Below are 57,671 nucleotides of genomic sequence, written 5' to 3'. Positions count from 1 at the left end.
CAAACTGAGCCTAATATTACTTCTTTATTAACTATACATTTCATAAATAGTTTAATTAGTTTGTTCATAATGAGCTTGGAAATATTTCTTAATATTTGTCTAGATAGTTACCTTTTAGCCATTTAAATTTGACCGCGAAAACTTACCCAAAGTATTTTCGGGAAACATATAAACCTATTACACATAGTCTTTATTTGATTTATTAATAATTTTAATATTTAAGCTCAAGTAATATTCTGCCATGAAAGTTACATTTTTTTATAAGTTAGCTCAGTTTTATTAGTGAAATCAGTTCAGAGACAGTAAAGACAGTATTTACTTTACCATCATCTCTCAAATATTTAAATACAAGATAAATTGATAATTATTGACTTACAAAATACATATTGCATAGATGTGGATGTAACTAATAAACATATGGTTTTGTATACATAAATACTGTTTAGTATTCAGCTTTTTGTATCAAGGTCGAAATATTTGAAAAATAATCTCATTAGTTGGGGAGTGAGGGGGATGAGGGAGATGAGGGGGAGAAATAACAAACACCAATTTCCACTCCCGGAGGGAGCGGGGATTAGGGGTTCCCCAGTCCCATTCTTAGAATTGCTAATTACTTTCATCTACATAGTTGAAAACTAAAACATCTGCCAAATTGTGTAGTGAATTATCAAAATTTGATGAGAGAAAAAGCAAGTTTTTAACATCAAAAATAGAAAATATTAAGTTACTATGATGATCAAAGTACAAACAGATTGCTAGGCAAACTTGCCGAGGGTTTATTCATGGCACAACTAACAGGATTGACATTTGGTGGTAAAACTTGGACACCTAAATTTGCTCAGGTAATTGACAAAGATAAATGTATTGGCTGTGGCAGATGCGTAAAAGTATGTGGGTATAATGTGCTGGATTTAAAAGCACTCAACGAAGAAGGGGAATTTGTGGAAGATGAGGATGATGAAGAAATCGAACGCAAAGTAATGACAGTTGCTTATCCAGACAACTGTATTGGTTGCGAAGCTTGTTCACGGATTTGTCCCAAGAATTGCTATACCCATGTTGCATTAAACAATTAAGATTGTTTAGAGAGGGTAAAAATTATTGTTCGTTCAAGGAGGCACTGTTGATAAAAGGCACAAATGTGCTAAGCAAGGTAGCTAGAGGGGGAGAATGAATACGTAATAGAACTTAGCGAAAAGTTCACCGTAAACAAATCTGTAAATCGCAAATTGTTAATTATTAACAAATTCATACTTGCTATTGATATAGCCTAAACAATATTAGGATTAACAGTGTCCTTTGCGAACAATTAGCTTTTCTGCAAGCAGAAGGCTTGTTTGTCATCGAAACTAAAATATATTTGATATTTTTTGGGGGATAGATGTGAAAAGATCTGGAATTTTCCCCCATTTTTTATTCAGTGCAAGATAGAAAGAAAAAGGGACTGGGGATTAAAAACTAGGGACTAGGAAGATCAGGGAAGAGTTTTCCCAATCCCCAGTACCCAGTACCCAACTTACAAAGCAGGTAGCATATATGCAACAAATTCCTGTTTCACTATGGACTCTGGTCGCTGGGATAGCAGTCACAGCAATCAGTATATGGATTGGTTACAATCACACTCTCCTGCCAGTAGAAGCATCGCTGCAAGCGCCTTTGGTAGACGGCTTTTTCAACGTGATGTTTACCATTGCGATCGCTCTATTTCTCGTGGTAGAAGGAACCATTGTGATCTTTTTGATTAAGTATCGTCATCGTCCGGGTGACGATACCGATGGTGTACCAGTAGAAGGTAACGTTCCTTTAGAAATCTTTTGGACAGCCATCCCCACACTGATTGTTCTTGGTTTGGGCATCTACAGCGTAGATGTGTTTAATCAAATGGGAGGCTTTGAACCGGCAGGGCATCCCCATTCTGCCGCTCATGTGGCTCATATGTCGGGCAGTGCGATCGCTGCTACCCTAGATGATGGCTCTACACCTACCACAGCCCCAGTAATTGGTATTGGTGCATCTCCGCAAACGCTCAATAAACCAGCTGACTTAGTTGTCAATGTTAAAGGCATACAGTTTGCTTGGTTATTTGACTATCCAGACAGTGGCGTTTCCTCTGGAGAACTGCACATACCCGTTGGTGCTGATGTGCAACTCAACCTTTCTGCACAAGATGTGATTCATTCATTCTGGGTACCACAATTTCGCCTGAAGCAAGATGCCTTACCAGGTATCCCTACGGAACTACGCTTTGTTGCCACCAAACCAGGTACATATCCCGTAGTTTGTGCCGAACTATGCGGTGGTTATCACGGTTCTATGAGGACACAAGTAGTAGTCCACACACCAGAAGAGTTTGACAGTTGGCTAAGCGAAAACCAGATTGCTCAAAAAGACCTACATCAAACTGTTGCAGTGAAACCAGCTAACTTATCCACATCAGAGTTTTTAGCCCCCCATGTCCATAACATGGGCGTGAGTGCAGAAACTATTGAGTCATTAGTCATTGGTCATTAGTCATTGGTCATTGGCAACTAACAAAGAACAAACATATGACACAGGTAGAATTTCCACGAAATACACCACCAGAGGAACATAAACCTCAAGCGGCGGTTGCCCACACCTCGCACCCGAAGGCGTGGAAATGGTACGACTACTTTACATTTAATATTGATCACAAGGTTATTGGTATTCAATACCTCGTGACGGCGTTTGTGTTCTATCTCATCGGTGGACTGATGGCTATGGCCATCCGTGCCGAACTAGCAACACCAGATGCAGATTTCCTTGATCCGAATCTGTATAACGCCTTCATGACCAATCACGGGACAATCATGATTTTCTTATGGATTGTTCCTAGTGCGATTGGGGGGTTTGGTAACTTTTTAGTACCGTTGATGGTGGGGGCTAGGGATATGGCCTTCCCGAAGCTGAATGCGATCGCTTTTTGGCTCAACCCACCAGCAGGTGCGTTACTATTAGCTAGTTTTATCTTCGGTGGTTCCCAATCAGGTTGGACAGCTTACCCACCTTTGAGCCTGGTGACAGCACCCATCGCTCAAACAATGTGGATATTAGCGATCGTTTTGGTGGGAACTTCCTCAATTTTGGGTTCGCTGAACTTCGTAATCACGATCCTGATGATGAAGGTTCCGAGTATGAAGTGGGATCAACTGCCCTTATTTTGCTGGGCAATTTTGGCAACTTCAGTTCTCGCACTGCTTTCCACCCCGGTATTAGCGGCTGGTTTAATACTGCTGTTGTTTGACCTCAACTTTGGTACATCCTTCTTTAAACCAGATGCAGGCGGTAACGTCGTTATTTACCAACACTTATTCTGGTTCTACTCCCACCCGGCAGTATATTTGATGATTCTGCCCATCTTCGGCATTATGTCCGAGGTGATTCCCGTCCATGCCCGTAAGCCAATCTTTGGGTATAAAGCGATCGCTTATTCGAGTTTGGCAATCTGCGTGGTCGGTTTATTCGTCTGGGTACACCACATGTTTACCAGTGGTACACCCGGCTGGATGCGGATGTTCTTTACCATCTCGACCCTGATCGTTGCCGTTCCCACTGGCGTGAAGATTTTTGGCTGGGTTGCTACCCTCTGGGGTGGAAAAATTCGCTTCACCAGTGCCATGCTTTTCGCTATTGGTTTGCTGTCGATGTTTGTGATGGGCGGCTTAAGTGGCGTCACAATGGGGACAGCACCCTTTGATGTGCATGTTCACGACACATATTATGTAGTGGCACACTTCCACTACGTTCTGTTTGGTGGTTCCGTGTTTGGCATTTACGCCGGTATTTATCACTGGTTCCCCAAAATGACAGGTCGGATGTTGAATGAAACTTGGGGTCGTATTCACTTTGTCCTCACCTTCATCGGCACGAATTTGACCTTCCTACCCATGCACGAATTGGGTTTACAAGGAATGCCGCGACGTGTGGCAATGTACGATCCTCAATTTATTGACCTCAATCAGCTTTGTACCGTTGGTTCATTCATCTTGGGACTATCGGTAATTCCCTTTATGATTAACCTGATTTGGTCTTGGAGTAAAGGCAAGCCAGCAGGTGATAATCCTTGGAGAGCTTTGACCTTAGAATGGACAACCAGTTCACCACCCCTCATTGAAAACTGGGAAGTCTTACCCGTCGTCACTCACGGCCCTTACGACTACGGTCATAGTAACGGTGCAGAAATTCCATCAGCTGCCGCACCGGAAGTTAGTGCTTAGTTAGAAAGACTTTGATTTTGTGGGGTGGGCATCTTGACCACCTCAAACTAGGACAGGTGAGACACTCATCCCACAAGAAAATAAATAGGACTGCCCTACGCTTGACCCTTGAGGGTAAATAATATGACCATAGCTACGACTAGTACAGAACATCACGAAGAACATCACCCAGATTTACGCGTCTGGGGGCTGTTGACATTCCTTATCTCTGAATCGTTGATGTTTGGGGGATTTTTTGCCACCTATTTGTTTTTTCGAGGCACTACAGAAGTTTGGCCACCAGAAGGTACGGAAGTAGAACTGTTGTTGCCAACAATCAACACCATCATTCTTGTATCAAGTAGTTTCGTGATTCATTTCGGTGATGCAGCGATTAAAAAGAATGATGTCAAAGGAATGCGGCTGTGGTATATCGTTACTGCCATCATGGGCGCAGTCTTTTTGTTGGGGCAAGCCTACGAGTATATGACGTTGGGATATGGCTTAACTACCAACATCTTTGCTAACTGCTTCTATATCATGACTGGGTTCCACGGTTTGCACGTCTTCGTGGGACTGTTATTAATTTTAGGTGTGTTGTGGCGATCGCGTCGTCCCGGTCACTACTCTGCGACCAAGCACACAGGCATCGAAATGGCAGAAATTTACTGGCACTTCGTAGACATCATCTGGATAGTTCTATTTACCTTGGTGTACATTTTGACCTTGTTTTAGAAACTGGGGAGTGGGGAGTAGGGAGTGGGGAGTGGGGAATTGGAGTACTGAGTGAGTGTTTGTTATTTCTTCCCCTGCCCCCTCATCTCCCCCATCCCCCGGTTGGTGAGTTTCGGCTACGCTCAACTACCGCGTACCCTTCTCCTTTGGAGACGCTAACGCGAACGGGATCTTGCTACGCGTAGCGTCTCCGACAGGAGAAGTCGAACCACATCCCCCTCATCTCCCCTACTCCCTACTCCCTACTCCCCACTCCCATCCATCATGCAAGTTGACACAAACCGATTCTCATGGTTTCAGGTTCCTGAAGAAATTAAAAAATTACTAATTTTGGCAGCACAAAGTTGGGAAAATACTACTGAATCTGAAAAATACATTCAACAAGCTTTAGCTAAAGCTGGGGAAAATCTAGAGATTTTGGTATCAGCTTATAGATTTTTTTATTATAAAAATAATTATCCACTAGCGCTACAAACAGCAGCTAAAATAATAGATAAAATTAAAGAAGCAGAACATTTTCCTGATGATTGGGAACAACTCAAGCCAATATTAATTAAACGGCGAGAAGAATCTCAAATTAGGTTGTACTTAAATGCTTATGCTGCTTCTGGATTGGTATTAGCCAAGTTAGGAAAAATCGAACAAGCTAAAGAAATAAGCTCCAGAATCAAAGATATTGATCAAAAGAATAATTTTGGAGCCGGAGTTCTGTTAGATGTTTTGACACGTCCACCAGAAGATGATTAGTTAACAATTAACAGTCAACAATCAACACTCATGAATAGTTTCTCTTTCTATCATCCTCTCTCAGCTGCATCTAGCCTTCCTAGTAATCCCCTTCCTGCTACTGTTCCTCTAAATCCTGTAATAATTCCCAATAATGATAATATTGGTTCTCTCTATCCTGCACCAGTATTTCTATTACCACAATCGTCGCAATTGTCAATTTAAAGGCTATGAAAGGTAGAGATTGGCTGGTAGCTGAGGACGGCAAATATCAAGTTTGTAAATCTGTTAGAGAATGGGATTTATTGCGTGATAATTATCGTCTTTATCGGTTTCTCACTGAAGTAGAAGATGTTCTCAACAGTGTGGAAGAAGAATCTAGTTGTCTACCAGAAATTAGGATGTTGGTAAGACGCTTGATTGTCAATTCCTACTGGGTGCGGAGTCAATATTTACAGCCTTCTCCCACAACGGGAACCTCTGTTGTACTTCTATATGATGAGTTAGGTTTTCCATTAACAGTACAAACAGTAACTTTTGCTCCAGGTACTATTTCTACGATTCATAATCATGGAACTTGGGGAGTAGTTGCAGTGTTAAAAGGTCAGGAAAAAAACACCTTTTGGCAGCGGACTAATAGCACAGAATTTCAAGATAAAATTGAACCGACGGGAGATATAATTTTATCTGCTGGAGATATTGTCAGTTTTGCTCCTGGTGCAATTCACAGCGTCCAAGCTGTGGGTGATGAACCAACTGTTACCTTTAATGTTTATGGCGAAACCGATCCCAAAGAAAGGTTTGAATTTGACACAATTAAGCATAGTGCTAAAAAGTTTTAACCCTATGCTTACAAAATTTTTCAACTGCGTAAACTCCAAAACCCAAATCTCTGTAAAGATGCGCTTTTGAAGCATCTCTACATTAGTCGTAATTACGAATTACCAGGATGTTTGTAAAGCCATTAGAAATCGCGCGCCAGTTGCTACCCTGTGGGAAGCCACCCTCCGGGCGTCTACAAGTCGGCAAAGCCGACAACACTTGCTTCAACGCTCTTAACCCGCGCAACGCAGTGTTTCCCCAACGCACTGGCTTGGCTACACAAACAAAACCCACCTCTGTGGGTTTGAAAGATATAATTTTTGGTTAGTCCACGGAGGTGGACTTCGCTTGTGTAGTAGCGAATTCTATTCGCCCAAAACTTTTAAATCATCCTCTTAATTACGAATTACGAATTACGAATTACGAATTACTAAGGAGGTAGTTGAATGGCTAGAGTAATTTTTTATGAAAAACCCGGCTGTAAAAATGGTACTAGACAAAAAGTTTTGCTTACAGCTGCTGGTCATGAAGTGGTAGCCTACAGCCTATTAACAGAACCTTGGACAGCGGAACGTTTACGCTCATTTTTTGGCGATCGCTCCGTGTCCGAATGGTTTAATCGTTCAGCCCCAAGGGTAAAATCTGGTGAGATAGTACCTGAAAATATCGATGCCGAAACTGCGTTAATTCTGATGCTCAAAGAACCATTGTTAATCCGCCGTCCTTTGCTGCAAGTAGGCGATCGCCGCGAGGTAGGTTTCGATGTCGAAAAAATCGACGCTTGGATAGGCTTAAAACCTGTAGACGAATCCTTCCAAGCAATGAGCGAAAACCTGATAAATCAAGATTTACAAAGCTGCGCTCATGGTCATAATCATCACCACGATGGGCAAGGGAAGTGTAAGCATTAGTAGAGAAATGATGGGGATGAGGGAGAATAATTAATACAATTCCCCATTCCCAATTCCCCATTCCCTAACGCACACTTACAGTTTCCAGTGTCAAATCTTGAAACATGGGAGTGCTGAGGTAACGTTCGCCAAAGGAAGGTTGAATCATCACGATGAGGCGATCGGCGTTTTCTGGTCGTTTGCCTACTTGAATGGCGGCACACAAGGCAGCACCAGAGGAGATACCAGATAATAGTCCTTCTTCTTTAGCTAGACGCCGTCCGTAGACCATTGCTTGTTCATCGCTGACTCTAATCACTTCATCAACTAATTCCAGTTTCAGTACGTCTGGGATGAATCCAGCCCCAATACCTTGAATTTTATGTGGCCCGGCTTCACCTCCAGACAATACTGGACTGTTGCTGGGTTCAACTGCGATCGCTTGAAGACTCTGCTTACGGCTTTTGAGGACTTCTGCAATCCCTGTAATCGTCCCACCAGTACCTACCCCAGCAATCACGATATCTACTTGCCCATCTGTATCTGTCCAAATTTCTTCGGCGGTAGTTTCGCGGTGAATTTTGGGATTAGCTGGGTTGCGGAATTGTTGCAGCATCAGAGCATTTGGAGTGTTAGCAACAATTTCCTCGGCTTTGCGAATTGCGCCGCGCATCCCCTCAGGGCCAGGTGTCAATTCTAAAGTTGCACCATATGCTTTGAGCATTGCTCGCCTTTCTTGGCTCATGGTTTCTGGCATGGTCAAAATTAAACGGTAGCCACGCGCCGCTGCTACCATCGCTAGAGCAATGCCTGTGTTACCTGAGGTAGGCTCTACTAAAATCGTTTTGCCAGGTGAGATTACACCTTCTGCTTCTGCTGAGAGTACCATGCTTAGCCCTATTCGGTCTTTTACCGAAGCTGCCGGATTCATACCCTCTAGTTTGACAACTATCCTCGCCACTACTCCCTCAGCTTGGGGAATTTTATTTAGTTGAACTAAAGGAGTTCGTCCAATAAGTTCTGTTACATCTTTAGCAATCTGCATTAATTAACTCCTAAAATTTCAACTCTGTAGTGCAAGGTATTTACTTATAAGAATAAGTTTATATCTATAAGGAATCTAACTTAATTCATGAAGTTATTTGTGTAGGCAGTTCCGTAGGCTGCAACTTTGCTCAGCCCAAGTAACTTCGTTCAGCTTACCTCATAACTTGCACATTTTATAGGCCTTATATAGCAAAGCTTTAAGGCTACTGAGAGAAATGTGCTAATTTTATTCATTGTTAGCGGCGAAAAAACGCAGCTAGTCATGTGCTTGCATTTCACAGTAAAAATCACGAAAACGTACAAAAATTGTAATAAAAATTACGCAATTATTTGTTGTTCTTTTTCAGTCCATTAAAAATGGAATTTTGCTATTTCTAGCCCCTAGCCTCTAACCTCAACGAAATATACCTGACTAAGATGAGAAACGCTATATTTGGCGAGTGTTTTACTTTTGCCTGCATATAATAATTCTAAAAACAAACTCAGGTATGTGCAAAAATTTTAACCTTAGTTTTAAGATTCTTTTGCATGTCTGGAAAATTAGATATTTTTGATAATATTTAATTGTGTTTTGACATTCTTTGGTCTATCTTTACGAGAAGAGAGCAACAGATTTTTTTGAGTACAAAATTTGCTGAAAAATTAGCGCCAATAAACTGCCTCAAATTAATAGTCCAAAGTGCTTTGAGGCTGAGTACATCAATTCCAGAACCCTAAATCTTAAATACTAGTCCCTCGTCTCAAAAATACTAGTACCTATACCCCAAATAATTTCTAGAAAACTTATCTAGTGAACATTATAGGCTTTGAGTACTGCCGTAATATATTTAATAATCTTAATCGGATTGAGATAAACTGTTTTGTAGAGAGGCAACTGATATAAACATTATAGGATTTACGCAGAGATTCCCCTCTACCCCCCAAAATTCTAAGGCGAAAGCTGAATGAACTAGGGGGGACTTCTTAATCCTTACTTTTTCAATTGTTGTCAGTGGTCATACTAATTCGTAATGACGCTCCTACCTCGCTCTAAGCGAAGCTATGCCGTAGGCTTTACGCTAACGTAATGCGTAATTCGTAATGATGCTCGATGCTTGTGAACTCGTGCTTTGCTACGGTAACGTAATACGTAATGAAGAAAGCTACAGATAGCTTTCTTTTGAATAATTAGTATCAGTGGTAATCATCAAAAATAACTGCTGATCAATAAGATACAAAACTTGTTTCAAAAATTGTCGTAAGCATCTACTTAGATAAAAAGCAAAACATATTTTCTTACTGGGTGCATACTACCTAGCAAGGGAGAGTCAAGATGAAAGCCAGAATTTTCAATGTTTTTGCTGTTTGTTTAGTTACTTTAGTAGTGCTTTCTCCGGGGCTAGTAGTAATTGGTGTAGTTTGGGAGCGACATACAGAATTAATAAAATCCCAAAACTTAGCCAATGAAATTAGGAGAACTAAGGAAAGCGATCGCATTTTGACTTTCCCAGAAACGGGTGTATCTGACTCTCAATATCATCAGGCTAGCATACCCCCCTCTGAGCGTAATGTGATTGACCAATTATTGACTGTTACTGAGCAATATAAACTCGTCACCATCCTCCAATGGTTTTTCTTGTTAATCCCTATTGGTGTTGGAGTAGGGGTTATTTTTTACGATAGATATCTTGTTTATCGAACTGCTGTTTTAAAAGAACAAGTAGAAATGTTGGAAAGGCTGTGGCGACAAAGTATTGAGCAGTAACAAATTTCAAATATATTCATCTAAAAAAACAGAAACACCATGACAGAAGAACGCCAACACCTGTATTTTAATCTGATTGATGAGTTACTGAGATGTCCCAATGGTCAAGAACCAGAAATTTTAGAAGCTAAACCAGAATTGATTGATTCTGGCTTAGTTGAAACAATGTTACAAGTAGCAACTATGTTTGCTCATGAAGGCAATCAAGATGGTGCCCAATTTTTATTTTTTATAGCGCGTGAGCTAGCTAAACAACTGGGATTGTACCCTGAAACCCCCAATCCTGAAGTTTCCCATAAGGAGTAAAAATGCTATTGACTTCAACTGATGCTGGACAAATAGCTTTAGAGCTGCTCATGGCAGATTGGAATATTTCAGAAGACAATAGAGAATGGTTCACAATCTTTAGCTCTCGTCTGATTGGGGAGTTTTGGTACATTGTAGAATTGGGTGTAGAAGGATTTCCCGATCGCTGGTTTATTCAAGTCTACGACACTGGAGAATGCGACCCAAATTATACATTTATTTCTCCAATTCGCGGTTCTGAAGGATATGTAGACTTAAAAAATATACCAGACATCGTAGCAGAGGTTTTAGTTTGCGAACGGAATGCTCGATAATAACAAAATTCAAAATTAAGATATAGTAATCTTAAGTAATTTGCGCTCAATTCGATACCCGTAGATACCCGATTTCTTTAAGAAGTCGGGTATCTGAATATTTATATATAAATCTGACATAGATAACAAGTTTTTTGATATTTAAATGACAAAGATGTGTTATATTAAATAGCGTGATGGACGCTACAGAAATATCAGTTCACATGATTGCTGAAGATATCCTTGCTAAAGAATTCACAAGAGTCGTCAGTCACTATTACCCAAGAGTTGGGGAATTACTAGATGGGTGTTATGTGAAAGTTATCACCTGTTTCTGGGGACGGCCTGCCAGACGCTTGCAATACATAGGAATTTATTGCTCTAATGACACGATTTTCCATGTGCAAGCCCAAAAAGAAATACTCAGAGAAGTAGCAGACAATATGGGACTCGTGCAAGTAGTCTGCATCAATGCCAAGCGATTATTGAAAGATCCTATGTCGAAGCTCAAGCAATCTAACCCGCGTTTATGGTTAGAGTTGCAGTGGGTAGCAACATAGTTGTTGCTCGCATTAATGTATGAAGGTTCTATAAGTTTCTGAGATTAAGCACGCTTTGTGCTTACTACGTACCTGGCACAATTAATGAAACAGACTGGAAAGTACCAACGCAAGTAATGAAAACAGGACTTTTCTGCAATTACGAAAATTATCATCAAGATGCGCGTCGTGCCATCTTTGAGCAAGTCGCGTTGGTAAAGCAGGCGGAAAATTTGGGTTTTGAGGAAGCCTGGGTAAGTGAGCATCATTTCAACGAATTGAATCTCAGCTCGTCAATGTTGGTGTTGATGGCACATTTAGCAGGCGTTACCTCAACTATTCAATTAGGCACTGCGGCAGTATTACTAGCATTTCATAATCCGGTAAGAGTAGCAGAAGATATTGCTACTTTGGATAATCTGTGTAATGGACGATTGTTATTTGGGGTTGCTAAAGGTGGGCCTTTTCCTCAGCACAACAAGCATTTTGCCACACCAATAGGCGAATCTCGCATCAAGATGCTAGAGGCTATGGCATTGATTCAAAAGCTTTTATATGAGACAGATGTATCATTTAACGGGCAATATTATCAATGCGATCGCCTAACAATTTACCCAAAACCTTTGCAAAAATCAATACCAGTTTATGTTGCTAGTGGTGGTGATGATGCGATTGAATTTGCTGCTGAGCATTCTTTCAGCTTGATGGGAGGGCCACCATTTTCGCTCGAAAGATTGAAAAATACTGTAGCAAAATATCGCAGCTTCAACTCTAGTGGTGCAGAAAATTTAATGTTGGCACGCTTCTTTTTTGTGAGTCAAACCAACGATGAAGCAGTCAATGAGGCGTTACCTTTCATCCGTCAATTTAGCCAGAAAATGAAAGCTAACGCCACTCAAATTATCCAGAACAGTTCTAATCCTCATCAGAAACCTTTTGATAGGACAAACATCTGTTTCGATGAAGATTATCTGCTGGAAAACTCAATTATTGGTGATGTAGAGACTTGTCGAGACAGAATCAAAAAATTTCAGGATGAATTAAATCTAGGTACATTAGCGCTCAAACCCTCATCTTTTGATCTGCAAAAAAACCTTGAGAGTTTGACGCGCTACAACCAAGAGGTTAGGAATTATGTCTAAATTTCACCTGCTTCCTCCCGATGATTTGCCACCTGCCGAGGTGACAAAACAGGATGGAATACTGCATCTAGAACTAGAACAATCCACAGGCAGATGCTTTTATCAAGCTTGCGATCGCATTACCCAAGCACTACTGTCTAATTGTCAGTGGTATCTCACAACAAATGCCACTACTTTAATGCTGATCATTGATTGCCTAGATATAGTATCTTATTGGCATATAGTTAGCAATATTCCTCAATTAGGCAATAGGTTAGAGCGATTTAGCGCTAAAGCCAAAATCCGGGTGCATCCACCATTTGGCAAAGGCGGGCCATTTGAAATTAGCGTCAATGAAATCTCAGCTTATCGAGATTGGCTTTGATTGGGGACTGGGGACTGGGGACGGGGGAGATGAGGGGGATGACGGGGATGAGGGAGAAATTTTCTCCGCGTCCCCCATTCCCATTTTCAAACTACTAAGCTAAAAAACATCTAAATTACATAATCAAATTAAATAAAACTCTTGTGGAGTGGGCATCTTGCCCGCCCTAATTATGCAAGTTATATGTGGAACAGCTTATCATCAATATGTGACATACTCCCACATTGTATGCAAGCATACAATGTGGGCTTCTCAGCGACTCCCGGTATTCCGTCGGACGTTGCCCAGCAAACGGGAAGAACCAAAACAGATATTATTCGTGAATACGCTCTTGAGTTTGGCGATTCGTCACCCACCTCATCACCCATCTGATTGAAATCAAATATCACTCAGGTTGGGACTCCTCACCGCCCAAAAATCCATCTCATCGCCTCCCGTTCCGGGTAGGTGAGAGGCTTCTTTTTGATTCAGCTAAATTTCTCAGCTAAAGTGGGATGTTATGCGTTTTTTTGTATGTTCTTTGCTTGTGATCCTTACTGTGATATTTCCATTTACATCATTAGTAAAATCGGCACCACCGACTTCCGACATTGAGCAGTATTTAATTAATGCTCAATTTCAGCAGGGAGAAAAAGCCCTTGTTGCAAAGCTTCAGCAAAATGAGAGTAACGATAACACGCGATTGGGTTTAGGAGTTGTGCAACTAATGGGTGCAACTCAAAGGTTAATGCAGTCACTATATCGTTATGGTTTGCAGCAAAATGGTATCACCCAATTCTTCCCAATTTTGCGTCTTCCCGTGCCAGAAAATCCCAAACCACAGCCAGTTACTTACAAAGATGCACGAAATATTCTGCAAGACTTACTCAATGATTTAACTCAAGTTAAAAATACTCTTGAACCTATCAAAGATAATCAAGTCAAATTGTCACTGCGGCTTGGTTTAACCCGGATGGATTTCAATGCCGATGGCAAGCTAGAAGAAAATGAAACTTTTTGGAAAACTTTTAGCTTATTGACAGGGATACAAGCAACAGAAAAAGCCGCTCAAAATTTTGCGATCACATTTGATGCAGGTGATGTAATTTGGCTAAAGGGATATTGTAATTTACTTTCTGCAATGACTCAGGTTGTGTTGGCATATGATGAAAGTAAAGCATTTGACTCAACTGCTCATTTGATTTTTGCCAAACCACAAACTCCCTACCAATTTTTAACTAACGGTACCGGAGCATTTGTTTTTGGTAATACTGATATTAGCGATATAGTTGCCTTGATTCATCTAATCAATTTTCCAGTTGCAGAACCAGAGCGTTTAACAGCTGCAATGCAACATTTAAAAACAGTCACAGCCTTAAGTCGTCAATCCTGGAATTTAATTTTAGCGGAAACCGATAATGACCGTGAATGGTTACCCAATCCTCGACAAAAGGGAGTAATCCCCAATGCGGCAGTTAGCCAAGAGATGATTGATAGTTGGTTAAAATTTTTAAATGAAGCTGATGCCTCGCTGGCAGGTAAAAAATTAATTCCCTTTTGGAGAAAAGCCGAAGTTAGAGGTATTAATTTAAATAAAGTCTTTACCCAACCTCGTGAGTTTGATTTAGTGTTGTGGGTGCAGGGAACTGCTGTTGCGCCCTATCTAGAGTTCGGCAAACAAACAGATACAGGTACGTGGCAGCGTTTATTACAAGCTTTTAGAGGGCAATTTTTTCAATTTGCGGCTTGGTTCAATTAATAGATGGTTTGGGCTATAAAAACTCATGATTAGCAACTTTCTCAGTGATAAAAAGCAACTTTTTGACCGTTGGGCCCCAAGTTACGACTTACTTTTTCCTTCGGTATTTTATCAAGCTATCCACAAACGATTACTGTCAAAAGTTGATTTGCCAGTGCAACCAAACGTACTTGATTTAGGTTGTGGTACTGGACGCCTGCTGCAACGACTTGCAAATCAATTTCCCGATTTACGCGGTACAGGATTAGATTTTTCTGCTCAAATGTTACGCGTAGCAAGACAAAGAAATTGTCACCATCCGCGTTTAATTTATGTTGAGGGTAGAGCAGAATCTCTACCTTTTACTGATGGTCAATTTGATGCTGTTTTTAACACTATCAGCTTTCTACACTATTTAGAACCACAACAAGTTTTGTGTGAAGTGGCGCGGGTACTTGTTCCTGGTGGACGCTTCTACTTGGTTGATTACACTACAAGCAAAACAGCATCTGAGTTGATAGCAGCCTCTCCTGCGAGAATTAGATTTTACAATCGAGAGAGTCGTGAAATATTGGGTAGTGCTGCTGGACTATTGTGTTTAGGTCATTACTACCTATTAGGGCCTGTTTTGTTGACGATTTTTGCTAAACCTTCCATGTAAGTAAACAGGCGATCGTTAAATATAAGAAATATTTAATATACTTTTATGCAGAATACAACACAAAAATGCATCTGTAGCTTTTGTCTCAGCTGAGATTTAAATCTACGCCAGAGAATGTCTTTCAACTGCCAACGCTCTAATTTTTGCAATGCATGAATTTTCTATTTACCCTACTGCAAATTCCGTAAACTTGCGCTTATAGGGAGCATGAAAACCTAAAACAATATCTTGCTTTGGCACCCCAGCCGCCACTAACTCATCAGCTACTCCAACCTCAGTCCCATCTCGCTGAATCCAAATCTTACCATCCTTAATATCAACGTGAATGATGCAACCATAAACCCGCCTTAGTTCTTCCCATCCCAAGTGAATAACCTGATAATGATCACGCTCTGTATCAAAAACTAGCTGTATTTCTGTATTATCATTCGAGTCATGCATTGAATGACCTTTAAGAATAGTTTGTACTAATTCACGGTAGTTCATTCCTTCCATAATAAAACCTCTTGTTGAATTGGTTCAAAAATCAGTAGTTTCAGTTTGTGTTCAGCTATTATTTCTTGAATAAATTGTTTAACAAAAAATTCTTGATAAATATCCTCTGAAATTGCTTATAAAATTCTATTAGGATGTTTTCTTCGTAATGCTGCTCGGTAAGTGAGTGTTTGACCAAGAGCTATGTAAAAATCACTAATTTCTGATGTACCAAGAAAAGATTTAATCTCAACTGCAATTTTTTGACCAGACTTTTCAGCAGCTAGGATTCTTTCTACTCCTAAGTCTATATAAAATTCAATCTCATCAACTTTAACTGATAACGGATCATGAGTGATTATCCACCCAGTAATCCCACACAGTTAATTACTAAATGTAATTTGCGTTCTTGAGCGCGGATTTGTTGAATAGCTGCAATAATTTGTGACTCTTCAGTAATATCCATCGATAGACAAATTAACAGATCAGAGTGCTGATTTGCCAGAGCTATTAAATCAGTAGCTGATTCCAAATGACGATAAGTTGCATAAATTTTGGTAATTTTATCATCTTGTAGCAATTTTTTGACAAAACCAAAACCTATACCTTGGCTTGCTCCCACAATCAAGACATTAAAATGATTAACTTCATCAATAAAAGACATATGGATATGATGTTAATTCGTAATGCTTCGACTTGTTATGTAAGTATTTCATATTCATAGCGAGAAACGTAAAAAGCACCAACTTGTCTATCGCTATGATGACGAAAACCAAAATTTTCATATACTGCTCTTAGGCGTGGACGTGCAGCATCACAATCTAGCCGTAAATAACGTCTGCCGAGCATTTTTGCATATTCAACAGCCCAATTAAGCAATACTAAAGAAACTTTACCACCAGAGTAATGGCGTCGAATAGCAAGGCGATGTACAAATGCTGACTCTTCCTGTGATACATCAGGCCAGAAAAGTAAATCTTCAAGTTGAAATTTGATTGTACCAGCAGGTTCGCCAGCCGCTTCAGCTAGAAAAAATAAACCGTTAGCAACATCTTGAGAGATACTTTCCATTGCAACTTCGCTATCATGCCAAAGCGGTATACCAAGCTGCTGAAGCCAAACTGCTGCTTCTCGCAGTACATCTGAAACTATCACCGTATCTTGTATGCTTGCTTGGCGAATTGAGATATGCATGTGGTTATTATTTTAAATTTACACTACTTTCACATAAATAAAATAGAAGCTTTCTATGCATAATATTATCAAGCATAACTTTATTTACCAATACAAAATCTACTAAAAATTCTATCCAAAACAGATTCTGTAACTTCTTCGCCAGTAATTTCTCCCAAGGCATAAATTGCGCCTCGTAAATCAATTGTCCAAAAATCAAGAGGTAATTGTTGGGTAATTGTCGCTAATACTTGTTCCAAAGATATTTTAGCCTTCGTTAAAGCTGCGGCTTGTCTTTGATTGATTGCTAAATCCATGTCAGCCGCTTGAACTCTCCCAGCTTTAACTATCTCTAAAATTGCTGTTTCTAAACTATCGATACCTTGGTTTTTAGCTGCTACTGTGTGAACAATTTGGTTGATAGTATTTGGATATTTCATCAGATGTAGAGATGTCGCTTGCCATGTTTCTACAAGGTCAATCTTGTTGATTACTAAAATCAAAGGACGGTGTTGTACCTGTTCGTAAATTTCTTGATCGCCTGCCGTCCAACCTGCTGAGGCATCGATAGTTAACAAAACTAAATCAGCCGCACTAGCAGCACGACGCGATCGCTCAACGCCAATTTTCTCTACTTGGTCTACTGTTTCCCGAATTCCCGCCGTATCCAGCACCTGCACGGGAATTCCCCCCACCACTAGCTGCGATTCCACAACATCGCGGGTTGTACCAGGCAAATCTGTGACAATAGCGCGATCGCTCCGACTCCAAGCGTTCAACAAGCTCGATTTCCCGACATTCGGACGCCCCACAATCGCTACTTTTAAACCTGTACGCAGCAGCTCACCTTGGTCTTTTGTCGCTAATAATTTGGTGATTTCTGCCGCAATTTTCGCAATTTCTGATACAATGCTTTTATCATCTAGCGGAGCTAAGTCTTCCTCAAAATCGATACGAGCTTCGATTTCAGCTAAAATATCCAAGCAGTTAGCGCGTAACTGCCGGATGGGATGAGCCAATTTTCCTTGCAAACCAGCTAAAGCCGTTTGGGCAGCTTGGGGCGATCGCGCTCCCACCAAATCGGCAATACTCTCAGCCTGCGTCAAATCTAAGCGCCCATTCAAAAAGGCGCGGAGAGTAAATTCCCCTGGCTGAGCTAATCTCGCGCCACCTTCCAAACACAGTTGCAATACTTGCTGTACTGCCATAATTCCCCCGTGGCAATGGAATTCTACCACATCTTCACGAGTATAAGAACGGGGTGCTTGCATGATTAACAACAAGGCTTCATCTACAAGTGCTTGTGTTTGGGGATGACGAATATAGCCGTAAATAATTCTGTGAGTTTCCCAAACTTGACGCCCAGGTGCATGAAACAGAGTTTGAGCGATCGCCATTGCTTGGGAACCAGACACCCGCACAATCCCCACACTACCCTGTTGGGGAACAACAGCTGTAGCGATCGCCGCGATCGTTCCAGTAGTGGCAAATATTTCCGACATGAGCGCTTACTTCAAAAAGAGATTGCATATACAGCAATCGTAATTCAAGGATGCAAAGATGCTGTGACAACTGGCAAGGTAAAATTTATCTGGAAGGTAATGCTTGAGAGTTAAGAGTTCAAAGTTAACAACTCACAACTCATAACTGTTAAACAGAGGAGTTTGCTGTGGAGCAGAAGATTAACTGTGCTGAAGCTTGCGTCAATGGGTGTGTTTTAGGCGATAAATGCCCCAATATTGAGTTTAGAGAAGCAGCCGCGAAATTTATCGAAGATACTTCCCTAGATCAAATGCTGCAAATGGCTGAAGAACGATTACGGAAAAAAATGATGGAACCGCCAAAATGGGTTTTACCAGAAGAATAAACGTTAAACTCGAATTTTTAACATGATTAAATATCCAACCCAGCTACTGTTAATTCTGGCGGATGCTCAACAGTAAATTGATAATATATCTCTATCTTCTGCTGGGTTGAAAGATTTAACTCCCATTCCAGAATTCCCATTTCCCCAAGTTGAATTTGGGGATTGCTACGGATCAACCGTACTTTAATTTGCTCGGTACGGCTAACTGGTAATTGTTCAGTTAGTTTCAGACTTGCTAGCTTATCAAGTAAATTAGTAATTAGTAATCGATAAGCATAGGTAATCCGGCGTTGGTTGCTCATCAGTCTTTTATCTACTTGACGCTCAACTAACTCACGCTCAATTTTTAAACCTTCATCAATTCCTAAATTTAGTTTGAATTCTTGTCCAGGCGCAATATTTTCTAACTCAGTTGCACCAATAAAAACATCATTCCGAAAAATATTCGCTTTACCTGGTAACAAAGTCGCACCATCAGGGCTATTTTTGACTTTAGCTTGTAAATAAGCAAAGCTGACCAAACGCGGCATTGCTACATAATCAAAGTTACAAGGATAATCTTCGTTAAAAATTGTTGTTTTATGAGGTGCGCCATCGCTAGGAATGTTACCACCGCTATTGAGTTTGAAGGTGACTACACTTCCCTCCTTAGATACTTCAGCTACTACTATTTCCGCTGGTATGGCACTAGCTTCTGGGGCAACTTCGTCTTCTTCTTGCCAATTTTGTTCACGGGCAATAGCAGTGGTTGCTAAGGTAGGCAATGATGGCTGTTGTATTTGTCTTTGTCGGACTGTTGGGGGGATTACAGTACCGATATACCAGGGTTCTAGTTTGGGTGGGAGTGTACCTAATCCCGGTTTAGCGGTGGAAAGAGTCAGCGCTGCGTCAATCCAGTCTTCACCGCTGCTTTGAGTGACTTCTGCTAAGTAGCTCAGATGTACGATATTGCTAGTAGTGCTGAAGCGTAAATCATAAAGAGGAATCCAGCTAGCCCGGTTGACGAGGTAAGATAGCTCTAGCTCAAACTCGCCTGCACCCTCAGTTTCAATCGCTACAACTAAAGTAAAACTTTCTTTGGGATGGGGTGTTTGGATTTTTTGCAATGAAGCCTGCAAAGCCTGTAATTGTTTGTCTAATTCTTGCTGCTGACTTTTGCAATCTCCAGAAGCGATCGCATACTCGCCATACTGGCTGCCCAAAAAGTTTAAGAAATCTAAAGTTTCGCTCAAGCTGAGATTTTTCCGCGCCAGACTCTGGGAAAAGGGTTCTTCGGTTTTGTCACGTAAGCCTTCGATAAAATGAGACTGCAACGCTAAAGCATCTATTTGAGCTTGGAGATAGCGTTTTTCGGCTTCTACTTGCTGAATCTGCCGCGTCAGTTGTGCAACTCTTTCCGCTACAGGTTCAGTAGTGTAAATGCGATCGCAACTTACCCCCAGCAAGCGTACTCCTATCGAACCTGTACCACTTACTCTTACAGACTCCGTTTCTAAAGTTACTGGTAATGGGGTAATTACTAACTCCCGTTCAAGTCCCGTGAGAGAAACTACACCCCGTCGTGTCACTAGGGCTTTGTCAGCATACACTGTCACAGCCACAATCTCGCTTTGGACTGCTTGACGATGAGATAGTACTTCTGGGTTAACCACTGCCAGTTTTTCCCCACTTTTAATAGTGATGCTGGTTATTTTTAATGTTTTAGGGTGTAACCGTCAAGTCCTTTGGGATAGGAAAGAGGGGACGCGGGGACGCGGGGACGTGGGGACGCGTCAACCAAAACGCGAAATCTAAAAAACCTACCCATAAGAGGCGGGGGCCCCGCATTCCCCAATCCCCTACTCCCTATCACTACTTAACTCGCTCAAACCTGGTGTCATAAGACAAAGCAGTTTGCTCGTCTACAAACTTCTTAGCTGCACCTAGTAGATATTCATAATAGGTACGGGCGACAATAGATAACTGTTTGCCCGCTGGGTGAACCATGAACCAAGCCCGCTTAATGGGGAAGTGTTGTACATCCAAAATGCATAACTCTGGCGTATTTGGCATTAAGGTATGACGAGATAAAACTGAGATACCCAAACCACCTGCGATCGCCTGCTTAATTGCTTCATTACTCCCCAACTCCAACTTCACTTTCACTTTTACCCCCTCTTCCTCAAATAAGCTTTGGACAGTGCGACGAGTTCCTGAACCCGGTTCTCGCATAATAAAAGGTTCATCAGCTAAACGGTGTATGGGAATATTTCTTTCTTTTGCTAACGGATGATTAGTTGGTGCAAAAACTACTAAAGGATTTTCTAAAAATGGCTCAAAATTCACATCTAAATGTTCTGGAAGCTGACTCATAATATACAAGTCGTCCGAATTATTAACCATCCGTTCTAAAATGCGTTCATGGTTAGTTACTTGCAGGGAGATTTCAATTCCTGGGTAAAGTTGGCAAAATGGCCCCAACAAACGAGGTATAAAATACTTGGCTGTTGTAATTACTGCTAAGCGTAATTGTCCCTGTTTTAGCCCTTTTAAGTCAGCAATTTTCATGTCAAATTGGGCTATAGTTTCAAAAATTTGCCGACATGTGCCAAATAATTCCCGTCCTGCTTCTGTTAAATACAAACGCTTTCCCACCTGCTCAAATAATGGCAATCCTACCGATTTTGTGAGCTGCTTGATCTGCATTGAAACGGTAGGTTGGGTGAGAAATAATTCTTCAGCAGCACGAGTAAAACTACTGTGTCTTGCTGCTGCCTCGAACACCTTCAACTGGTGTAGCGTCGCTTGGTTCAAGGGTGATTCTCCTCTTAAATAGCTAACAGCGATTCTATAGATATATATCTAGTATCACTGAACACTAGCCAATGATAAAGCTTGGCCCATACGAAGTTGTGAGCTTTAGCATAGACTAAACTCTATTAGCTTAATTAAAAGAAAGTAGTTTTATTTATGGAGTTGCCAGGTTATTATCAGAACAACAAGCAAAGCGTAAGATGCCTTCCAGCCAAAGATGAATGTTGAATAATTAATATTGAATGAGTATTTCTAATCATTTAGATACTAATTATTCATCATTCATCATTCCATACTTCTTCTGTAATTTTTACAGGTAGTTGAGACAAATCTGGCAATCTTAACACCTCTATTTCGGCAACTTGCTCCTTGATATTGATCGGTAAATTTAACGGTTGACGTTCTTCAATCCAACAACTTGCTAATGGCAAAGTTTGCTCCAAATCATCTAATGGTCGAGGAATCACCATTACTGCATTCAATTCCCCAATGCGTTCTGCTTCGTACATCCCCGCTTCTACCGCAACTGCAACATTTGCCACGGAACCACGAATGATGGCTGTACACAAACCCGCACCAATTTTTTCATACGATGCCAACTGTACATCAGCAGCTTTGAGCATGGCATCACATGCACCTACCATCGCCGGAAATCCCCGCGTTTCCACCAAACCGATCGCTTGATGACTCAGACGGCTATAATTGCCTTCCTGCATTAATTGCGTCAGGCGGTTAGTAATTGGCAGCACCACCTCTAAGTTGGGATAAGGGCGAGGAATCACCAAACTAGAAACCAATTGCCCAAACTGTTCAGCAGTTTGGGCACCGGATTCCACAGCCAAACGGACATCAGCAATTCCACCCCGGACGATCGCCGTACAATGTCCACCCCCAATTTTTTCATACCCAACTAGGTGAACCCCAGCCGATTTCAACATCATATCAGCCGTACCCACTATTGCCGGAAAGCTCAAAGTAGATACCAAACCCAAGGCAGTATCCCTGAGATCTCGAAGATTTGATGTCTGAGTGGTGTTAACAGGGCGTTCGTTATATGTCTCCATGTGAATTCTCCAGGATCTCACAGCAAGGGTGAAGGCAGAAGTATGAAAACAATAGTTAAATTAGAACTACCTAATCAAGCTCTAGATTTAACTTCAGACTTTATAGCCCACAACTTAACAATTAACACTTACTCAGACTGATCGACAGAATTTGGCTCATTTAAAGCCTGTCTGTGAGGAAACAAAGTCACCAATAGCCTTTGTATACTCCCTTGTCCATAAATTTGAGTTCCGAAACTGTCAGGAGATTCTGTTTGGGCTTGATTGTTAGTTTCTGAGTCTTGTGTGTTGAGTTCCTCAGAGGTTTCTTTAACAGGAGGATTAGTGGCAGACTGTGACACAGAGGTAGAAGATTGGTGTTTTAACTCCACGAAAGCAGACGCCGAGAGGGTAGTTGAAGAAATGATATTTTCCTTGCCTCCTAACCCATTTTTCTCTTCCTCTTGCTTGTGTGCAGTTGTGGACGGTTTGATTTGTTTTGTTTCACCAACTTGGCGGCTAGTGTCTCCTAAAATTGAACCAGGTGGAATTACTTGCCCTGGTGCGATCGAACAGTTAAACACCGTAGTTGCTGAACCAACGCAAGCATTTGTCCCAATCTTTCCTTGGCCAACCATCAAAAAACCGGCTCCCAAATTTGCCCCTGCTTCTACCTCTAAGGTTCCTTCATGGACTTGAAGAATCGACCCCATACCAACACAAACCCCTGGGCCGATAATGATTTTGCTGTTTGCAGTTGCTTGGAGTATCACCCCCGGTGCGAGTACCGCGCTTGGATGAATATTCACCTCACCACTAATATAAGGATCAAAGTTGTTGTTGAGGCGCAGTGGCGGTACAGACATGAAAATTGTCACCTCGGAAGCCGGAAAAATGTAGGTAGTGAGTAGTGAGTACTGAAGCGCGGTAGCGGGGCGTTTAGCCCGTACTGAGTAGTGAGTGGAGTGATCAAAATACAATTAATTCCCCATTCTCAATTCTCCGTAGGTTGAGCGGAGTCAAAACCCATTCCCCATTCCCTGTAGGTTGAGCGGAGTCGAAACCCATTCCCCATCTCCAATACTACGGACGTTGAATAATCGTTTCTAAAACCCGGCGCTTAGCTTTGGGGTCAATGCCAATTAATCGTACATACTCTCCTGGGTATTCAGAAAGGTATGTTTCTAAAGCTGCTACTGCTTCTCTTTCAGATCTAGCCTCAATTTGACCACAGCTAGCCCAAGAACCTGTACGGAACCGTCGAGTATCTACGTGTTCAGCACTAATTTTATACCCACCTGTTAATAATTGGCGGAGTTGGTCTACGACTTCAGAACTGAGGCGATTACTCGTAGCTTTAGCAGTAGAATTTGTAGCGGTTGCACTAGTAAATGATTTCTGACTACCAGATGGACTTACCTGACCATTTGGTCGTTGAATAATACTTTCTAATACTCGCCGTTTCGCTTTCGGGTCAATGCCAATCAAGCGTATATACTCACCTTGGTGATTGTCTATACATTCTTCCAAAGCTGAGACTACTTCATTCGTCGAAGTCGCTTCTATTGGCTTACAACTATTCCAAGAACCAGTACGGAAACGACGCTCATCTACATGTTCTGTACCGATTCTATACCCACCTGCTAAAAGTTGGCGGATCTGCTCTACAGTCTCACCACTGACCTTCCCACTAGTTGAGCCGTTACCGTTACCATTATTACTGCTGTAGCTGCTATGACCACGACTAGCAGGAGCTTTAAAGCTAGCAGAACCGTTCACTGAACCATCCGGTCGCTGAATAATGGTCTCTAACACACGCCGTTTACCATTGGGGTCAATACCAAACAAACGGACATACTCACCGCTATGATCTCTTAAGCAAGTTTCTAAAGCTGCAACTGCTTCCCGTACCGATCTCGCTTCAATCGGCTTGCAGCTAGTCCAAGAACCTGTCCGGAACCGTCTTTGGTCTACATGTTCCGAGCCAATCTTATACCCTTGCTCTAACAGATAGCGCACCTGCTCAATTGTTTCTGCACCCAAGCTATTGCTCGCCACTTCACTACTCCTTTCTAGCTCTAAAACAGTAACACCATTACCTGTATAAGATTTAGCGTTTTCATCTCGAATTGGTGCAATACATTTGCTGTCCGCAGCACAGCGATAACCAGCTCGCAATGCCTGATTAATCCCAACTACATGATGGGCAAATTGCTCATCTTGAGCTTGCACATCTGGTAAGCGGTCAGCCTGCTGCTGGTTAATAATTATTGCCCCTGAAGGTACATACTTCCCCGGAGGAATTTCTACATCTTGAATCAAAGCGTGCATCATCACAATGCAACCTGCACCCACTCTGGCATTAAATACCGTCGAGCGAAAGCCAATAAAGCAATTTTCTCCAACATAAGCCGGGCCATGAATCAGAGCCATATGAGTCAGGGAAGAATTTTTCCCCACCCATACTGAGTATTCTTTTTGGTCATCACCTATGATCCGGCCTTGCTCCAATCCATGAATAACTACACCATCTTGAATATTAGTGTTTTCACCAATATAAAAAGGCGTACCTTCATCCGCTCTAATCGAAGTCCCCGGAGCAACGATTACATTTGCACCAATCAGTACATCCCCAATAATATTGGAAAAAGAATGTACAAACGCGGTTTCATGGATTTTGGCCTCAGCTAAATTCCTCGACCACGGGGTTGGGGGTGCCGCCGTGCTGCGGACTGCCATCGCGAGATTCCTCCTGTATTGTCATTTGTCCTCTCTTACAAAGTTCTGTTCGTCGGAGACGTTGCCGTAGGCATCGCTGGAAGCCAGCGCCCAGACTTTGCGCTTTGTCATTTGTCCTTTGTCATTTTGTTCTTGATTGAGTTGCTAGTTGTCAATTGTTGATTATTTTGCCACCAACTACCGAACTAATGACTCATAACTCATGACTCATCGATATTGATCTTTTTTGCTGTAAATTAGGCGATCTTCAACATGAATAGTATCGATGATCGCCACGACTGCTGCATCTAATGGACGCTGCTCATTACCAAGAATTTGACGAGCGGCACTGCCACGAGTGACTAGTACCCACTCATCTACTCCTGCACCTACAGTATCTGCTGCTACCTCATACTCTGGTAGGACGTTTCCTTCTTCATCTACTAATTGCAACATCAGCAGTTTGACACCTCTAAGACTTGGCTCTTTTTGGGTGCTAACTACTGTGCCACGAACTTTGGCAATTTGCATTACAGATTACAGACTATGGTCTTCTGCCGAAAGGACGAATTGCGTTCACATTTTCCCGGAATTGCTCTACGTCTTCTGTATAACGAATTGGGAGAACGTACTCCAAGTTTTCGTGAGGACGAGCAATGATATGGGTAGACAGTACTTGTCCACCATTGACTCGCTTGACTGATTCAACCCCTGCTGCTACAGAAGCTTGTACCTCTGAAACATCACCCCGCACAATTACTGTCACCCGACCGCTACCAATTTTTTCGTAGCCTACCAATGTAACACGAGCTGCTTTCACCATCGCATCAGCAGCTTCCACTACTGCTGGAAAGCCTAGCGTTTCTACCATTCCCACTGCGATTGACATTAGTTCTAATCCTTAATAAAGTTTCTTGTCCTGGACAAAAGCCATACTCAAGAAGGCATCCCCGTAAACTACTTGTTTTATACAGCCCCTTTAAGTGCGGAACTGCTCTACCGCTTCCGTGTAACGAATCGGCAAGACGTATTCTAGGTTTTCGTGAGGACGAGCAATGATATGAGTGGATACCACTTCACCGCCGTTAACTCTCCTGGCCGCTTCAATTCCAGCTGCAACTGAGGCTTGCACCTCCGAGACATCTCCTCGCACAATCACGGTAACGCGAGCGCTACCGATTTTCTCATATCCTACCAAAGTTACACGCGCAGCTTTCACCATCGCGTCAGCAGCTTCCACTACTGCTGGAAAGCCCTTAGTTTCAATCATTCCAACTGCAATTGGCATCGCAGAACTCCTACAAAATTAATCCAATCAGTACTGTGGGTCGAAATTTTTTGACGGGGATGCTCATATTGAAGCTCAAAAAACACTTCCAAATTAAGCATAGAAAAGCTTTGCATCCCTGGCAATATAAATTACTATAATAGTTTATAATAAAAAAGTTTAAAAAAACTTAACAAAAATTTATCTAGCGTTCTGCTCGATCAAAGTTCACCTAATTCCTAGAGCAGCTGCTTATGCTTTATAATTTCTTTATTACATTTACAAAACCACATTCATAACCCAGGTCAATCTCGTCTTGGGAGAGACGAGCAATGGCTGTACATTCGACTGTCTCTATCTTTCTCTTAGTTATGTTGTGTCTACAAAAACTACCTGAAAAGCATATAAGTTTTACAAATGTATTGTATAAAGTTATTTGCCAGAACTAGAAATATAAATTTTTAACCAAAGGTAATTTAATACAAGTAACTGCTTTTAAATATGTAAAGTTATATTTTATTTAACTTTAGTCAGGTAAATTAGAGTAAAAATACTACTGCAAATTTTATTCTAAAAAATACTTATAAATAAAGAGTTTGATGAAAAAAATTTTTCTCGCACAAGATATGGTATTGGCGCTAAAGAAAAACAAAAAGGCTGAGTTGTAAAGGGAAGATTAAATGAATCATTTTCTATTTTTAACAAGTTGGTTTGTGCCTATTTATAGCTTATTAGGCGCATTTCTAACATTGCCGTGGGGATTGGGTATAATTCGGCGCACGGGGCCGAAACCTGCGGCATATATAAACTTGTTAACAACCCTTTTAGCTTTTGCTCATAGCCTGTTTGTATTTAAAGGCATTTGGGATCAAGAGCCAGAAAATTTATTGATTACTTGGTTCAAAGCAGCAGATTTAGATTTGTCGTTTGCTTTGGAACTCTCCCCAGTCAGTATTGGGGCAACAGTTTTAATTACGGGATTAAGTTTTTTGGCTCAAGTTTATGCCTTGGGTTACATGGAAAAGGATTGGTCTTTGGCGCGTTTTTTCGGGCTGATTGGATTTTTTGAAGCGGCGCTGTGTGGTCTAGCTATCAGTGATTCTTTGTTTCTCAGCTACGCACTATTAGAAGTTCTCACACTATCGACTTACTTGCTGGTGGGATTCTGGTATGCTCAACCGCTGGTGGTGACAGCAGCCAGGGATGCATTTTGGACTAAGCGGGTAGGAGACTTGTTGCTGTTGATGGCAGTAGTCACGCTTTCTACCTTTGCAGGTAGTTTAAACTTCTCTGATTTGTATGAATGGGCACAAACGGCTGATTTAAACCCAGTGACATCAACATTACTCGGTTTAGCATTGATTGCTGGGCCTGCGGGGAAATGTGCCCAATTTCCCTTGCACTTGTGGCTAGATGAAGCGATGGAAGGGCCTAACCCAGCTTCGGTAATGCGGAACTCGCTGGTGGTGGCTGGTGGCGCTTATATGTTGTATAAAATGCAACCAATTTTAGCGTTGTCGCCGATCGCTCTCAATGCTTTAGTGATTATGGGTACAGTAACGGCAGTTGGGGCAACATTAGTATCCATTGCTCAAATTGATATTAAGCGGGCACTGTCGCACTCCACCAGTGCATACATGGGATTAGTGTTCCTGGCGGTGGGGTTGCAGCAGGGGGGTGTAGCTTTGATGTTACTGTTAACTCATGCGATCGCCAAAGCCCTATTATTCATGAGTTCAGGGTCAATAATCTTTACATCCCACACCCAAGACTTAACAGAAATGGGTGGTTTGTGGTCACGGATGCCAGCCACTACTACTGCTTATGTCGTCGGTTCAGCAGGGATGGTAACACTACTACCATTGGGTAGCTTTTGGGCAATGCTATCATGGGCTGATGGTTTAGTTGCTGTTAGCCCTTGGGTAGTCGTGGTTTTGGTATTAGTCAACGGCTTAACAGCATTGAATTTAACCAGAGTATTTCGGTTAGTCTTCTGGGGTGCGCCGCAACAGAAGACCCGCCGCACCCCAGAAGTTGGTTGGTCAATGGCACTACCAATGGTGACTCTGACAGTATTGACACTGTTAGTACCAGTAATGCTACAGCAATGGTATTTGTTACCTGCTTGGGAGAGCATTAATTGGTATGTGATGGGAACATTGGTGGCTTCTACTGTTGTGGGAGTAGGTGTTGGGTCTACCATTTATTTACACAAAGCTTGGTCAAGATCTAGAATCCTAGCGTGGAGATTTATCCAAGACTTGTTGGGTTATGATTTTTACATAGACCGAGTTTATCGACTGACAGTAGTTGGTGCAGTAGCACTCCTTTCGAGGATATCTGCTTGGAGCGATCGCTATTTGGTTGATGGTTTAGTGAACCTAGTAGGATTTGCCACAATTCTCAGCGGACAAAGTTTAAAATACAGCATTTCCGGTCGCTCTCAAGGATATATGTTAACTATCCTAATTGTTGTTAGCGTCCTGGGTTTCTTCATCAGTTGGTCGTTGGGTTTACTCAATAAATTACCTTTTTGACCAAAATTAGGGGTGTAAGGGAATGGGGACTGGGGAAGAGGACGCGGGGACGCGGAGAATTTCTCCCTCATCCTCCTCATCCTCCTCATCCCCCTCATCCCCCTCATCCTCCGTTGGTGAGCGAAGTCGTTCGACGAAGTCGTTCCCGCAGGGTACCACATCTCCCTCATCTTTATCTTAGTTATGCTTAGTGCTTTAATTTTACTGCCCTTGATTGGTGCGGCTATAGTCGGTTTCTGGCCTAACATCAGCGGGAAACTCTCTCAAAGATTGGCTTTAATATTTGCCACTATCACTTTTGTGTGGACTGTTGTACTCGCAATTGGGTTTAATCCAGGAGAAGTTAATCAACAATTTAGTGAGTTTATTCCCTGGATAGACGCTCTAGGTTTAAGCTATAACTTGGGAATAGACGGCTTATCATTGCCATTATTGATTTTAAATGGACTTTTAACTTCCATTGCCATTTACAGCAGTAATGAATCTCTTCAACGTCCTGGATTTTACTACTCTTTAATACTGTTATTAAGCGCTGGGGTAACTGGAGCTTTTTTAGCACAGGACTTGCTGCTATTTTTTCTGTTTTACGAGCTAGAACTGATTCCTCTATATCTGCTAATTGCGATTTGGGGTGGTGCCAGACGTGGTTATGCCGCTACGAAATTTTTGATTTACACAGCCGTTTCGGGAATTTTGATTTTAGCAAGCTTTCTCGGTATCGTTTGGCTGAGTGGATCTTCTAGCTTCAGTTTAGGAACATTGCATACAACTTCTTTACCTTTAGCCACACAGCTTTTACTGCTGGGGGGGATTTTGGTAGGTTTTGGTATCAAGATTCCCTTAGTTCCCTTTCATACTTGGCTACCAGATGCTCACGTCGAGGCCTCTACGCCCATTTCAGTCCTATTGGCAGGGGTGTTGTTGAAATTGGGAACTTACGGGTTACTGCGGTTTGGTATGAACCTGTTACCAGAAGCTTGGGCTTATGTAGCTCCTTGGTTAGCAACTTGGGCTGTAGTTAGCGTGTTGTATGGTGCATCCTGCGCGATCGCTCAAACTGACATGAAAAAAATGGTAGCATACAGTTCAATTGGGCACATGGGGTACGTATTGTTAGCCGCTGCTGCCGCCACACCTCTGAGCGTGCTAGGTGCAGTCATGCAGATGATTAGTCATGGTTTGATTTCTGCATTACTATTTTTGCTAGTGGGAGTTGTATATGAAAAAGCTGGTAGCCGGAATCTAGAAGTACTACGGGGACTACTGAACCCAGAGCGGGGTATGCCCATCATTGGCAGCTTGATTGTAGTGGGAGTGATGGCAAGTGCAGGTATACCGGGAATGGTGGGATTTATTTCCGAATTCATCGTCTTTCGTGGCAGCTTCCCAGTTTTTCCAATCCAAACTTTACTGTGCATGATTGGCACAAGTTTAACAGCGGTTTACTTCTTAATTCTTGTCAACCGCGCCTTTTTTGGACGCTTATCTGCACAAGTGATCAACTTACCACGCGTGTATTGGAGCGATCGCCTACCATCTATAGTGTTAGCAATAGTGATTGTGATTTTCGGCATCCAACCCACTTGGTTAGCACATTGGACTGAACCAACAATTACACAAATGGTTAGTACACAAGAGGTTAGGGGCTAGGGGCTAGGGATGAGGGAGATGTGGTACCCTGCGGGTTCTGCTTCGCAGTACGACTTCGCTCACCAACCGAGAGATGAGGGAGAAATATAACTCCCAGTCCCCAGCACTGTCCAGAATTGGTGTCAACTTAACGTAGAACCGATGTCCCGCGAGGAACTGAAGTTCCTTGCTGATAGCAAAAGTCATCTAAACATGACTGAATATCCCCCAAGATTTTGAGTCTACTTCAGTAGACTTGAGCTATTAGCCAGAGAATTTATTCTCTGGCGGGTGAGAAAGCCAACACCGAAGCTATTTCTAGCTTAAGTTGACACCAATGACTGTCCCCAATCCCCAGTCCCCAATCCCCAGTCCCCAGTCCCCAGTCCCCAGTCCCCAGTCCCCAATCCCCAGTCCCCAATCCCCAATTCTCAGGAGAACTAGCAATGGTAACTATTAGAAACAAGCCCACTCACAATCCCTTGGCTGAATATATTAAACGCTTGCAAACAGGAGAAGCGTTAGTTTTTGATAGTCCAGAAAATGTCCTGGAAGTAGTAGGAATTCTCAAAAGCTATGGTGTAGTTTTAGATGCTTACTCAAAAAATCTGATATACATTGCTGAACATCAGTTTTTAGTGTTTTTCCCATTTTTTAAATACTTTAACGGTGAAATTTCATGGCAAAAATTACTCCGTCATTGGTGGCATGACCGGATTAATTTTGAATATGCAGAATATTGCATGAAAGCCATGATGTGGCATGGTGGCGGCGGCTTGGATGCATATTTAGATACCAAAGAATTTCAAGACCGAGCGCAAGTTGTGATTGCCGCAAAATTTAAAAGTAATCCTTTGATTTTGGCAGTTAACCAGCTGTTTCCAGATTTCTTAAGCGAACAGTTGCGTGTCTCTTCTTACTATACTGGTTTGGGTCAATTCTGGCGAGTCATGGCTGATATTTTTTTGAGTCTATCAGACCGCTACGACCAAGGTGAAATTAAATCGATTCCTCAAGTAGTAGATCATATTAAAGCCGGGTTAGTAGCAGATGCAACAAAGCCAATTACCTATGCTGTAAAAATTAAAGATCAAGTTTATGATATTATCCCCAAATTAATTGGTTTAACCTTTTTAGCAGACACAGCAATCCCCTATGTAGAAGCGGTATTCTTTAGAGGAACTCCCTTCCACGGAACTGTTTCATACAACGCCCAAGCTTATCAAATTCCTCCAGATCAAGCTCGATTTCAATATGGAGCATTATATGCCGATCCTTTGCCAATTGGTGGTGCAGGCATTCCTCCTACTTTGCTGATGCAGGATATGCGTCATTATCTACCAGATTATTTGCATGAAATTTATCGTCGTAGTCTCCGGGGTGAGGATGACTTGCGAGTGCAAATTTGCATGAGTTTCCAAAAATCAATGTTTTGCGTGACGACAGCCACAATTTTAGGCTTAATGCCCTATCCTCTAGATACCCAAAATCCATCTGAGGAAGAAACTAATCAAGTTTTCTTAAAAAAATGGATGGAAAGGTTACAAACTTCGCGGTTGCTGGATGTGAATCAATAACCAAAAACGGCGTGTCGGGTGTCGGGTGTCGGGAAAGAGGTTGTGTTGTTATGAATCAAATAAATACTTTCTTCCCCTACTCCCCACTCGCACCCCCTGTGTTTTTTAAAAGATGGCTATACAAAGTTTACACTTTCTTCATCTGCATTTTCTTGTTTTCAAAACTTTATATACTTACTTTTTTTGATGCCCACTTGCATGTCTTTCGTATATATCAAGCAGAAAGTGGGAGATAGAAAGACAAAATAGACTTTTGTTATTAATGTAACTGGGATCGCTTATAAAGAACTGTATTTTAACTAGAAAATTTGGTGCAACATGGTTGAAAAATAATATATAGCCTGAATTTTATACCTGCAATACTATACAATCTACAGAAAATGAAATTTATTTAACTTGACTTTAAAGTTACTTGCCAATTTGCTATCTGTATAGTAGTATTCCTATAGATAAAAATCAGGTACAAACACGTAAGATAGTGGCTAAAAAAACTATAGGAAATAAACTGTCAAATTGCACAGTTGAAGAGGTAAAGCCTTATGGTAAAAGATTGGTTTGTTTTTTAGAAGAAAGCAACGAATAAAAACTTCTCAGATTATATCCCAATAAACTGTTTCCATCAAAGACTACGAGTACAACTAAATATCAAATCTTTCAAAAGCTACTACTGTACATAAAACGAGTTTCAGTTTAGCAAAAGTTTTTTCCAATTTCCACAAAGAAAATTCTTGGCAAGTTTTCTATATAAGTAATAGGTTTAAATGCAAGACTATTATTGTCATAGCACATATGCAGTTCAATAATCAACAATAGTTTTCTTGTAAAGACAATTATTTTATTCCTGATTAAAAACTTGAGTGTCGCTCATCTCTATCTAATCAAAATTGCTCAAACATAATGAGGTGAACAACGAGTGAATAGTCTCAAAATAATCAGGCTCAGCACCCAAGATATATTCGTTGGAGAAAATGTTGGTTTTTAGAGTGTTAAAACTACTATCTTGAGAAGTATTTTCTATGAAAGCCGCTGATATTGATGAGAGTGAAAAATGATCAATAGATTGAGGGCACCGCCCAGCCGGCAAGCAAGAACGGTGCCCAGTTCCCCAGGAAATTACTAGGGTTATAAAGATTATAACCATTGACAAATTTAATTGGTGTTGTTGAAACTAGGCAAAAAATCATCTCAAACTAATTGAATAAAATAGCACTGTCCAGCCGGCAAGCAAGAGCAGTGCTATCCCCAGGAAACTAAGGAGATAATTATGGTATCGTCAACAGGGCATTTCTTGGTGCCTTTGACACCTGTACAAAGTCGCTCCGTCACAGTTGTAATTCCTGCTCTGAACGAGGAGGGGAATCTGGAGCCTCTACTACTTTCGGTAGAGAAAGCTTTTCAAGAGCTTGGGTTCACCTTACCAGTCTTGCTAATTGATGATGGCAGCACAGATGGTAGTCAAGAAGTTTTGGAAAAATTGCTCAAGCAGTACCAATTTTTGCAGGTAATTCGCCACTCTCAAAGACGAGGAGTTACCGAGGTTTGGAAAACTGCGATCGCAAATGTCAAAACAGATTGGATTTGTTGGAGTCAAGCAGATTTAGAATCTGATCCAGCAAGTGATATACCACTATTGTTGAATGCTTGTGAACCAGGTATAGATTGCGTAGCAGGTTGGCGGCAGAAACGAGGCGACGGCAAAATTATGGCGTCTAAATTTGCTAATACTGCCTGTCGCTTAGCCTTTGGACTCAATATCCATGACATGAACTGGATTAAGTTGGTACGTCGGGATTTACTGCTTGAGGTGCAAATTGAAGTCACTACTCACCGCTACCTCCTGGCGATTTTAGCCGCCAAAGGGCATCGGATTATCGAGGTGCCTACACCATGGCATCCGCGCTTTTCCGGCACAAGCAAGTTTGGCCGTAAACGCTTAATTTCCTCCGCAATAGACTTCTCGAAAGCCTGGTGGTGGTTCTATTTTCAGCACCGTCCTATCCTACCGTTGCGTTATGTTTTTGCAATTTCAGAAGCCACCAAAGTCGGATTTAGAGCTGGTCGAGAAGCCTTTTATATGCAAATAGATACCGAAACACGTTAGTACCGCTTGGGAATTTAAAAATCTCATCAGCTGTGACGCATTGAAAGTGAAGGTTGTCCTTTGTCCTTTGTAAAGACTTTGGACAAATGACAAAGGACAAATTTGATTAAGGTAGTACAGACGTTATGGTTCTTGAGGGTAAACACTTCCTCGTTATTAGTTCGGTTTATCCAGAAACAACCGATGCTAATCATGGTGCCTTTATTCGAGAGGTGATTGTGCGATCGCAACAACCTGGGGTCAAGTTTACAGTCTTTGCCCCAGCCTATGAAGGTAGTAAATCTCACGAACTGGATGGAGTTCAAGTTTATCGGTTTCGTTACTTCCTCAAGCGTTTTGAAAATCTGGTTCGAGACGGAGCGCCCACAAAGCTCAAACGTCAGCCTATTTACTTGTTTGTTGCTGCCTTATACATTCTCTTAGGAACATGTCAGTTATTTTGGGTCTGTTGTAAAGAAAAGCCAGACTTGCTGCATGTTAATTGGCCCTTTCCCCACGGACTGATGGCTTTGCCTGCGAGCAAATTATTGGGTATTCCCATGGTTTTCAGTTTTCATGGTGCGGAATTGCTACTAGCAAACAGGTTTGGTTTTGTGGCGCATATCTTACGTTGGATGACACCAATGAGTGCAGTCGTCACAGCTAATTCTTCTTTTACCAAAGGATTAATCTGCAAACTCTACGACGGGCCAGTAGATATCATTCCGTATGGCATGACAATCGAGGCCAAACCCTCAAAACAACGCCCTCCAGGAGCAGACCCTAGAATACTATTTGTAGGCAGATTAGATGAACGTAAGGGATTACGGTATTTGCTTGCAGCACTACCCACCGTTTTAACCCATCAGCCTGTCCAGTTGAGAATTGTCGGCAAAGGAATTTTAGAGTCAGAAATTAAAGCCCAATGCACAGCACTAGGTTTAGATCATGTAGTGGAGTTTTTGGGCTTTGTCACCAAAGAACAACTAGCAGACGAGTATGCAAGCTGCGACATCTTCGTGTTGCCTGCGATTATAGACAGCAAAGGTGATACAGAAGGCTTGGGTATCGTGATGATCGAAGCATTAGCCCATGAAAAGCCAGTGATTGCCAGTGCCGTAGGGGGAATTGTCGATGTAATTCACTCTAGCGAAACTGGATTACTCGTGCCCCAAAAAGATCCGTCCATGCTTGCCGAGGCAATAGTCACTTTGTTATCACATCCTGAACAAGCCCATGAAATGGGACGCCGGGGTTTTCAAGACGTGCAAAGTCGTTTTAGCTGGTCTCGGATTACTCCCCTATGGCAGCAAACTTTTAGTGAAGCGTTAGGAATCAACGAAAATTTGAACACCAAAGATCAGTTAAAAACCAACACAATGGTATGAAAATATTTTGTTACCACTCACCGCTTCTTATTTTGCAATTTATCTTATCAAGCAAGTTTTATCTCATCATCGGCTATTAGTTTACTATAGGCGATTAAACCATTGAAAGTTAACACTTATGGCTCATGTAATTAATCCGATTGTATATGAAAAAGCGAAAGATTGGGCATCTATATATCACGCTGCTAAGCCCTTTCCTCATGTAGTAATTGACAACTTTTTAGATGAATCTTTAGCAGAAAATTTGTTAAAATGTTTCCCAGAAATTTCTCAAATGAGTCGCTCTCATCATTATTTATTTACTAATAAATATGATTTAGGAATTAGGCAGCATATCTCTACATATTTTAATGAACTTTATCAGGAATTAATATCTCATCAGTTAAGATTCTTTCTCAAAGAACTTGTAGGCGAAAATTTATTTGTTGATCCTGAATTATGCGGAGATATCCATCTCGGTCTCAACGGTAGCTTTTTAGATATGCATACTGACTTCAATCTACATCCATCAAAGGATAACTGGCTACATTGCTTAAATATAATTATCTACTTAAGTAAAGACTGGAAAGAAGAGTTTGGAGGACAACTGTTATTGAAATCAAATTTGGAAGGATTCGCCACTCAAATTTTTCCTAAATTCAATCGCTCTGTGATCATGCAATCAAACGATACTACCTATCATGGTTATAGTCAATTAAAGCTACCCGAGACCTTAACTCGCCAATCAATCATCTTTCCAATTTACAAAGAAGAATCGCTTGATAAAATCCCACCAAGGCATCTGACAATGTTTACCCCTGATCAAGGCTCAGAGCTAAAATTGCAGCTAGCCAAAATCTACAATTTCATCACAATATTAAAAGCTCGGATCAAACGGCAGATCAGTAAAAAGAGTTGAACTTTTTCATGTTAATGCTACTTTTTTCAGGAAAAAGATGCAGAATAAACGTTTTTTATCTTATGGAGTTTTGACCACTCTCGTATTAGCTCCTTTAGGCTTGATGGGGATTCTCTCTATCAATATTCTTTTACCTGCGCTGAGAAATCCGGAGTCAAGAATCTACTCTTCCAGTATTGGTTATCCATCTATGCAACGTTTGCTAAGTAAACCTATACAGGTACAAACTGTTTCAGTAGCAGTCACAAATTTAGAAAATAGTGTCGCAGCCCCAGGTGAATCGGTTCCTCTAGAACAAATAGATATTCGCTCTCAGGTATCGGCTAAAGTAGAGAAAGTATTCGTTGCAGAAGGGCAGTTAGTACGTCGCGGTCAACCTCTAATTCAATTACAACAAAGTCAGTTTGAAGATAGTGTCAATGAAGCTCGTAACAACCTTGCTACTGCGGAAAAGACGCTGCAAACCTTACAAACCACCGTACCGGAAAACTTACTCAACTTACAAGCAAATTATAAGTCTGCTCAAGATAGATTGAATGGTGCCAACACGAGGCTAAAAGTAATTGATGATTTAGCAGAGGATGAATATAAAAATAGTATCGCGGCTGCTGAAGTGAGGTTAAAAACAGCTGAAGAAAAACTGAAACAAATAAGAATATTAGCCGAACAAGGAGCGATTTCTAAGTTTCAGTTGTATGATATGGAAGATATTTATGCAACTCGGAAACGAGAATTAATAACTGCCAAACAAGGAATTGTGGGGATAGAAAACCAACGCTTTAGTAATCAAGATTTCACGATTACTCGTCAAAATGAACTGATATCTGCAAAACAAGCCCTAGAACTGGCTCAGGAAAATCTCAATAAAGAATTAGCCAATGCTCGCCTAGCCGTAGATAACAGAAGAATACAACTACAAGAGTCTTTGAGAGATTTAAATAGAACGGTCATTTATGCTACCACCGATGCTTTAGTGAGTCGAGTCGATATCCATCCTGGTGAGTTAGCAGATGCACGCTACGATGACTCTTTGATGACTCTGACTCAAAATCCTGTATTTAAAGCTTATATTGACCAAGCACGCCTGAATTTTGTGAAAATTGGTGACAAGGCTGTGGTTCGTTTAGTAGCATACCCAGGACAAATCTTTGAAGGCAAGGTAATGCGGCTCAACCCAACAGTTGAAACCGAAGCAGCTAAAATCACTAAAGTTGGAGTTGATAGACAGTACACCTATTCTGTTTGGGTGAGCATTAACGATTTACAAATGCCTCCAGGATTGCAAGGCTATGTTAACTTTCAACAGGCTAAAACAAGCTTAGTTATACCAGAAAGTTCAGTGACTCATTTATCTGCTGGTGAAGCCATGGTGATGGTTGCCGAAGCAGGCAAGGCCGTTGTCAAGAAAGTGAAAGTAGGTAGGGTATTTGATAACCAGCGCGAGGTGCTAGGAGGCTTACAGCCTGGAGAACAGGTGGTACTGTCTCCGAGAGCATTAAACCCAGGCGATCGCCTAGAAACTAATACATCGGTAGCACAGCAATCGGACGGCAAAAAAGAGATACAAGTCCGTTAATGACATTTGCTTACTTCACAAAGGAAACAAGTATTCAGATGAAAGAGCTTATCCTAAAATTCAAAACATCTCCAGTAGGCTTCGTGAAAACAGTTTTATACAAACTCATCATGGGGCCAGTCATCTATGGTCAGGGTGATGATTATGATGCTGGTCGATACTGGCGCGATCGCCTGTCTAAATATGGCAAATCTATCAGAGGAGTTGGAGATGAAAGCCTCTCGGAAAATGACAATCACAAGGCTTATGCCGAAGCCGCAAAAATTTTTATTGATTATTTATTAAAGCAAAACGTTGATTTCAACACTGCTAGGGTGCTTGAAATTGGTTGTGGTACTGGTTTTTACACCCAAATCCTATTTGACTTAGGTGTCAAAAACTATTTAGGAGTAGATATTACTGATGTATTATTTCCTCAACTCCAGCAAAAATTTACCGATTTTAAATTTATCAAAAAAGATATTACCACGGATAATATCTCCGGTGAATTTGATTTAGTAGTAATGATTGATGTGATCCAACATATCGTTAAAGAATCAAAATTTCAATCAGCCATGAATCAAGTCAAATCCCATTTGTCCAATAACGGAGTTTTTCTTATAGCTCCCTTATTAAAAATAAAAAAACGCGTGATGTTTTATCTAAGCGATTGGACTATTGATAACCTTAAATATTGCTTTCAAAATGATCAAGTTAGTGAACCAGTATTATTTAGAACTGGTTATCTAATTGCTGTTAGAAAATAATTAAACAATTCAAAATTGAAGACTATTTCCGAAAGGAGTATTAGACCTTTTCCTTCCAGATAATTAATTTACCTCAAGAAATATACTAAGACTGGAACTATCGCTAGACAAAAGCTGATAAGTCGAAAGCTTTTAATAACTATGGACAAATTATACTCTTGGTTTAGCTGGTTTAATCGAGAAAGAATCATCCTTTTGATAGGATTACTAGTTTTATTGCTAGGAGTAATTTTTCCTTGGTATCGTTTACCCCAAGAAACGCTAGAAACTTTCAATGCAAATCTATTTTGGGCAAATACTGTCCGAATTCCAATAGTTTTATTTACTATTGTTGGGTTTATTTTCGCGTTTTTGTTTAGAGTTTATAGTACTTATCGCTTACTTTTGTGGAGTGCATTAATACCAATAATACTATTTCCATTTTTCATCGTTACTTGGTCTCCTACTGTCGCTTTTATTGCATCATTTACCTACAATCAAGCAAAAGCAGTATCACTGCATGTCGATCAAAATTTTCCTCAAGTGCAGGCCAACTGGAAACAGAATATCACCTTCTATCAACCAGAAGCCCCCACTTCTATTTTTGAAATGACAATCGAAAATAGCCGTTTTTTTCAAATGCCATCATGGGAGAAAATTATTATTGATGGTTTTGGTTACAAAAACAGCTTTTTTACCTTTATTGGCAAAGGTTGGAGCTTCAGTCTGATTGGGATAATTATTAGTTTATTCGGGCTTTATTTAGGGCTGGATAAACAAAGCTTTAATGCTTTTTATCAAGATTTAAAAGTACTTATACCTGGTGTAGCATTCTTATTTACTATCATCTTAATTTCATTGATTGGAGTAAATATTGCCAACTATCAACTCGATACTCAGTTTGCTAAAGGTAATTATCCTCAAGTTGTAAATGATAGCAAAACTCTCGCATCTTTATACCCTCCTTTGCAGGGGGACGAAGCATTTTTAGAGCGATTAGCAAAAGCAGAGTTTTATACGAATACACCAGAACCAGCTTTAATTAACTTTGTTCAGGGACTAGAGGCTTATAATTTAGGAGAATTTCAAAAAGCAGAAAACGACTTTCAACAATCTTTGAATATTCAACCTAGTAGTTTTTTAACTAGAGGATATCTAGTTTCCACAATTTTGCATCAAGGAATTAACTATCTCAACGAACCTCATGCCAGAAAACCAGGGGCGGCAATAGATTTTTTTGAGAAGGCGTTACAAGTATTTCCTGGTAATATTGAAGCTCTTTATGATTTAATGCTGGCTAGAGTGATCAATGGAGAATTTTACAAGTCAGCTGATGTTGCTAAACAAATCATAGCCGGACAGCAATACTTTCAAGAGCCAAGAATTGGTTTATTAGGACAAGCATATGTGCATTTGACTTGGGATAGTTATCATAACGGTGATATTACCGAATCTTGGAAACGTTATCGTCAATCTGTTGATACCAAAGCCTGGAAAGAATCTAGTGATGATGAATAATCAATTATCTCTTCATGATCAACAATAGTCAAACTATTTTTCAATTAATCACAATCAAGATAATTTGGAGTTAAAAAATGAACATTCAACATTATTCTTTCAAAGACAATCTGCGCTTACAAATCAGTATATTTAGCGAAAAGTACTTAAAGTTTCCCCGCAAAACTATTGGTTACACATTGTCTTTTATAGTATGCAAAGTTGCAGATGTATTGTTGAGAGGATCTGAGCAGATTAATAAATCTGTAGGAGGTGTCAACTATCAACTTGATACACGAGACCTAGTTGGCTTTAGATTATTTTATTTTGGATGTAATGAAAATCATATATTTAAGTATTTGCAAAATCAAATTGGTGAACAAAAAACTATTTTATGGGATATAGGAGCTAATATTGGCTCTGTCTCTTTTCCATTAATCAATGCCTGTCCTAATTTGAAAGTTCATGCCTTTGAACCGTCTCCACCTGTATTTGCTAGGCTAAAGAGAAATGTCAGCTTGAACTCTTTTAGTAATCTGCATATTCATCAGTTAGCACTGGGAGAAACATGTGGCTCAATTGAATTTTTTGTAAGTTCAAAAGTTAGCAATAGTGGTGTAGGGTCATTTGCAAGCACACTCAATAGCTCCAGTAAACCAGTACAAGTAGATTGTTTGACAGGCGACTTTGTGATTGAGAACAAAGTAGCTCCTCAACCTGCATTTATCAAAATAGATGTTGAGGGTTTTGAGTATGAAGTTCTCTTAGGAATGAGTTCTCTTTTGAAAATGGCTGATAATCTGCAAATTATTTTTGAGCATGAACCATATAGGCTAAAAGAACGTGGAATACAACCAGATCAAATAACTACATTTCTAGGAAACTTAGGTTTTGAAATCTATAGGATATCTCATGCTAAATCTTTCTATAAAATTTCTCAGCATTCCTTAGAGGCTTTTAATTCTTCCATGTTGAAGGATAAGTGTGATTTTGTCGCTGTACGTAAATCTTCTCAATGATAGAAAATTTATCTACGTATTAGTATCTGAAGCTTTCTGGATTTTCATTACTCATGAAGCGCTTAAATTTTTGGCTTTCATTGGGACTCACTTTAAGTTTAGGGCTATTATTAGGGTTGTTGGGATTTTCTATTTGGGAGAATATTCCGACTCCCGTAGAACGCGTGAGCTGGTCACAACAAGCCCAATGGATTGCTCCTCAAACACCAACTTATCGCTTCTATGCTCGTCAAACATTTAATTTACCTAATATTGTCGAAGCTGGTTGGCTGCGGCTAAGTGCTGATAATGATTTCACTCTTTATGTTAATGGGCAACGGGTAACAGGAGAAAATAGTGTACTCAACAATTCTCTTGGTTTACATGGGTCACTAAGAGTACAGTTTCAAGATTTCAATGATAGTAATCGCTACCGCGCTAAAACTTCAGTTAATTACTTACTTGCTAGTTCCCAAGATTGGAAGTTAACAAATTACGTAGATATAGCTTCATATCTACGCCCTGGTAAAAATGTCGTAGCACTAGAAATCCAAAAAGGACAACAAAATCCGCGTGTAGTAGTTGAGGGTGCTGTCTATCCTATAGCTAATGCTACTCCTATTAATCTCACAACTGGAGCAAGTGATTGGTTGGTTTCAAACTTATCAGAAACTCACCAATCACTGCGATGGTTTGATCTGGATTTTCCAGATATCAATTGGTCACAAGCCCAGGTGCTAAATACAGTTCAAGAAACTACTTACAGTAGGTTAAGTAAAAATTTATTTGAACATTTTCTACAAGGAAATTGGATTACAGGAGTTCCGAGTTCTCAAGGAGGAGCATGGCTAAGAAGTATATGGAAAATACCAGAAGATGTAATTTCTCATGCCTACATTCGATTTTCTGGAATCGGAGCATATTCTCTGTTGTTGAACGGAAATTTAGTTAATAATTATAAAACGGAAAATGGCAGACTATTGCATCTTGTAGAAGTTACAAAACTTCTCAAGCCTGGAAATAACATTCTAGCTGTCAGTTTGACTGGTTCTTTGAGAGAAGCACAGGCAGGTACTAACTCTATTGATTTTAATAGTTCGTTAGGTTTTTTCTTAGATGGATGGGCAGAAACAGCAAAAGGTGAGATTATAGGAGCGATCGCCACTGATGATACTTGGACTAGTTTAAATCAACCTGTATCTGGTTGGGTAGAAGGTTTAGGCGATAGTCAGCCTGTGACTTTTTTAGGTATACCCAACGCCCAACAATTTCGACGCAGATTTGAAGATGATGCTTATCAGCTAAATTATCCAAATTACTTATGGCGTCAAAGTCTTTGGCAATTAGGTGGGATTGTCTTTGCTGTAGTTTATACCTTACTTCTAGGCTTTTGGTTGCGACGTGGAGCTAGTTGGTGGGACAGGCTTGATATAGGAGCAGCAATACTTGCACCTGCAACTTTATTTTTAATCATTATTGGTTTAATCAAACATCGTTATGCAGAAGCTGAATTAGGATTACTATTTGCTCAACCACAAAGCAATCATTTAATATTAGTTGGCTTTGTGTTAATAGTTTTACTGACTCTGCTGTTAAGTCAAATCAACAGCTTTTTAGGGAAAATACCGCGTTGGGGTTTGTGGTTTTTCTGTGGAATAATCACCTTTATTGGTTTAGGTTTAGCAGCAAGTGGTAACGTTTTCTTAATTTTATTTACAGCTAGTGCAATTACGGCTTTAACTCTGTTTTGGAGGCCCGGATATTGGCAAACTCGAAATATTTACTTAGTGTTGCAGCCAAGATGGCAATCATGGGGGCAATGGTTTTTATTGTTGTTAATTGTCTGTATTGGTTTAGGGTTAAGAGTTTATGACTTGGGTGTTATGGACTTGGATGCTGATGAAAATACTTCCTTTGATGCTAGTAGAGGCATTCTTCGCACAGGTGCGCCCATTACTTCTGCTGGTATTTGGTATACTCGTGGCCCTTTTTATCAATACCTACTAGCTCTGTGGCTAAGAATAGTGGGAGATTCTGTAATTAATGGACGCTTGCTGTCTGTGATTTGGGGTACAGCCACCTTAATTTTAATTTATATCTTCGCACATCAAATCACTGGCAGAGTTTGGATTGCCTTGCTAATCACAGCAATTTTGGCGATTAATCCTTGGGAACTTTGGTATTCACGTAATATTCGATTTTACCAGCTTCTGCAATTCCTAACTATTTTATCTTTCTGGTCATTCTTTAGAGGGTTTATTGATAAATTAGGAAAGCATTATCAATATATATTTTTTATTGCTTTAACTTTAACTCTTTTAACTCAAGAAATTAGCTTAACGCTGCTTCCAGTTTTTATTTTTGGTTTCCTTTGCTTCTATCGTCCTTTTCGGATATCGCATGATTGGCAGATTATTTTGGGTAGTTGTCTCACCTTAGTAATCTTTGTTTATTGCCTGGGATTTTCTTCTATCAGGCTTTTGACTCCTTTAGCTGCCATATCAGATAGTACAGCAGCCTATTTGAGACTTCATTTTTCTGATCTGACAAACTTAGCAGCGATTTTTTTTATTAATTCTGATAGAATGCACACAATACACAGCTTACTATTTTTGTTGGGTTTTGTTTACTTCCTGAAAGTAAAAAATGGTAAGATGTTATTCTTATGTAGCATTATTATTATTAATGTAATTTTTATAACAATTCTGTGTTATGGGATAGCTGAACGTTATCTCTATGGTGTATACCCTTTATTTATTTTGCTAGCTGTTTATAGTGCAATTTGCCTAGCAGAAAGTTTAGGAAATAGATTAGAACAGCTATTAACAGGTTTACTACCTCTACGAGCGATCGCTTTAAGTTTGATGCTCCTACTAGTGGTAACTAATATAGAACCATCTAGGACATTAGCTGGCTTTCAAGAGTCGATTAATAGACGTAATGCACAACTATTTGAATATATTCGTGCCTATAAACAGCCCGGAGATGTAACTATTTCTCCTTTACCACCTTTAGCGGTAGTGAATTTAGGCAAACTAGATTATTTCTTAATGGGTACTGGATATTTTGATGCAGCTTACTGGCGTGATGGTAGATTAATTGATCGTTGGTCTGGAGCAGTAGTGGTTAGTAGTATAGACAAATTAAATCAAGTTTTACAGCAGCATAAACGTGTATGGATTCATATAGAAGACACCAGAAAAGGTAGATTTAAAGATGAACTTTGGCAATATGTTGAAAGTTTAGGGCAACCAGTTATAGATAGTTTTGGTACTCGTTTGCGATTGTGGCAACCAGAAGATGGATTGCCAAAGCGTATAGCAAATGAAGGTGAAGATTTAGGGACTTACTAACACTCAAATATGTGAGGCAAATAGAGTGAGAATCAAACCCATAGTCGTTTTCAAGACTGTTATTAGTATAGGGCTACTGGTTCTAATATTTTCTCGTATAGATATTGCACAAACTTGGAATCAGTTAAAACTACTTTCCTTGCCTTTTGTTGCTTTTTCCCTAATTTATTACGCTGGCTTACAATACTTAAGTTGTTTGCGTTGGCAGACAATTATTGTGTCTACCAAGAATTCAGTGTCAATTATTAAATTATTAAAAAGCTATTTTGCTGGGATGTTTCTTAACTTATTTTTACCTGGGTCGTTAGGTGGAGATGTATATCGAGTTTATCATGTAGCTAAAGAAATTCAAGATTCAGAAGTCGCTCTTGTTTCTGTATTTTTAGAGAGATTTACAGGTTTAGCTGCTTTATCTGCTCTGGCTGTGTTGGGTTTAGCTCCTGCTATTAGAGTTGTGGGGCGTTGGGACATTCTTGTACTATTTTTTGGTTGTGTAGGGGCTTTGGTGGGGGGAGTACTATTAATTGTTAGTCCCAAACTCTTAATTTTGGCAGAACCTTTGTTACATAAATTTCGTTTGAATAACTTAGCATCTCGCTTAGCAAAAATCCAAATTTTACTGAGAGAATTTGCCCAAAACCGTCAAGCTTTAGCTTTATCAATGGGACTTTCTTTTCTACTGCAATTAGGTATTGTTTACTATCACTATTTAATTGCACAAGAGCTAAAAATATCTATTTCTTATTTAGAACTTTTAGTTTTTATCCCAATTATTGTAGTCATCACTTTGTTACCAATATCTTTAGGGGGAATTGGTTTAAAAGAGGGATTATGGGTTTATTTGTTTAGTCGAATTGGATTGCCATCAGAGCAAGCTTTATTGTTGTCTGTAATTATTACTATATTGAGTTGGCTATTGTGTTTAGTAGGAGGTTTGATTCTTCTACTAGATTCAGCAGGATGGCAGTTTATTAAAAATAAGAATACTAATTTATAGTTATCTATTGAACTAAAAATTACCTTGAATATTCATAACTATAAGGGTAAATAGTTATCTATTGAACTAAAAATTACCTTGAATATTCATAACTATAAGGATAAGTAGTGTCTACCTTGGCAAATTTTAGTCAATTAATTTATGTTTATGTAAAAATACGGTTTTTTAAAGCAGTCGTTAGTAATAAATAGTACATTAAATATTTTGTTTTCAAGGTTGATACAAGTAGTATATATGGATATTAGACTCATAATACCTATCATACAAGGATTTTTGCTAATCTAGTATGACATAATCGTGCCAGTATTATTACTAAATATTAGTGTTTTTTTTACATATCCAATATACTATGCTATCTTGTGATAGTTAATTTTTGATCTTTTTATATTGGTTTGGTAAAAGTGCTGAAACCTGTTTTAGCTCGGTAGTATCAATACTCCCGTACACGTCTTGCTGCTCAAAATAACCAGCAATATTTGTTTGAGTAAACAGGTTACACTTATCCATACATGTAGATGCTTCGAGATCACTGAACTTCAGTAAAAATTCAATTTAGTAACCAGTCAACCATACTATCCAGGGATGTGATGCAACATGAAAAAACAACAGTTATTGAATTTAATGTATTTGCCATTATTTATTAGTGGCGCATTTTCCGCCTACTGGGTTAATGGAGTTGATATCAAGCAGGTTCTAGCAGCTCAAAAAAATGTTCATCTAGAAACTTCAAAAGTTCAATTATTAGCTCAAGTCTCTTCATCAAAAGACTATGAGTATGAATCTAGCGGTTTAATTGCTAGTGTTCTATACCGAAGTTTGCATTATTTCTACCAATTTATGTCGCCTAGCGGTGCTTATAAAGCAAACGTTCGCTGGGAAAGTAATGAAACCCCAAATTGGTACATCGAAGAACAACGATATGGGGAAGATTTAATTATTGGTGGAATAGTCAAAAATAACTCAGAAGCGATTAAAACAGGATTCAAATTATTTGAGTGGGGATTTGCACGCCAATCTTCTGATGGTAGTTTCTCTATGACTAACGATCGCTTCCATAGTACTTCTTTATTTGTACAAGCTGTTGCTCATACATTACTATTCGTACAACAGTCACCATACTCCAAACAGTATGCTAAGGAAGTCGCCAAATATAAACCTTTAGTGCATCGTGCCGCTCGCTGGATGATTTCAGCGGATGTGTGGAGAAAAGGAAATATATACAACAAACCTTTTACCCATCGTCGCTATTTGGTTGCTGCTGCTTTAGGACTCACCGGTAAATTAACCAACGATCAACAATTGATTAGTTACGCTCGCAAATCGATTGAGGATGGTTTATCATCACAGACCGCAGACGGTGTTAACCCAGAACGAGGTGGTTTTGATACTAGTTATCAAGTTGTCGGTGTAGTATATGCCCAAAGATGGGTAACATATTTTCCCAACGACAGTTTGACACCCAAAGTTGTAGCAATGATCAACAAGGCTCTTACTTGGGAGCATTCAAGAGTTCTGCCTTCTGGAGAAATTAGCAACGAAGGAAATACTCGAACCGCAGGACAGGAGTCTGCAAGAAGTGGTAAGACTAAAGCGGTAGCTTATAATACAGTAGTTCGTGCTTTTGCTTACTGGGGATCTGCGACTGGTAACCAGAAGTGGAATGCGATCGCTCTAAAGATTGCAAAATACTACTACAAGGGTGTATAAGTCTAGAGATTTTACGTGTAAACCTTTGCCAACAATCTCTTCTAGCAACTGCACGTTAATTTCATTTTACTGATAACCTGCTGCTTGTAGCATAAACAATTTCGCATAGCGTCCTCCAGTTTGTAACAATTCTTCGTGAGTCCCCTGTTCTAACACTTCTCCACCCTCGATGACCACGATGTTATCAGCCATGCGTACTGTCGAGAAGCGGTGGGAAATCAGTAACACCATTTGATTTTGGGTAAGAGCGCGAAAATGGTTGAAAATCTCAAACTCAGCTTGGGCATCCATTGCCGATGTTGGTTCATCTAACACCAAGATATCCGCCTGAGTTCGCATAAAAGCACGAGACAAAGCAATTTTCTGCCATTGTCCTCCCGAAAGTTCCTGTCCTCCCTTAAACCAACGTCCTAACTGAGTTTGGAACCCTTGTGGTAATTGGTTAATAAAGGGTTGAGCCATGCCTTTTTGGGCCGCAGTTTGCCAGAGGTTGTTGTTTTCTATGTGTTCGACATCGCCAACACCAATATTCTCACCAACCGTAAACTGGTAGCGGACAAAGTTCTGAAAAATCACACCAATACGACGCCGTAGGACATCTACATCCCATTCCTCTAAGTTCAAACCATCTAATAAAATTCGCCCAGAGTCTGGGGTGTAGAGTCTAGTCAGGAGTTTGATTAAGGTAGTCTTGCCAGAACCGTTTTCGCCAACAATTGCTAGTTTTTCTCCAGGTTTTAAATGCAGTGAGATATTTCTCAACGCTGGCTGAGAACTTCCTGGATAGGTAAACGATACATTCTCCAAACGAATGCCATCTCGAGGCTTTAAACCTTGAGTCGCTCTACCTTTAGACTTTGGTACTTTCTCCTCCAGAAAATCGTAAAGATTAGATAGGTATAAGTTATCCTCATACATCCCACCAATCGAAGTCAGGACACCAGCAAAAGTAGACTGTCCTTGGCGAAAAACGGTAAGATACATTGTCATATCTCCCAAGGAAATTCTACCCGCTACGGTTTCTAGCACAATCCAAGCGTATGCTGTATAAAATGCACCCGTACTCACCAAACTTAAGAGATATCCCCATAGTCCCCGACGCAGAGTTAAATCTCGGTCTTCACCGTAGAGTTGATCAAATAGGTTGTGATAACGTCCTAGGAGCATGTCTCCAATTTGGTAGAGTTTGACTTCTGTCACAAAGTCTTCTCTAGCTAGCAAATTTTCTATATAGTGCTGTTGTCGAGTTTCTGGCGCACGCCAACTAAATAGGCGAAAAGCCTCTCCCGCAAACTTTGTTTCGGCAATAAATGCTGGCATCGCCGCCAAAACCAATACCAAAACTGCCCAGACTGAAAATTTAACTAGCAAAATCCCGTAGGTGGCAAGAGAAAGAGCGCTTTGCACTAACCCAAAAGTCCGATTAACCAAAGAAAGGGGACGAGTTGATGCTTCTCGTCTAGCATTGCTTAATTTGTCATAAAATTCTGAGTCTTCAAATTGCCTGAGTTCTAGTGTCAGCGCTTTTTTTAGTATTAGTACATTCACTCGCTGACCAAGTAGCACTCGCAACAAAGATTGACAAATACTCAGTCCTCGCTGACAGCCTGCTAGTAAAATTACAGCGATCGCCTCTAATCCCACGTATAATAAAGGGCGAGAAATATTGACAAAATCGCTACTTTGTGAAGTTAAGATTACCGCATCCACAATTAACTTACCAATGTAGGCGATCGCAGCTGGTAAAAGACCAGCCACTAAAGTTAAAGTAGCCAAAAGAATAGTTAATAAGCGGCTAGTAGTCCATACCAAGCTTACCGCCCGTCCACTATAGCGAAAAACCATTAACGATTGGCGGAGGTAATTTCGCTTCTTTTTAATTTTCATTACCGTTTGGGGAGTAGGAACAAGAGATTAGGGGCTAGAGAAGAGATTTTTTCAAATATGAAGTTTGCAGTGAGTAAAAGTGACAACAAATCGTTTTGTAGATATATGCGATCGCACATTTCTACAATCGTTTATGTGCAGATGATTTTTTAATTGGTATAAATATACTAGCGAAAAAATCAGTTCAAATTACCAACGCTACTAGCGTGTCAAGGCTAAAATAATGTAATAATTTTTCTGATGGCGTGGGACGTAAAGCCTGCCACGGACGGGCGAGACGCCCATCCCACAAGAGTTCTTTTTAATGCAACATTTAAAGCTAGACACACTACTACAGTGATAAAAAACTTCGGCTATCAGAATGTAATTGTTTGGGTCATCCGTGCCCCTACGCTTAAACAAGCTACACGCAGCGTCTTTGATAAGAGAAGGGTGCGTTGTGCTATGCGACAACACACCCTACATTCAAACGCAATTGCGAATAGTTTAAGAGCGAGTGTGAGCTAAGACAGGTTTACCTGTAGAAACTACTTGTTCGATAATATCAGCGGCTCGACTTGCTCCCCCTGCGCTCTGAATGGCTTTTTGTAATCTAACTGCATTCTGTTTATAAGAGTTTTCTGTCAACACCCGCTTAATTGCCTCTCGTAGCTTGGGAACACTCAAGCGAGCTAGGGGTATCATCTCCCCAGCCCCCGCCCAAGCCAGACGTGCGGCTGTTCCTGGCTGATCGTTAGTAATTGGAATGCCCACCATTGGTACAGCATTACTCAAAGACTCCAAAACAGTATTTGGGCCAGCGTGGGTAATCGTCAGAGTGGCTTTTTGAAGCAGTTCTAACTGGGGTGCATATTCTACAACTAAGGGTGAACCGGGTAATTTTGCTAAGGACTCTGGACTGGTTGAACCACCCAAAGAGATTACTAATTGCACATCTAACCCTTCACAAGCCTGAGCAATACATTGAAAAATCTCTAGCAAACGATTTTGGATCGTACCCATAGAGGCATAAATTAGTGGTTGTCCAGTCAACTGTTCGTAAGGAAAAGGCACAGGTTGCCGATTGCTGAGATTATGATACGGCCCCGTGTAATGCAAACATTGGGGTGACTCCTGCCTGGGGAAGTCAAGTTCGGCAGGTAGTTGACTCAACTGTGCTAGTTGGGAGTTTGGATCGTTGGCATGATAATGAAGGGGCAATTTCCATCTTTGGCGATACTCATTTACCAATTGCCGGATAGGCAGCCTTAGACGGTCAAATAAATAATAAGCTCCTTGATTACGTAGACGCCCCCACCAGCTTGGGTTATAGTTCCAAGACGTGAAAAAAGGAGGAACTCCTGCTTCTTGGTTAAGGAGCAACGAGCCACCACTAGAAATGAAGGGAATATCTAAGTAATCTGCAACAGTGCCTCCCCCTGGCGAAACCTGGTCTACTAGCAGTGCTTCTATACCTGCTTCTTTAAATGCTGTTGGGCCTTGTTGGAGTAACATCGCTGCCGACTGTTGTACTAGATAGATGGTGTATTTGAGAGCCGCCAGCCCACTCAGTTCTCCCAACTTTGTCAATGATTCTTTACTGACGCCAGCAGGAAACTCAGAACCACCAATTTCCTTGAATTCTAATCCTGCTGTCAGTGTTTTTGATTGAGCGTCGGGAATTCCTAATACAGTGACGCGATGACCACGTTGTTTTAGTTCGTAGCCTAAAGCGGTCATCGGGTTGAGATGACCAGTGGCTGCGGGACAGATGATACCAAAATGAGTCATAAAATCGCGAAATTACTGTAGTATATTATGCTGTGATGGTAGGCGATCGCATTTGTACTAAAAAACAAAGGATTCAGCCAATTGAATTCATTTAATTGGAATTTATTAAATAATTCGTAATTCGTAATACTTCGACTTCGCTCAGTACAAGTTCGCTTAGAGCGACACAGGAGCGTCGCTCTAAGCGAAGCTATGCCGCAGGCTTTACGCTACGCTATCGCTGACGCTCGTACCTCGCTAACGCTAACGCTATCGATGACTCGCTAACGTAATTAAGTTTTGTAATGAGGATTTAACCCCAACACAAAACTTGTCGGTTACAGAACCGGGGGACTTAAACCCACGGAATTTATTAAGCTCTCAGATCCCCGACTTCTTTAACTCGACTCGGTAAAGATTTTACTATTGTGGTCAAAAATGTGATATTGAGATATTTATGCACCCATAGCATACTCAGAAATTACAACTAGCCAAGTCGTCAGATAAGGCACTTCATCGAGGTGAAATGAGAACAGAAACAGAAACTGGTGTTAAACCTGAAGCCCTAGCTCAAAGAGCAAGTATTTACTCTCATCATTTAGACACTTTGCCAAGTATGGTAAATACTCAGCAAAGTCAACACAGTTTCGGTTTCAAATACGGCTTGCTCATCTTACCTGCGGTGTCGATTATAGCCATGAATGGGCTAAGAGCCACAGCTAGCGATCGCCATATCTTTACCCATCACTCAGATCGCACTTACTCAGAATCTCTCATAGTACAAACACCAAACCCAGTCCCTGACCCCCAACCCCCTGTAAATCGCACCCAAGTTCGTGCCATCAAAGTGATAGATAGCACAGTCTTTAGTGAAAACGACTTTAATCAAGCTGTGCAGTCGTTTGTGGGACAAAACTTAACTCCAGAAGAAATTCTCAAAGTAGCAGATGCTGTTACTCAGCTTTATTTAAATAAAGGTTATCTCAACTCTAGAGCCATTCCAGACCCGCAGCAGCCCAGCGCCGATGGTGTTTTGACGATTCGGGTGATTGAAGGGCGTCTGAGCGAGATTGATATAGAAGGGGCACGACGAGTCAATCCATCTTATATTCGTAGTCGCATTAAACTAGGTGCTGGTGTTCCCCTCAGCGCCAATAAGTTAGAAGAACAGTTGAAACTTCTACGACAAGATCCTTTATTTGAAAATGTAGAAGCCAGTCTCCGTCCTACAGGTAAGTTTGGCCAAAGTATTTTGATTGTGAGAGTGCAAGAAGCCAAGTCTTTTATCAGCAGCTTTGGTATAGATAACTACTCACCTCCCAGCATTGGCGCAGAAAGATCAGTAATTGAACTGCGTGAGCGCAATTTAACAGGCATGGGAGATGAAATTGCAGGTGTTTATTATCGCTCTTTCTCAGGTGGCTCTGATGTTTATGACTTTAGCTATCAGATTCCTGTGAATGCGATGAACGGGAAAGTACAAGTAAGAGCTGCACTCAACCGCAACCAAATTACCGAATCTCCATTTAAGGATTTGGACATTCGCGCAGATCAAGATTTATATGAAATTAATTATCGTCAACCGTTGATCAGATCGCCAAGAAAAGAATTTGCTTTATCCTTGGGATTTGCCTACCAAGATGGACAAACCTTTATCTTCGACCGACTAGCAACCCCCTTTGGCATTGGCCCCGATGAAAACGGAGTTAGCCGTACCAGCGTGATTAAATTTGGTCAAGATTATATCACCCGCGATCCTCAAGGCGCTTGGTTACTGCGATCGCAATTTAGTTTTGGTCTTGATATACTCGACGCAACCATTAATGATGATCCAATTCCTGACGGTCAATTTTTCAGTTGGCTAGGGCAAGTACAGCGCGTACAGCGACTGAGTGAAGACCACTTATTACTCATCCAAGCAGACTTGCAACTCACACCAGATAGCCTACTACCTGCCCAACAATTCGTCATTGGTGGCGCTCAATCTATACGAGGATACCGCCAAAATATCCGCTCTGGCGACAATGGATTTCGCTTTGTGGTTGAAGATAGAATGACCGTGCAACGTGACGAATCAGGCTCACCCATCATTCAACTTGCACCATTCCTCGACTTAGGCGCAGTTTGGAACCAATCTGACAACCCCAACAAGTTACCCAGACAAACATTTCTCGTAGGCGCAGGCTTAGGATTTTTGTGGAATCAAGCATTAGGCATCGATCACCTCAGCTTGAGACTCGATTATGGAATTCCATTTATCGATTTGAGCGATCGCGGCAATAACGCTCAAGATGACGGTTTCTATTTTAGCCTACGTTATCAGCCGTAGCGGGGAAAAGACACGGAGAGAGGGAGACGCGGTGACGCGGAGAAACTTTTATTTACATTCCCCGCGTCCCCGCGTCCCCGTGTCCCCACGTCCCCGTGTCCCCGCGTCCCCAGTCCCTTTGTAGAATTAGGTAAAATTAATGCTACAAAGTTCTCTAAGGATAATGTAGATGGTTGTTCAAATCCAAGAACTTGAAGCCCAGCACTGGGTTAAAACTCGTTCTTCCCTCGACCCCAGTCAATCCACTTTCCTGATGTGGGCAGGAAAAATTTATACATTCATTCCAGGTGAGAAACGGAAACTTCTGTTTAAGATATTGGGCTTAAGTGTTAGTAGGTGTATTCCTCAACCAGAAGGTAGCTGGGATTTTACCTCTAGGGAACTTACTTATTACCTGAACCCAGAGACAGATGAGGTGTTGCAGAAATGGGAAAATCCCTGGACAGGCGAAACAGTATCAGTAATTCATGTTGCAAATAATCCTGTACAAGGTACGTTTGGGGGAAAATTCCCTGCACGAGTTGAAGGTGATAGCACAACTTTTGTTTTTGATATATTTCCCACCTACCCTAACCCTTTGGCTGATGATCCCAAGTTTGCTGAGTACAGCCCATTTCCAATTTATCAAGCAGCAGAATTATTTAAACTGACTGTTCCAACAGCAGATTTACTCGATCCTACACTCCTCTCAGTTTCTCAACTCAAGTTGAGTTGGGATAGGATTGGTCAATGGCTTCCCTGGATGAAAATGGGCGATCGCCCCGGTAATCTTATCTATAGTGCAGTTGGTAGTAAAGTCAGTGGTTTAACAGAGTTACCCCAACTGCTACAAAATGAAATCAATACGCGCATTCCTTTATACAAGCAAGCCCCCAAGAAATTTTTAGATGGAGAAGATATGACTTCATGGTTGTATTTTCAAAAGCATTTTCAGGCTTACTTGGCTGGTGAAGTCTTTCCAATTTCTGAGGCCGAGGAATTGTGATTTGCGATCGCTCATCAAGGAATTTTAAGGACATTAGCGATGACAATTATCAACTTAGATGAACTCAAAACTGCTTTTGCAGACATAGAGACCATCACAGACCCACATCAAGTAGCAAAATTATCCCAAGACTATCACACCTTTAGCCCGGTATTAGTGCCGAAACTAGCAGGAAAAGTTGGCGATATTGTAGTACGTCCTACCAATGAACAAGAAGTAATCAAAGTAGCAGCTACTTGTGCCAAATATCGTCTACCTATAACCGTGCGGGGTGCAGGAACTGGGAATTATGGGCAATGCGTACCATTGCACGGAGGTGTCATTCTCGATATGACGCGACTGCAAAGGATTGTTTGGACGAAACCTGGAGTGGCGCGAGTGGAAGCCGGGGTAAAGTTAGCTGCTTTAGATAAAAAAGCCAGAGAAATTGGCTGGGAACTGCGGATGGTTCCCTCAACATACCGGACAGCGACGATCGCCGGCTTTATTGCTGGTGGCAGTGGGGGCATTGGTTCGATACAATATGGCTTGCTAGGCGATCGCGGTAATATCTTGGCACTGCGGGTGGTAACTTTGGAAGATGAACCCCGTGTCATTGAATTGCGAGGGGACGATGTGCAAAAGGTAAATCATGCTTGGGGGATTAACGGTATTATTACCGAAGTAGAAATTCCTCTAGGTGCAGCTTATCCTTGGGCAGAAGTCATCGTTACCTTTGATGATTTTATGGCAGCAGCAAAGTTTGGTCAGGCACTGGGCAATGCCGATGGCATGATTAAAAAGTTAATCGCAGTCTTTGCATCTCCAATTCCGCAATATTTTAGCGCCCTGACAGAGTATCTTCCCCAAGGAGTTCACTCTGCATTACTAATAGTTGCCGAACCCAGTTTAGAATTATTGCCAGGATTGATACAGCAGTATGGTGGCCAAATTACCTACCAAAAACCAGCACAAGAAGCAAGTAAAGGTGTGAATTTGGGAGAGTTTACCTGGAATCACACTACCTTACATGCTCGGACTATAGATCCTGCAATTACCTACTTACAAAGTATGTTTCCTAGCGATGTCAAAACGTCTCTAGAATTAATCGAACACATGTATCATTACTTTGGTGATGAAGTGATGATGCATTTAGAATTTATTCGGGTAAACGGTGCGGTGACTCCTGCGGCTTTGCAACTTGTGCGCTACACAAAAGAAGAACGCCTCAATGAAATTATTCACTATCACCAACAGCAGGGTGTAGCGATCGCTAATCCTCACACATACATTATTGAAGAAGGCGGCAGAAAAGTTATCAATCCTGAGCAGTTAAAATTTAAGGACATGGTTGACCCTTACGGTTTAATGAATCCTGGTAAAAGCAAGGCGATAAAATTCAAAACCCCTTTGGGGTAGGGAATAGGGAAAAGAAAATATTGCCGTATTAAAGAATTACTTGTGATTTAATAGCAAGAACCGTGGAAACAACCCAAAATTCAACATCCCAAAAACGCCCATGATTGAAATCGACGGTTCTTACGGAGAAGGAGGGGGGCAAGTACTCCGCACTTCCCTAAGTTTGGCTGCTATTACTGGCAAACCCATACGCCTTGTAGGTATTCGTGCTGGACGCAAAAAGCCCGGACTAGCTGCACAGCATTTAACAGCAGTTCGTGCTGCGGCGAGAATTTGCAATGCTTATCTACGCGGTGATGCTTTGGGTTCAACATTGCTAGAATTTACTCCTGGTACTGCTGTACAAGCCGGAACTTATACTTTTGATGTGAGTGATGCCCAAACTGGTGGTTCTGCTGGTGCCGTTACTCTGGTTTTACAAACTATTCTCTTGCCTCTAGCTTTAGCAACTAATGATTCTCAAGTAACACTCAGAGGCGGAACTCACGTCATCTTTAGCCCCACAGTAACGTATATTGAACATGTTTATTTACCAATACTGCGCCGCATGGGAATAGAGGCAAAAGTTAAATTGGGTGCTTGGGGTTGGTATCCCCAGGGCAGAGGAGAGGTAGAGATGCAAGTGAGTGGTAGTAGTCAACTCAGCGGCATCAACTTATTAGAACGCGGAGATTTACAGCAGGTGCGGGGACTGGCAGTGGTAACGGAACTACCCTCGCATATTCCACAACGCATGGCGAGTCGAGCTGAGAATTTTTTACGTCAAACCCGCTTGAAGGTTGCCATCCAGGCTTTGCGAGAAAAAGGCGTAGCACCTGGGGCAGGTATTTTCTTGACTGCTGAGTATCAAAATAGTTTGGCTGGGTTTGGTGGGTTGGGGCGTTTGCGGTTGTCAGCAGAAACGGTTGCAGAGATCGCCTGTCAGCAATTACTAGAATTTCATCACACTGGCGCACCCGTCGATGAACACTTAGGAGATCAGTTATTATTACCAGCTGCTTTAGCAAAGGAAGTCAGCCAATATCGAGTGGCTAAAATTAGTACGCATTTAACGACAAATGCCGTCATTATTGAACAGTTTGGACTAGCACAGATTACAGTTAATCAAGCTGAAAATTTAGTCATGATAGCGCCTTTGAAAAGATGATGGGGAGTGGGGAATAAAAATATGAGTGCGTATGAAAAAAGAGTCATTACGTGAATCTTTAATTGATATTCTGCTACCTTTAGCATTAATATTTGGTTTAGTTTTACTTTTAAGTCTCAATACTGGAGAAAATAATCAAACACAGGCATCAAAAGAACCATTAGAATCTTGGTTAAAGCTGATTGTTAGCTATTTAGCCGCAGGAGCAGAAATTGCCGCAGCATTAGTTATTGGATTAGCTGTAATTCGTGGGCTTGCTATTTATTTTCGTCAAACATTTTCTCAATCAAGACAACATTTTGATTCTACAGAAGTAGTACGTCTGCAATTAGGAAGAGTACTAGCTTTAGGATTAGAGTTTACCGTTGCTAGTGATATTTTACGAACAGCAGTTGCACCAACACGTCAAGATATTTTAAACTTAGGCGCAATTGTGTTATTGCGAACACTGTTGAATTATTTCTTAGAAAGGGAAATCAGGCAAGTAGAGCAAAGTCGTGGGACTAATAGAGAGGAATAATTCGTAATTCGTAATTCGTAATGACGCGACGCTCCTGTGTCGCTCTAAGCGAAGCTATGCCGCAGGCTTTACGCTGACGCTCGTACCTCGCTACCGCTTCGCTAACGCTAACGCTATCGCGGACTCGCTACCGCTGCGAAGCGCGTAATTAAGTTTTGT

Annotated in this window: 50 protein-coding genes and 2 pseudogenes; 36 read left to right on the top strand and 16 right to left on the bottom strand. The window is 40.9% G+C overall.

Annotated elements, in window-relative coordinates; all coding sequences use genetic code 11:
- Positions 1-782 precede the first annotated feature (782 nt).
- The 9 genes from fdxB to AC5JMF_RS32115 all read left to right on the top strand — a co-directional run bounded on the left by fdxB (position 783) and on the right by AC5JMF_RS32115 (position 7,408).
- Positions 783-1,076 (top strand): ferredoxin III, nif-specific, encoded by a 294-nt coding sequence (gene fdxB, locus AC5JMF_RS32155; RefSeq protein ID WP_495799763.1) that lies wholly within the window; start codon positions 783-785, stop codon positions 1,074-1,076.
- A gap of 460 nt (positions 1,077-1,536) precedes the next feature.
- The gene (locus AC5JMF_RS32150) at positions 1,537-2,511 is read left to right on the top strand and encodes a cytochrome c oxidase subunit II (RefSeq protein ID WP_495799762.1); all 975 of its coding nucleotides are present in this window, start codon (positions 1,537-1,539) and stop codon (positions 2,509-2,511) included.
- Between the two features lie 35 nt (positions 2,512-2,546).
- The gene (gene ctaD / locus AC5JMF_RS32145) at positions 2,547-4,235 is read left to right on the top strand and encodes a cytochrome c oxidase subunit I (RefSeq protein ID WP_495799761.1); all 1,689 of its coding nucleotides are present in this window, start codon (positions 2,547-2,549) and stop codon (positions 4,233-4,235) included.
- Positions 4,236-4,358: 123 nt separating this feature from the next.
- Entirely contained in the window at positions 4,359-4,949 is a 591-nt protein-coding gene (locus AC5JMF_RS32140; protein ID WP_495799760.1) for a cytochrome c oxidase subunit 3, read from the top strand.
- A gap of 264 nt (positions 4,950-5,213) precedes the next feature.
- Positions 5,214-5,696, top strand: coding sequence for a hypothetical protein (locus AC5JMF_RS32135; RefSeq protein ID WP_495799759.1), 483 nt, complete (start codon positions 5,214-5,216; stop codon positions 5,694-5,696).
- Between the two features lie 30 nt (positions 5,697-5,726).
- Entirely contained in the window at positions 5,727-5,900 is a 174-nt protein-coding gene (locus AC5JMF_RS32130) for a hypothetical protein (RefSeq protein ID WP_495799758.1), read from the top strand.
- A gap of 5 nt (positions 5,901-5,905) precedes the next feature.
- The gene (locus tag AC5JMF_RS32125; RefSeq protein WP_495799757.1) at positions 5,906-6,517 is read left to right on the top strand and encodes a cysteine dioxygenase family protein; all 612 of its coding nucleotides are present in this window, start codon (positions 5,906-5,908) and stop codon (positions 6,515-6,517) included.
- Between the two features lie 107 nt (positions 6,518-6,624).
- On the top strand, positions 6,625-6,825 hold the full coding sequence (locus AC5JMF_RS32120; RefSeq protein WP_495799756.1) for a hypothetical protein: 201 nt from the start codon (positions 6,625-6,627) through the stop codon (positions 6,823-6,825).
- 118 nt (positions 6,826-6,943) lie between these two features.
- Positions 6,944-7,408: an ArsC/Spx/MgsR family protein gene (locus tag AC5JMF_RS32115; protein ID WP_495799755.1), complete on the top strand. Its 465-nt coding sequence runs from the start codon at positions 6,944-6,946 to the stop codon at positions 7,406-7,408.
- A gap of 64 nt (positions 7,409-7,472) precedes the next feature.
- Here the strand turns inward: AC5JMF_RS32115 and cysK are convergent, their stop codons facing one another.
- The gene (gene cysK, locus AC5JMF_RS32110) at positions 7,473-8,432 is read right to left on the bottom strand and encodes a cysteine synthase A (protein ID WP_495799754.1); all 960 of its coding nucleotides are present in this window, start codon (positions 8,430-8,432) and stop codon (positions 7,473-7,475) included.
- Positions 8,433-9,746: 1,314 nt separating this feature from the next.
- Between cysK and AC5JMF_RS32105 the strand changes: the two genes are divergently transcribed.
- The 8 genes from AC5JMF_RS32105 (at position 9,747) to AC5JMF_RS32070 (ending at position 15,200) form a co-directional block, all read left to right on the top strand.
- The gene (locus AC5JMF_RS32105; RefSeq protein WP_495799753.1) at positions 9,747-10,178 is read left to right on the top strand and encodes a hypothetical protein; all 432 of its coding nucleotides are present in this window, start codon (positions 9,747-9,749) and stop codon (positions 10,176-10,178) included.
- A 39-nt stretch (positions 10,179-10,217) separates the two neighbouring features.
- A complete protein-coding gene (locus AC5JMF_RS32100; protein WP_495799752.1) occupies positions 10,218-10,484 on the top strand; it encodes a hypothetical protein in 267 nt (88 codons plus the stop codon).
- A 2-nt stretch (positions 10,485-10,486) separates the two neighbouring features.
- On the top strand, positions 10,487-10,798 hold the full coding sequence (locus AC5JMF_RS32095) for a hypothetical protein (RefSeq protein WP_495799751.1): 312 nt from the start codon (positions 10,487-10,489) through the stop codon (positions 10,796-10,798).
- Between the two features lie 176 nt (positions 10,799-10,974).
- Positions 10,975-11,337: a hypothetical protein gene (locus AC5JMF_RS32090; RefSeq protein WP_495799750.1), complete on the top strand. Its 363-nt coding sequence runs from the start codon at positions 10,975-10,977 to the stop codon at positions 11,335-11,337.
- 116 nt (positions 11,338-11,453) lie between these two features.
- Positions 11,454-12,458, top strand: a complete 1,005-nt coding sequence (locus tag AC5JMF_RS32085) for an LLM class flavin-dependent oxidoreductase (RefSeq protein ID WP_495799749.1) — start codon at positions 11,454-11,456, stop codon at positions 12,456-12,458.
- A complete protein-coding gene (locus tag AC5JMF_RS32080; protein ID WP_495799748.1) occupies positions 12,451-12,822 on the top strand; it encodes a hypothetical protein in 372 nt (123 codons plus the stop codon). Before AC5JMF_RS32085 ends, AC5JMF_RS32080 begins: the two co-directional genes overlap by 8 nt.
- A 538-nt stretch (positions 12,823-13,360) precedes the next feature.
- Positions 13,361-14,560, top strand: a complete 1,200-nt coding sequence (locus AC5JMF_RS32075) for a hypothetical protein (RefSeq protein ID WP_495799747.1) — start codon at positions 13,361-13,363, stop codon at positions 14,558-14,560.
- A gap of 25 nt (positions 14,561-14,585) precedes the next feature.
- On the top strand, positions 14,586-15,200 hold the full coding sequence (locus tag AC5JMF_RS32070; protein ID WP_495799746.1) for a class I SAM-dependent methyltransferase: 615 nt from the start codon (positions 14,586-14,588) through the stop codon (positions 15,198-15,200).
- A 165-nt stretch (positions 15,201-15,365) separates the two neighbouring features.
- Here the strand turns inward: AC5JMF_RS32070 and AC5JMF_RS32065 are convergent, their stop codons facing one another.
- From AC5JMF_RS32065 to mnmE, 5 genes and pseudogenes are all read right to left on the bottom strand, one after another.
- Positions 15,366-15,695 carry a XisI protein gene (locus AC5JMF_RS32065; protein WP_495799745.1) on the bottom strand — a complete coding sequence of 110 codons (330 nt, stop codon included), beginning with the start codon at positions 15,693-15,695 and terminating at the stop codon, positions 15,366-15,368.
- Positions 15,683-15,985 (bottom strand): annotated as a pseudogene (locus AC5JMF_RS32060) (element excision factor XisH family protein). The gene AC5JMF_RS32065 and the pseudogene AC5JMF_RS32060 overlap by 13 nt, the downstream one beginning before the upstream one ends.
- Positions 15,986-16,041: 56 nt before the next feature.
- Positions 16,042-16,338, bottom strand: a pseudogene (locus AC5JMF_RS32055) (SDR family NAD(P)-dependent oxidoreductase); the annotation flags it as partial.
- A 35-nt stretch (positions 16,339-16,373) separates the two neighbouring features.
- On the bottom strand, positions 16,374-16,868 hold the full coding sequence (locus AC5JMF_RS32050) for a GNAT family N-acetyltransferase (protein WP_495799744.1): 495 nt from the start codon (positions 16,866-16,868) through the stop codon (positions 16,374-16,376).
- Positions 16,869-16,948: 80 nt separating this feature from the next.
- Positions 16,949-18,349: a tRNA uridine-5-carboxymethylaminomethyl(34) synthesis GTPase MnmE gene (gene mnmE / locus AC5JMF_RS32045; RefSeq protein ID WP_495799743.1), complete on the bottom strand. Its 1,401-nt coding sequence runs from the start codon at positions 18,347-18,349 to the stop codon at positions 16,949-16,951.
- A 167-nt stretch (positions 18,350-18,516) separates the two neighbouring features.
- Here mnmE and AC5JMF_RS32040 point away from each other — a divergent pair, with 167 nt between their 5' ends.
- A complete protein-coding gene (locus AC5JMF_RS32040; protein ID WP_495799742.1) occupies positions 18,517-18,714 on the top strand; it encodes a hypothetical protein in 198 nt (65 codons plus the stop codon).
- 26 nt (positions 18,715-18,740) lie between these two features.
- Here AC5JMF_RS32040 and AC5JMF_RS32035 read toward each other — a convergent pair whose 3' ends face one another.
- The 8 genes from AC5JMF_RS32035 to AC5JMF_RS32000 form a co-directional block, all read right to left on the bottom strand.
- Positions 18,741-20,366 (bottom strand): mucoidy inhibitor MuiA family protein, encoded by a 1,626-nt coding sequence (locus AC5JMF_RS32035; protein WP_495799741.1) that lies wholly within the window; start codon positions 20,364-20,366, stop codon positions 18,741-18,743.
- Between the two features lie 199 nt (positions 20,367-20,565).
- The gene (locus AC5JMF_RS32030) at positions 20,566-21,507 is read right to left on the bottom strand and encodes a LysR family transcriptional regulator (RefSeq protein ID WP_495799740.1); all 942 of its coding nucleotides are present in this window, start codon (positions 21,505-21,507) and stop codon (positions 20,566-20,568) included.
- A 278-nt stretch (positions 21,508-21,785) separates the two neighbouring features.
- A complete protein-coding gene (ccmO, locus tag AC5JMF_RS32025) occupies positions 21,786-22,571 on the bottom strand; it encodes a beta-carboxysome assembly protein CcmO (protein WP_495799739.1) in 786 nt (261 codons plus the stop codon).
- 128 nt (positions 22,572-22,699) lie between these two features.
- On the bottom strand, positions 22,700-23,416 hold the full coding sequence (gene ccmN, locus AC5JMF_RS32020) for a beta-carboxysome scaffolding protein CcmN (RefSeq protein WP_495799738.1): 717 nt from the start codon (positions 23,414-23,416) through the stop codon (positions 22,700-22,702).
- Positions 23,417-23,633: 217 nt separating this feature from the next.
- Positions 23,634-25,289 carry a beta-carboxysome scaffolding protein CcmM gene (gene ccmM / locus AC5JMF_RS32015; RefSeq protein WP_495799737.1) on the bottom strand — a complete coding sequence of 552 codons (1,656 nt, stop codon included), beginning with the start codon at positions 25,287-25,289 and terminating at the stop codon, positions 23,634-23,636.
- A gap of 207 nt (positions 25,290-25,496) precedes the next feature.
- Positions 25,497-25,799, bottom strand: a complete 303-nt coding sequence (gene ccmL / locus AC5JMF_RS32010) for a beta-carboxysome shell vertex protein CcmL (RefSeq protein ID WP_495799736.1) — start codon at positions 25,797-25,799, stop codon at positions 25,497-25,499.
- A gap of 13 nt (positions 25,800-25,812) precedes the next feature.
- Positions 25,813-26,157 (bottom strand): carbon dioxide-concentrating mechanism protein CcmK, encoded by a 345-nt coding sequence (locus AC5JMF_RS32005; protein ID WP_010995041.1) that lies wholly within the window; start codon positions 26,155-26,157, stop codon positions 25,813-25,815.
- Between the two features lie 90 nt (positions 26,158-26,247).
- Positions 26,248-26,556 (bottom strand): carbon dioxide-concentrating mechanism protein CcmK, encoded by a 309-nt coding sequence (locus tag AC5JMF_RS32000; protein WP_010995042.1) that lies wholly within the window; start codon positions 26,554-26,556, stop codon positions 26,248-26,250.
- A gap of 659 nt (positions 26,557-27,215) precedes the next feature.
- Between AC5JMF_RS32000 and AC5JMF_RS31995 the strand changes: the two genes are divergently transcribed.
- The 13 genes from AC5JMF_RS31995 to AC5JMF_RS31935 all read left to right on the top strand — a co-directional run bounded on the left by AC5JMF_RS31995 (position 27,216) and on the right by AC5JMF_RS31935 (position 47,497).
- Positions 27,216-29,072 carry an NAD(P)H-quinone oxidoreductase subunit F gene (locus AC5JMF_RS31995; RefSeq protein ID WP_495799735.1) on the top strand — a complete coding sequence of 619 codons (1,857 nt, stop codon included), beginning with the start codon at positions 27,216-27,218 and terminating at the stop codon, positions 29,070-29,072.
- A gap of 183 nt (positions 29,073-29,255) precedes the next feature.
- Positions 29,256-30,722: an NADH-quinone oxidoreductase subunit M gene (locus AC5JMF_RS31990; protein ID WP_495799734.1), complete on the top strand. Its 1,467-nt coding sequence runs from the start codon at positions 29,256-29,258 to the stop codon at positions 30,720-30,722.
- Between the two features lie 425 nt (positions 30,723-31,147).
- Entirely contained in the window at positions 31,148-32,278 is a 1,131-nt protein-coding gene (locus AC5JMF_RS31985) for a CO2 hydration protein (RefSeq protein WP_495799733.1), read from the top strand.
- A gap of 1,264 nt (positions 32,279-33,542) precedes the next feature.
- Positions 33,543-34,379: a glycosyltransferase family 2 protein gene (locus tag AC5JMF_RS31980; protein WP_495799732.1), complete on the top strand. Its 837-nt coding sequence runs from the start codon at positions 33,543-33,545 to the stop codon at positions 34,377-34,379.
- A 125-nt stretch (positions 34,380-34,504) separates the two neighbouring features.
- Complete coding sequence (locus AC5JMF_RS31975; RefSeq protein WP_495799731.1) at positions 34,505-35,746, top strand: glycosyltransferase family 4 protein; 1,242 nt, start codon at positions 34,505-34,507, stop codon at positions 35,744-35,746.
- A gap of 118 nt (positions 35,747-35,864) precedes the next feature.
- Entirely contained in the window at positions 35,865-36,644 is a 780-nt protein-coding gene (locus AC5JMF_RS31970; RefSeq protein ID WP_495799730.1) for a 2OG-Fe(II) oxygenase, read from the top strand.
- Between the two features lie 37 nt (positions 36,645-36,681).
- Positions 36,682-38,220: an HlyD family secretion protein gene (locus tag AC5JMF_RS31965; protein WP_495799729.1), complete on the top strand. Its 1,539-nt coding sequence runs from the start codon at positions 36,682-36,684 to the stop codon at positions 38,218-38,220.
- Positions 38,220-38,966, top strand: coding sequence for a class I SAM-dependent methyltransferase (locus tag AC5JMF_RS31960; protein WP_495799728.1), 747 nt, complete (start codon positions 38,220-38,222; stop codon positions 38,964-38,966). Before AC5JMF_RS31965 ends, AC5JMF_RS31960 begins: the two co-directional genes overlap by 1 nt.
- A 141-nt stretch (positions 38,967-39,107) precedes the next feature.
- Positions 39,108-40,463 carry a tetratricopeptide repeat protein gene (locus AC5JMF_RS31955; RefSeq protein WP_495799727.1) on the top strand — a complete coding sequence of 452 codons (1,356 nt, stop codon included), beginning with the start codon at positions 39,108-39,110 and terminating at the stop codon, positions 40,461-40,463.
- 77 nt (positions 40,464-40,540) lie between these two features.
- Entirely contained in the window at positions 40,541-41,461 is a 921-nt protein-coding gene (locus AC5JMF_RS31950; protein WP_495799726.1) for an FkbM family methyltransferase, read from the top strand.
- A 53-nt stretch (positions 41,462-41,514) separates the two neighbouring features.
- A complete protein-coding gene (locus AC5JMF_RS31945; protein WP_495799725.1) occupies positions 41,515-44,793 on the top strand; it encodes a glycosyltransferase family 39 protein in 3,279 nt (1,092 codons plus the stop codon).
- Positions 44,794-44,818: 25 nt separating this feature from the next.
- Positions 44,819-45,790 carry a lysylphosphatidylglycerol synthase transmembrane domain-containing protein gene (locus AC5JMF_RS31940; RefSeq protein ID WP_495799724.1) on the top strand — a complete coding sequence of 324 codons (972 nt, stop codon included), beginning with the start codon at positions 44,819-44,821 and terminating at the stop codon, positions 45,788-45,790.
- Positions 45,791-46,384: 594 nt separating this feature from the next.
- Positions 46,385-47,497: a hypothetical protein gene (locus AC5JMF_RS31935; protein WP_495799723.1), complete on the top strand. Its 1,113-nt coding sequence runs from the start codon at positions 46,385-46,387 to the stop codon at positions 47,495-47,497.
- 66 nt (positions 47,498-47,563) lie between these two features.
- Here AC5JMF_RS31935 and AC5JMF_RS31930 read toward each other — a convergent pair whose 3' ends face one another.
- Complete coding sequence (locus AC5JMF_RS31930) at positions 47,564-49,384, bottom strand: ABC transporter ATP-binding protein (protein WP_495799722.1); 1,821 nt, start codon at positions 49,382-49,384, stop codon at positions 47,564-47,566.
- A 486-nt stretch (positions 49,385-49,870) separates the two neighbouring features.
- Positions 49,871-51,154: a glycosyltransferase gene (locus AC5JMF_RS31925; protein WP_495799721.1), complete on the bottom strand. Its 1,284-nt coding sequence runs from the start codon at positions 51,152-51,154 to the stop codon at positions 49,871-49,873.
- 505 nt (positions 51,155-51,659) lie between these two features.
- On the opposite strand from AC5JMF_RS31925, the gene AC5JMF_RS31920 reads away from it, so the two are divergent.
- The 5 genes from AC5JMF_RS31920 (at position 51,660) to AC5JMF_RS31900 (ending at position 57,512) form a co-directional block, all read left to right on the top strand.
- Complete coding sequence (locus tag AC5JMF_RS31920; protein ID WP_495799720.1) at positions 51,660-53,462, top strand: ShlB/FhaC/HecB family hemolysin secretion/activation protein; 1,803 nt, start codon at positions 51,660-51,662, stop codon at positions 53,460-53,462.
- Positions 53,463-53,631: 169 nt separating this feature from the next.
- Positions 53,632-54,447, top strand: a complete 816-nt coding sequence (locus tag AC5JMF_RS31915) for a DUF1838 domain-containing protein (RefSeq protein ID WP_495799719.1) — start codon at positions 53,632-53,634, stop codon at positions 54,445-54,447.
- A 39-nt stretch (positions 54,448-54,486) separates the two neighbouring features.
- Entirely contained in the window at positions 54,487-55,845 is a 1,359-nt protein-coding gene (locus AC5JMF_RS31910; protein ID WP_495799718.1) for an FAD-binding oxidoreductase, read from the top strand.
- Between the two features lie 100 nt (positions 55,846-55,945).
- On the top strand, positions 55,946-56,992 hold the full coding sequence (gene rtcA / locus AC5JMF_RS31905; protein ID WP_495799717.1) for an RNA 3'-terminal phosphate cyclase: 1,047 nt from the start codon (positions 55,946-55,948) through the stop codon (positions 56,990-56,992).
- A gap of 31 nt (positions 56,993-57,023) precedes the next feature.
- Positions 57,024-57,512: a DUF1622 domain-containing protein gene (locus AC5JMF_RS31900; RefSeq protein ID WP_495799716.1), complete on the top strand. Its 489-nt coding sequence runs from the start codon at positions 57,024-57,026 to the stop codon at positions 57,510-57,512.
- The last annotated feature ends 159 nt before the right edge of the window (positions 57,513-57,671 follow it).

Source organism: Desmonostoc vinosum, assembly GCF_059505385.1.
The sequence above is the reverse complement of the archived record's forward strand: the minus strand, read 5'-3'. Positions and strand labels throughout refer to the sequence as shown.

Excerpts from the sequence above, each read along its gene's own strand:
- fdxB (WP_495799763.1), top strand. The coding sequence starts at position 783 with ATGGCACAACTAACAGGATTGACATTTGGTGGTAAAACTTGGACACCT.
- AC5JMF_RS32150 (WP_495799762.1), top strand. The coding sequence starts at position 1,537 with ATGCAACAAATTCCTGTTTCACTATGGACTCTGGTCGCTGGGATAGCA.
- ctaD (WP_495799761.1), top strand. The coding sequence starts at position 2,547 with ATGACACAGGTAGAATTTCCACGAAATACACCACCAGAGGAACATAAA.
- AC5JMF_RS32140 (WP_495799760.1), top strand. The coding sequence starts at position 4,359 with ATGACCATAGCTACGACTAGTACAGAACATCACGAAGAACATCACCCA.
- AC5JMF_RS32135 (WP_495799759.1), top strand. The coding sequence starts at position 5,214 with ATGCAAGTTGACACAAACCGATTCTCATGGTTTCAGGTTCCTGAAGAA.
- AC5JMF_RS32130 (WP_495799758.1), top strand. The coding sequence starts at position 5,727 with ATGAATAGTTTCTCTTTCTATCATCCTCTCTCAGCTGCATCTAGCCTT.
- AC5JMF_RS32125 (WP_495799757.1), top strand. The coding sequence starts at position 5,906 with ATGAAAGGTAGAGATTGGCTGGTAGCTGAGGACGGCAAATATCAAGTT.
- AC5JMF_RS32120 (WP_495799756.1), top strand. The coding sequence starts at position 6,625 with ATGTTTGTAAAGCCATTAGAAATCGCGCGCCAGTTGCTACCCTGTGGG.
- AC5JMF_RS32115 (WP_495799755.1), top strand. The coding sequence starts at position 6,944 with ATGGCTAGAGTAATTTTTTATGAAAAACCCGGCTGTAAAAATGGTACT.
- cysK (WP_495799754.1), bottom strand. The coding sequence starts at position 8,432 with ATGCAGATTGCTAAAGATGTAACAGAACTTATTGGACGAACTCCTTTA.
- AC5JMF_RS32105 (WP_495799753.1), top strand. The coding sequence starts at position 9,747 with ATGAAAGCCAGAATTTTCAATGTTTTTGCTGTTTGTTTAGTTACTTTA.
- AC5JMF_RS32100 (WP_495799752.1), top strand. The coding sequence starts at position 10,218 with ATGACAGAAGAACGCCAACACCTGTATTTTAATCTGATTGATGAGTTA.
- AC5JMF_RS32095 (WP_495799751.1), top strand. The coding sequence starts at position 10,487 with ATGCTATTGACTTCAACTGATGCTGGACAAATAGCTTTAGAGCTGCTC.
- AC5JMF_RS32090 (WP_495799750.1), top strand. The coding sequence starts at position 10,975 with ATGGACGCTACAGAAATATCAGTTCACATGATTGCTGAAGATATCCTT.
- AC5JMF_RS32085 (WP_495799749.1), top strand. The coding sequence starts at position 11,454 with ATGAAAACAGGACTTTTCTGCAATTACGAAAATTATCATCAAGATGCG.
- AC5JMF_RS32080 (WP_495799748.1), top strand. The coding sequence starts at position 12,451 with ATGTCTAAATTTCACCTGCTTCCTCCCGATGATTTGCCACCTGCCGAG.
- AC5JMF_RS32070 (WP_495799746.1), top strand. The coding sequence starts at position 14,586 with ATGATTAGCAACTTTCTCAGTGATAAAAAGCAACTTTTTGACCGTTGG.
- AC5JMF_RS32065 (WP_495799745.1), bottom strand. The coding sequence starts at position 15,695 with ATGGAAGGAATGAACTACCGTGAATTAGTACAAACTATTCTTAAAGGT.
- AC5JMF_RS32050 (WP_495799744.1), bottom strand. The coding sequence starts at position 16,868 with ATGCATATCTCAATTCGCCAAGCAAGCATACAAGATACGGTGATAGTT.
- mnmE (WP_495799743.1), bottom strand. The coding sequence starts at position 18,349 with ATGTCGGAAATATTTGCCACTACTGGAACGATCGCGGCGATCGCTACA.
- ccmO (WP_495799739.1), bottom strand. The coding sequence starts at position 22,571 with ATGGAGACATATAACGAACGCCCTGTTAACACCACTCAGACATCAAAT.
- ccmN (WP_495799738.1), bottom strand. The coding sequence starts at position 23,416 with ATGTCTGTACCGCCACTGCGCCTCAACAACAACTTTGATCCTTATATT.
- ccmM (WP_495799737.1), bottom strand. The coding sequence starts at position 25,289 with ATGGCAGTCCGCAGCACGGCGGCACCCCCAACCCCGTGGTCGAGGAAT.
- ccmL (WP_495799736.1), bottom strand. The coding sequence starts at position 25,799 with ATGCAAATTGCCAAAGTTCGTGGCACAGTAGTTAGCACCCAAAAAGAG.
- AC5JMF_RS32005 (WP_010995041.1), bottom strand. The coding sequence starts at position 26,157 with ATGTCAATCGCAGTGGGAATGGTAGAAACGCTAGGCTTTCCAGCAGTA.
- AC5JMF_RS32000 (WP_010995042.1), bottom strand. The coding sequence starts at position 26,556 with ATGCCAATTGCAGTTGGAATGATTGAAACTAAGGGCTTTCCAGCAGTA.
- AC5JMF_RS31995 (WP_495799735.1), top strand. The coding sequence starts at position 27,216 with ATGAATCATTTTCTATTTTTAACAAGTTGGTTTGTGCCTATTTATAGC.
- AC5JMF_RS31990 (WP_495799734.1), top strand. The coding sequence starts at position 29,256 with ATGCTTAGTGCTTTAATTTTACTGCCCTTGATTGGTGCGGCTATAGTC.
- AC5JMF_RS31985 (WP_495799733.1), top strand. The coding sequence starts at position 31,148 with ATGGTAACTATTAGAAACAAGCCCACTCACAATCCCTTGGCTGAATAT.
- AC5JMF_RS31980 (WP_495799732.1), top strand. The coding sequence starts at position 33,543 with ATGGTATCGTCAACAGGGCATTTCTTGGTGCCTTTGACACCTGTACAA.
- AC5JMF_RS31975 (WP_495799731.1), top strand. The coding sequence starts at position 34,505 with ATGGTTCTTGAGGGTAAACACTTCCTCGTTATTAGTTCGGTTTATCCA.
- AC5JMF_RS31970 (WP_495799730.1), top strand. The coding sequence starts at position 35,865 with ATGGCTCATGTAATTAATCCGATTGTATATGAAAAAGCGAAAGATTGG.
- AC5JMF_RS31965 (WP_495799729.1), top strand. The coding sequence starts at position 36,682 with ATGCAGAATAAACGTTTTTTATCTTATGGAGTTTTGACCACTCTCGTA.
- AC5JMF_RS31960 (WP_495799728.1), top strand. The coding sequence starts at position 38,220 with ATGACATTTGCTTACTTCACAAAGGAAACAAGTATTCAGATGAAAGAG.
- AC5JMF_RS31955 (WP_495799727.1), top strand. The coding sequence starts at position 39,108 with ATGGACAAATTATACTCTTGGTTTAGCTGGTTTAATCGAGAAAGAATC.
- AC5JMF_RS31950 (WP_495799726.1), top strand. The coding sequence starts at position 40,541 with ATGAACATTCAACATTATTCTTTCAAAGACAATCTGCGCTTACAAATC.
- AC5JMF_RS31945 (WP_495799725.1), top strand. The coding sequence starts at position 41,515 with ATGAAGCGCTTAAATTTTTGGCTTTCATTGGGACTCACTTTAAGTTTA.
- AC5JMF_RS31935 (WP_495799723.1), top strand. The coding sequence starts at position 46,385 with ATGAAAAAACAACAGTTATTGAATTTAATGTATTTGCCATTATTTATT.
- AC5JMF_RS31930 (WP_495799722.1), bottom strand. The coding sequence starts at position 49,384 with ATGAAAATTAAAAAGAAGCGAAATTACCTCCGCCAATCGTTAATGGTT.
- AC5JMF_RS31925 (WP_495799721.1), bottom strand. The coding sequence starts at position 51,154 with ATGACTCATTTTGGTATCATCTGTCCCGCAGCCACTGGTCATCTCAAC.
- AC5JMF_RS31920 (WP_495799720.1), top strand. The coding sequence starts at position 51,660 with ATGAGAACAGAAACAGAAACTGGTGTTAAACCTGAAGCCCTAGCTCAA.
- AC5JMF_RS31915 (WP_495799719.1), top strand. The coding sequence starts at position 53,632 with ATGGTTGTTCAAATCCAAGAACTTGAAGCCCAGCACTGGGTTAAAACT.
- AC5JMF_RS31910 (WP_495799718.1), top strand. The coding sequence starts at position 54,487 with ATGACAATTATCAACTTAGATGAACTCAAAACTGCTTTTGCAGACATA.
- rtcA (WP_495799717.1), top strand. The coding sequence starts at position 55,946 with ATGATTGAAATCGACGGTTCTTACGGAGAAGGAGGGGGGCAAGTACTC.
- AC5JMF_RS31900 (WP_495799716.1), top strand. The coding sequence starts at position 57,024 with ATGAAAAAAGAGTCATTACGTGAATCTTTAATTGATATTCTGCTACCT.